The 57,671-nt window shown below is 69.1% G+C and carries 39 protein-coding genes and 5 pseudogenes (1 of these 44 running past the window's edge); 6 read left to right on the forward strand and 38 right to left on the reverse strand.

What is annotated here, in order from left to right:
* Positions 1-1,639 precede the first annotated feature (1,639 nt).
* The 5 genes and pseudogenes from ADL12_RS24785 to ADL12_RS24805 all read right to left on the reverse strand — a co-directional run bounded on the left by ADL12_RS24785 (position 1,640) and on the right by ADL12_RS24805 (position 8,516).
* A complete protein-coding gene (locus ADL12_RS24785; RefSeq protein ID WP_062705280.1) occupies positions 1,640-3,274 on the reverse strand; it encodes an AMP-binding protein in 1,635 nt (544 codons plus the stop codon).
* Positions 3,275-3,276: 2 nt separating this feature from the next.
* The gene (locus ADL12_RS24790) at positions 3,277-4,167 is read right to left on the reverse strand and encodes a crotonase/enoyl-CoA hydratase family protein (protein ID WP_062705282.1); all 891 of its coding nucleotides are present in this window, start codon (positions 4,165-4,167) and stop codon (positions 3,277-3,279) included.
* Positions 4,168-4,202: 35 nt separating this feature from the next.
* Positions 4,203-6,361, reverse strand: a pseudogene (locus ADL12_RS24795) (3-hydroxyacyl-CoA dehydrogenase NAD-binding domain-containing protein).
* 57 nt (positions 6,362-6,418) lie between these two features.
* Positions 6,419-7,639, reverse strand: coding sequence for an acetyl-CoA C-acetyltransferase (locus ADL12_RS24800; protein ID WP_062705284.1), 1,221 nt, complete (start codon positions 7,637-7,639; stop codon positions 6,419-6,421).
* Between the two features lie 166 nt (positions 7,640-7,805).
* Positions 7,806-8,516, reverse strand: a complete 711-nt coding sequence (locus ADL12_RS24805) for a TetR/AcrR family transcriptional regulator (protein WP_063806730.1) — start codon at positions 8,514-8,516, stop codon at positions 7,806-7,808.
* A 135-nt stretch (positions 8,517-8,651) separates the two neighbouring features.
* Between ADL12_RS24805 and ADL12_RS56755 the strand changes: the two genes are divergently transcribed.
* Together ADL12_RS56755 and ADL12_RS56760 are read left to right on the forward strand one after the other, a co-directional pair.
* Positions 8,652-9,128 (forward strand): hypothetical protein, encoded by a 477-nt coding sequence (locus ADL12_RS56755; protein ID WP_062705286.1) that lies wholly within the window; start codon positions 8,652-8,654, stop codon positions 9,126-9,128.
* 119 nt (positions 9,129-9,247) lie between these two features.
* On the forward strand, positions 9,248-9,541 hold the full coding sequence (locus ADL12_RS56760) for a GH116 family glycosyl hydrolase (RefSeq protein WP_279617165.1): 294 nt from the start codon (positions 9,248-9,250) through the stop codon (positions 9,539-9,541).
* 416 nt (positions 9,542-9,957) lie between these two features.
* Here ADL12_RS56760 and ADL12_RS24820 read toward each other — a convergent pair whose 3' ends face one another.
* The 3 genes from ADL12_RS24820 to ADL12_RS24830 form a co-directional block, all read right to left on the reverse strand.
* On the reverse strand, positions 9,958-10,569 hold the full coding sequence (locus tag ADL12_RS24820; protein ID WP_062705289.1) for a response regulator transcription factor: 612 nt from the start codon (positions 10,567-10,569) through the stop codon (positions 9,958-9,960).
* A 1-nt stretch (position 10,570) separates the two neighbouring features.
* Positions 10,571-10,924: an ATP-binding protein gene (locus ADL12_RS24825; protein WP_062705292.1), complete on the reverse strand. Its 354-nt coding sequence runs from the start codon at positions 10,922-10,924 to the stop codon at positions 10,571-10,573.
* 478 nt (positions 10,925-11,402) lie between these two features.
* Positions 11,403-12,245, reverse strand: coding sequence for an SDR family NAD(P)-dependent oxidoreductase (locus tag ADL12_RS24830; RefSeq protein WP_062705294.1), 843 nt, complete (start codon positions 12,243-12,245; stop codon positions 11,403-11,405).
* Positions 12,246-12,374: 129 nt separating this feature from the next.
* Here ADL12_RS24830 and ADL12_RS24835 point away from each other — a divergent pair.
* Positions 12,375-13,160: pseudogene (locus ADL12_RS24835) on the forward strand (ISAs1 family transposase); the annotation flags it as partial.
* 69 nt (positions 13,161-13,229) lie between these two features.
* Here the strand turns inward: ADL12_RS24835 and ADL12_RS24840 are convergent.
* From ADL12_RS24840 to ADL12_RS53015, 5 genes and pseudogenes are all read right to left on the reverse strand, one after another.
* The gene (locus tag ADL12_RS24840) at positions 13,230-14,372 is read right to left on the reverse strand and encodes an amidohydrolase family protein (RefSeq protein WP_159053279.1); all 1,143 of its coding nucleotides are present in this window, start codon (positions 14,370-14,372) and stop codon (positions 13,230-13,232) included.
* Between the two features lie 234 nt (positions 14,373-14,606).
* Positions 14,607-15,551 carry a fumarylacetoacetate hydrolase family protein gene (locus ADL12_RS24845; protein ID WP_062705298.1) on the reverse strand — a complete coding sequence of 315 codons (945 nt, stop codon included), beginning with the start codon at positions 15,549-15,551 and terminating at the stop codon, positions 14,607-14,609.
* A 14-nt stretch (positions 15,552-15,565) separates the two neighbouring features.
* On the reverse strand, positions 15,566-16,525 hold the full coding sequence (locus tag ADL12_RS24850) for an MBL fold metallo-hydrolase (protein ID WP_062705300.1): 960 nt from the start codon (positions 16,523-16,525) through the stop codon (positions 15,566-15,568).
* A gap of 167 nt (positions 16,526-16,692) precedes the next feature.
* Positions 16,693-16,800 (reverse strand): annotated as a pseudogene (locus tag ADL12_RS56765) (VOC family protein); the annotation flags it as partial.
* Between the two features lie 324 nt (positions 16,801-17,124).
* Positions 17,125-17,564: pseudogene (locus ADL12_RS53015) on the reverse strand (ISAs1 family transposase); the annotation flags it as partial.
* A gap of 1,180 nt (positions 17,565-18,744) precedes the next feature.
* Here ADL12_RS53015 and ADL12_RS24860 point away from each other — a divergent pair.
* On the forward strand, positions 18,745-20,847 hold the full coding sequence (locus tag ADL12_RS24860) for a type I polyketide synthase (RefSeq protein WP_482262399.1): 2,103 nt from the start codon (positions 18,745-18,747) through the stop codon (positions 20,845-20,847).
* On the opposite strand, the gene ADL12_RS24865 is transcribed toward ADL12_RS24860, so the two are convergent.
* The 13 genes from ADL12_RS24865 to ADL12_RS24930 all read right to left on the reverse strand — a co-directional run bounded on the left by ADL12_RS24865 (position 20,844) and on the right by ADL12_RS24930 (position 38,667).
* On the reverse strand, positions 20,844-21,188 hold the full coding sequence (locus ADL12_RS24865) for a TetR/AcrR family transcriptional regulator (protein ID WP_062705306.1): 345 nt from the start codon (positions 21,186-21,188) through the stop codon (positions 20,844-20,846). The genes ADL12_RS24860 and ADL12_RS24865 overlap by 4 nt on opposite strands.
* Before the next feature lie 362 nt (positions 21,189-21,550).
* Complete coding sequence (locus tag ADL12_RS24870; protein WP_159053280.1) at positions 21,551-22,930, reverse strand: alpha/beta hydrolase; 1,380 nt, start codon at positions 22,928-22,930, stop codon at positions 21,551-21,553.
* A gap of 879 nt (positions 22,931-23,809) precedes the next feature.
* Positions 23,810-24,442, reverse strand: a complete 633-nt coding sequence (locus ADL12_RS24875; RefSeq protein WP_062705310.1) for a TetR/AcrR family transcriptional regulator — start codon at positions 24,440-24,442, stop codon at positions 23,810-23,812.
* A gap of 228 nt (positions 24,443-24,670) precedes the next feature.
* On the reverse strand, positions 24,671-25,984 hold the full coding sequence (locus ADL12_RS24880) for an RICIN domain-containing protein (protein WP_062705312.1): 1,314 nt from the start codon (positions 25,982-25,984) through the stop codon (positions 24,671-24,673).
* Between the two features lie 220 nt (positions 25,985-26,204).
* A complete protein-coding gene (locus tag ADL12_RS24885; RefSeq protein ID WP_062705314.1) occupies positions 26,205-28,136 on the reverse strand; it encodes a glycosyl hydrolase 53 family protein in 1,932 nt (643 codons plus the stop codon).
* A 90-nt stretch (positions 28,137-28,226) separates the two neighbouring features.
* On the reverse strand, positions 28,227-30,407 hold the full coding sequence (locus ADL12_RS58585; protein ID WP_425265149.1) for a family 43 glycosylhydrolase: 2,181 nt from the start codon (positions 30,405-30,407) through the stop codon (positions 28,227-28,229).
* 4 nt (positions 30,408-30,411) lie between these two features.
* The gene (locus tag ADL12_RS24895) at positions 30,412-31,761 is read right to left on the reverse strand and encodes a right-handed parallel beta-helix repeat-containing protein (RefSeq protein ID WP_107120018.1); all 1,350 of its coding nucleotides are present in this window, start codon (positions 31,759-31,761) and stop codon (positions 30,412-30,414) included.
* 116 nt (positions 31,762-31,877) lie between these two features.
* Positions 31,878-32,714, reverse strand: a complete 837-nt coding sequence (locus ADL12_RS24900) for a carbohydrate ABC transporter permease (protein WP_062705317.1) — start codon at positions 32,712-32,714, stop codon at positions 31,878-31,880.
* The gene (locus ADL12_RS24905) at positions 32,704-33,720 is read right to left on the reverse strand and encodes a carbohydrate ABC transporter permease (protein ID WP_062705319.1); all 1,017 of its coding nucleotides are present in this window, start codon (positions 33,718-33,720) and stop codon (positions 32,704-32,706) included. The genes ADL12_RS24900 and ADL12_RS24905 overlap by 11 nt, the downstream gene beginning before the upstream one ends.
* Positions 33,721-35,004, reverse strand: a complete 1,284-nt coding sequence (locus ADL12_RS24910; RefSeq protein ID WP_062705321.1) for an ABC transporter substrate-binding protein — start codon at positions 35,002-35,004, stop codon at positions 33,721-33,723. It lies immediately after the preceding gene.
* A gap of 559 nt (positions 35,005-35,563) precedes the next feature.
* Positions 35,564-36,433, reverse strand: coding sequence for an SGNH/GDSL hydrolase family protein (locus tag ADL12_RS55675; RefSeq protein WP_208614613.1), 870 nt, complete (start codon positions 36,431-36,433; stop codon positions 35,564-35,566).
* A gap of 35 nt (positions 36,434-36,468) precedes the next feature.
* A complete protein-coding gene (locus ADL12_RS24925) occupies positions 36,469-37,497 on the reverse strand; it encodes a rhamnogalacturonan acetylesterase (RefSeq protein ID WP_062705327.1) in 1,029 nt (342 codons plus the stop codon).
* Between the two features lie 111 nt (positions 37,498-37,608).
* Positions 37,609-38,667, reverse strand: coding sequence for a glycosyl hydrolase 53 family protein (locus ADL12_RS24930; protein WP_062705329.1), 1,059 nt, complete (start codon positions 38,665-38,667; stop codon positions 37,609-37,611).
* 871 nt (positions 38,668-39,538) lie between these two features.
* Here ADL12_RS24930 and ADL12_RS56780 point away from each other — a divergent pair.
* Positions 39,539-40,433: pseudogene (locus ADL12_RS56780) on the forward strand (rhamnogalacturonan lyase family protein).
* A 262-nt stretch (positions 40,434-40,695) separates the two neighbouring features.
* Here ADL12_RS56780 and ADL12_RS24935 read toward each other — a convergent pair.
* The 8 genes from ADL12_RS24935 to ADL12_RS54215 form a co-directional block, all read right to left on the reverse strand.
* Positions 40,696-41,934: a glycoside hydrolase family 5 protein gene (locus ADL12_RS24935; protein WP_062705331.1), complete on the reverse strand. Its 1,239-nt coding sequence runs from the start codon at positions 41,932-41,934 to the stop codon at positions 40,696-40,698.
* 242 nt (positions 41,935-42,176) lie between these two features.
* Entirely contained in the window at positions 42,177-43,061 is an 885-nt protein-coding gene (locus ADL12_RS24940; RefSeq protein ID WP_062705333.1) for an alpha/beta hydrolase family protein, read from the reverse strand.
* A 527-nt stretch (positions 43,062-43,588) separates the two neighbouring features.
* Complete coding sequence (locus ADL12_RS24945; RefSeq protein ID WP_062705335.1) at positions 43,589-44,590, reverse strand: PaaX family transcriptional regulator; 1,002 nt, start codon at positions 44,588-44,590, stop codon at positions 43,589-43,591.
* Between the two features lie 246 nt (positions 44,591-44,836).
* Positions 44,837-45,598: a ribosome-inactivating family protein gene (locus ADL12_RS24950; RefSeq protein ID WP_062705406.1), complete on the reverse strand. Its 762-nt coding sequence runs from the start codon at positions 45,596-45,598 to the stop codon at positions 44,837-44,839.
* 445 nt (positions 45,599-46,043) lie between these two features.
* Positions 46,044-46,301 (reverse strand): acyl-CoA thioesterase family protein, encoded by a 258-nt coding sequence (locus tag ADL12_RS24955; RefSeq protein WP_062705337.1) that lies wholly within the window; start codon positions 46,299-46,301, stop codon positions 46,044-46,046.
* 91 nt (positions 46,302-46,392) lie between these two features.
* A complete protein-coding gene (locus ADL12_RS24960; protein ID WP_244188041.1) occupies positions 46,393-47,790 on the reverse strand; it encodes a hypothetical protein in 1,398 nt (465 codons plus the stop codon).
* Positions 47,787-49,064 (reverse strand): glycosyltransferase, encoded by a 1,278-nt coding sequence (locus ADL12_RS24965; protein ID WP_062705339.1) that lies wholly within the window; start codon positions 49,062-49,064, stop codon positions 47,787-47,789. The genes ADL12_RS24960 and ADL12_RS24965 overlap by 4 nt, the downstream gene beginning before the upstream one ends.
* A gap of 99 nt (positions 49,065-49,163) precedes the next feature.
* Complete coding sequence (locus tag ADL12_RS54215; protein WP_159053282.1) at positions 49,164-49,304, reverse strand: hypothetical protein; 141 nt, start codon at positions 49,302-49,304, stop codon at positions 49,164-49,166.
* 509 nt (positions 49,305-49,813) lie between these two features.
* Between ADL12_RS54215 and ADL12_RS54220 the strand changes: the two genes are divergently transcribed.
* The gene (locus ADL12_RS54220; RefSeq protein ID WP_159053283.1) at positions 49,814-49,966 is read left to right on the forward strand and encodes a hypothetical protein; all 153 of its coding nucleotides are present in this window, start codon (positions 49,814-49,816) and stop codon (positions 49,964-49,966) included.
* A gap of 13 nt (positions 49,967-49,979) precedes the next feature.
* Here ADL12_RS54220 and ADL12_RS24970 read toward each other — a convergent pair whose 3' ends face one another.
* The 4 genes from ADL12_RS24970 to ADL12_RS24985 form a co-directional block, all read right to left on the reverse strand.
* Entirely contained in the window at positions 49,980-53,711 is a 3,732-nt protein-coding gene (locus ADL12_RS24970; RefSeq protein ID WP_062705341.1) for an nSTAND1 domain-containing NTPase, read from the reverse strand.
* A gap of 437 nt (positions 53,712-54,148) precedes the next feature.
* Positions 54,149-55,390: a sensor histidine kinase gene (locus ADL12_RS24975; RefSeq protein WP_062705344.1), complete on the reverse strand. Its 1,242-nt coding sequence runs from the start codon at positions 55,388-55,390 to the stop codon at positions 54,149-54,151.
* Between the two features lie 412 nt (positions 55,391-55,802).
* The gene (locus ADL12_RS24980; protein WP_062705346.1) at positions 55,803-56,741 is read right to left on the reverse strand and encodes a DUF6807 domain-containing protein; all 939 of its coding nucleotides are present in this window, start codon (positions 56,739-56,741) and stop codon (positions 55,803-55,805) included.
* Positions 56,738-57,671, reverse strand: partial view of a Gfo/Idh/MocA family protein gene (locus tag ADL12_RS24985; RefSeq protein ID WP_062705347.1) — the 3' portion only. 182 nt of this gene lie beyond the right edge of the window; the window shows 934 of its 1,116 coding nt (coding positions 183-1,116); its start codon lies off the right edge, out of view — the gene reads right to left on this strand; the stop codon is at positions 56,738-56,740. Before ADL12_RS24985 ends, ADL12_RS24980 begins: the two co-directional genes overlap by 4 nt.

Genomic DNA, 57,671 nt, shown 5'->3' on the forward strand with positions numbered 1-57,671 from the left:
GTGCGCCACTTCCTCGTGTGCGGTGGGGACGGGTACGTGTTCGCACACGGTAGGAATCTGCAGGTCAGGGGCACATGTGGTGGGACTACATAGTTCGGGGGCGGGGTGTGCGTGTTGCCCCTACGCCAGAGCTTGGAGGGCAATGCTGGGGGCTTGGCTGGTGGAAGATCAGGCCCTGTCTGTGTTGCGCACTTCGGGCTGATTTGACGGGGGCGTGCTGACTCCCGTGCTGGTTCGGTGCTGACTAAAAGCGCACGTCATCATCCGTCTTCGTCGCTCCCGTGCTGACTTGGTGCTGACTACGCTCCGTTGAACTCAGACATTTGGCGGCTAAATAGGGAGCGCGGTTCTGTGATAGATGATCGGAGCGACCGGCCTCGGCCCTCTGCTCCTGCCCCGCACGTTCAGGGCAGGAGCTGTGCGGTCGATGCGCGCATGGTTCCAGCAGGTTCTTCGTCTGCTGGTGGTACACCCGGGATGGTGGTGTGACCAGGGAAAATGAGCGCTGGTTTCGCGATAGGCTGAGAGTTGGTCCGCGTATGGTCCGGATCTTGGTTGTCGGTGCAGCGTGCCAGCCGGGGATGGACACCGGAGCGGCCGCCCGTTGGCCCCGGGCCCAACAGTCCGGCGCTCGGCCTTTGCTGAGACGTGCGCAGCCTCCTGCTCCGGCGGTGGCCTGGGAGGCCAGACCTCCCAGGCCACCGACTACTACCCGGCGTACAGCCTGACTCGTCTGCCGCTTTTTATTTCCGCAGGTCAGAGTTCATGTTTTCTCGCTGAACAAACTGTCCGGGTCGAATCTGGGTTGAATTCAGGTCCGCGTATTGTCCGCCCTGTCTAGCTGGCGGGTGGGCGGACAGGGCATATCGGGCGACTGGTTGATGCGACGGGCCGTCGGAAGGCGGCGGACAGGGGCCGGGAAGCCTCGGACGAATCGGGAGTATTGTCCGGCGCGTCCCCTGCGGTACAGCCGACGGATCCATGGGGGAGCTCTGGGCACTCATCGGCAAGTCCAAGCACGCGGCACGAGTTCCAGGCCCGCTCCGCCTTCTGTCAGCGGCGATTAGAGACCTTCCCACGCACGGCCAGCTCGATTCCCCACATGGCAGTCACACTCAGTAGCCTCGGCGCTGGCTCGCGGACCTGGCGAATACAAGGGGCTGCGATCGTGTCACGTACCTGGTGTCCATCCGGGTGGAGTTGGTCTCCGCACACGGTGTAGACCTGTGGCCTCGCCCCGGCCGGGTCTTCGCCGCTGCGCGCTCGCACTCCGTCGCTCAGTTCGCCACGGCCATCGATCTCGCTTTTGGCCGCCGGGACTGGCTCACGTGCACCTGTTCACGTTGTCCGACGGCATACGGGTCAGCCCCCTGGACTGGTGGGACGACGAGGCCCTGGACGGCACCGTTGACGGCCATGCCGCCAAGCTGAGCAGGCTGCAGGCCGAGGAGCAGTTCGCGCCGATGCCGAAGCGGCCGACCCGCGGGCTCAGCGAGCCTCCGAGCCTGCCGTGGTGGGGCGTGCCGCCGCGTGCGGTTCCGCAGAGGTCCGCGAGCCGGCCGACCCCGGCGTTGAAGTGGGTACCTGTCCGTCGGCTTGGCAGCTCTGGAAACCCACGTGGCGGCACGCCCCCGGTCGATCAGGGAAGCGGCTTCAGGCGGCCGTCGCAGATCTGCCGGCGCAGCAGGAACTTCTGGATCTTTCCCATGGCGTTGGCCGGGATGGTGTCGGCCAGGTACCAGTGGCGCGGTGTCTTGTGCGGGGCCAGGGCGGCACGCAGGTGGTCGTGGAGTTCGGCGGCGGTGGGCGGGTCGTCGGGGTCGGTGGCGTTGATGACGGCGGCGACCTGCTCGCCCCAGGCCGGGTCGGGGAGGCCGAGTACGGCGGCCTGCCGTACCCGGGGGTGGGTGCCGAGCGCCGCCTCGATCTCGGCGGGGTAGATGTTCTCCCCGCCTCGGATGATCATGTCTTTGAGGCGGCCGGTGACGGTGACGTAGCCGCGATAGTCCATGACGCCCAGGTCGCCGGTGTGGAGCCATCCGTCGCGGTCGATGGTCTGGGCGGTGGCCTCGGGAAGGTCGTGGTAGCCGAGCATGACCTGGTAGCCGCGGGCGCAGATCTCGCCCGGCTCTCCCACGGGCAGCGGATCGGCGCCGGCGGGGCCGGTGATTTTGACCTCGACCTGCCACAGAGGGCGGCCGGCGGTGTGGAGTTTGTCTTGGGTGCTGTCGTCGGGGCCGGTCTGGGTGACGGAGGGGCTGAGTTCGGTCTGCCCGTAGAGGGTGGAGAAACGGGCGTCGAAGCGGCGCTCGGTCTCCTCGACCAGTTCCGGGGGCACCCGGTCGCCGCCGGACAGGACGGTCGCGCAGGCGCTGAGGTCGTAGGAGTCGAATGTGGGGTGGTTCAGCAGGGCGGTGAGCATCGCCGGGACTCCGGCGAAGAAGGTGGCCCGCCACTTCTGAAGTGCCTCCAGGACCAGGGTGGGCTGGAAGACCTGGACGAGTACGAGGGTGCCGGTGGCGGTAGCCACGCCGAGCACGGTCAGGTCGCAGCCGGCGGTGTGGAACAGCGGCAGCGCGCTGCCCCAGACCCCGTCCCGGGAGAATCCGGCGCGGGCGGCCACGAAGGTGGCGTTGCTGACGAGGCCGCGGTGGTGCAGGACGGCGCCCTTGGGGGTGCCGGTCGTTCCGGAGGTGTATTGGATCTGCGCCGCGGCACCCGGGTCGATCCGCGGTAGCGGTGAGGGGGCGGTGCCGCGGACCTCGGTGAGCCAGCCGGTGAAGGAGACCCGCTCGCGCAGGCGGGGAAGACGCGGCCCTATCCGCTCCACCGCCGCCGCCATGTCCGTCTCCCGGAAGGAGTCGGTGAGCAGTAGTCCCACGGCACCGGACTGGGAGAGCACGTGCTCGAGTTCGGCGTCGCGCAGTGCGGGGTTGACGGTGACCAGGACCAGCCCGGCCAGGGCGGCGCCGTACTGGAGGATGACCCATTCGGGGATGTTGGGGGCCCAGACGGCGATGTGCTCGCCCGGGGCGAACCGAGCGGCCAGCCAGGACGCGGCCTGCTCGGCGTCGTCCAGGAGCTCGGCGTAGGTCCAGGTGCGGTCGGTGCGGTCGGCGCCGGACAGGGCGGCGCCCGGCGGGGCGATCTCGACCAGCGCCAGGCGGTCCGGGGCGGTCGACGCGGCGCCTCGGAGCACCTCCCCGATGGTGAGGTCGAGGACCGGGCGGGTGGTGTCGGCGGGCAGGTACGAGTGGGTCAGCGGTTCTTGCATCGTCACTCCTCCAGGTCTTGCGCTGTGGGGACCGGGCCGCCGCCGTCGGGAATCCAGCGGCCCGAGTCGCGCCACTTGACGGCCTCGTGGAAGCCGTGGGTGGCGGCGAACTGCTGGAACCAGCGGCCCTCCGGTGAGTGCCGGGTGATGCCGTCGAAGAGGGTGGCCAGGATCTGGGTGCCGTGCAGGCCCATGTTGTCGTAGGCCTGGTTGATCATCAGTTTCTGCATGGCGAGCTGGTTGACCGGCACCCCCGCGATCCGGTCGGCCAGTTCCTCCACGCGCGCGTCAAGGTCCTGCGGCGGCGCGGCGTCCAGTACCAGGCCCCAGTCGGCGGCGGTGCGGCCGTCGATGGTGTCGCCGGTCAGGAGCATCCGCTTGGCGCGCTCGGCGCCCAGCCGGTACACCCACATCGCCGTGGTCGGGCAGCCCCACACCCGTGCGGGCATGTAGCCGATGCGCGCGTCCTCGGCCATGACGACCAGGTCGCAGGACAGGGCGATGTCGCTGCCGCCGGCGACGGCATGGCCGTGCACCTTGGCGATGGTGGGCTTCAGTGACCGCCACAGGGTGAAGAAGTCGTCGGTGAAGCCCTTCATCCAGGCGAAGTCCTTGATCGGATCCCATACCGGGTTGCCGTCGGTGGCGCCCTGGGTGCCGTGGCCGTCCTCGGCGGAGATCTTCAGGTCGTATCCGGAGCAGAAGGCCCGGCCCGCCCCCTGGAGCACGATGACGTGCACGTCGGGGTCGTCGTTGGCGCGCCGGACGGCGGCGGCGATGTCACCGGGCATCCGGAAGTCGATCGCGTTGAGCCGGTCGGGACGGTTGAGGGTGAGGTAGGCCTTGCGGTCCTGCACCTCGTACAGGACGGTGGACTGCTGATCGTCGGTCATATGAGCTCCGTATTACGGCGGAATGCGGTGGTCGGTCAGAAGGTCTCGCCGTGCTCGGCTTTCTCGCGCAGCAGGGCGTTCGGGGCGAAGCGCTCGCCGTGCGCGGCGGCGAGGCGGTCGGCGCGGGCGACGAAGGCCGGCAGGCCGCCGGGGTAGCCGTTGATGTACTGCAGGACGCCGCCGGTCCAGGACGGGAAGCCGATCCCCAGCAGGGATCCGATGTTGGCGTCCGCCGTGCTGGTCAGTACGCCTTCGGCGACGCAGTGTGCCGCCTCGACGGCCTCGGCGAACAACAGCCGTTCGGTGAGTTCGTGCAGGTCGATTCCGGCGGGGTCCCCATGTGGGGGAAACGCCGTGACGAGTCCCGGCCACAGACCGGTCCGGGCGCCCGAGGCGTCGTAGTCGTAGAAGCCGGCGCCTCGGGCGCGGCCGGGTCTGCCCAGCCTGGTCATCGTCTCCGCGACCGCCTCGGCCGGGTGCGCGCGGTAGTCGTCGCCGTCTGCGGCGCGCTTCTCGTCGCGGATCCTCAGCAGCAGCTCCAGGTTGAGTTCGTCCGCCAGCTGCAACGCGCCGACCGGGTAGCCGGCCCGCCAGGCGGCCTGCTCGACGGTCGCCGGGGCGATGCCCTCGCCGAGCATGGCCAGGGCCTCGTACACGAACGTCCCGATGACCCGGGAGGTGAAGAATCCGCGGCTGTCGTTCACGACGATCGGTGTCTTGCCGATCTGTGCCGCGAAGTCCAGAGCGCGGGCCAGGGCCTCGTCACTGGTCCGCTCACCGCGGACGACCTCCAGCAGCGGCATCCTGTCGACGGGCGAGAAGAAGTGCAGGCCGACGAAGTCCTTCTGCCGGTTCACCCCTTCGGCCAGGCCGCTGACCGGCAGGGTGGAGGTGTTCGAGCCGAGCAGCGCGTCGTCGGCGACCACCCGTTCCGCCTCGGCGAAGACGGCACGCTTGAGGGAGGCGTCCTCGAAGACCGCTTCCACGACCAGGTCGCAGCCGGTCAGATCGGCGTACTCGGCACTCGGCGTGATGCGGGCGAGGACCTCCTCCCGTCCGGCCTCGCTCAGCCGCCCGCGTTTCACGGCACTGTCCAGGAGCCTGCGGGAGTAGTCCTTGCCACGTTCCGTGGCCTGAAGGGAGATGTCCTTGAGGACGACGTCGATGCCGCTGCGCGCGCAGGCGTAGGCGATGCCCGCGCCCATCATGCCGGCACCGAGCACGGCGGCCTTCGACACCCGGCGTCTTGGCAGGTCCTTCGGGCGTGAGCCGCCGGCCTTGATCGTGTTCAGGTCGAACCAGAACGCCTGGATCATGTTCTTCGCGGTCTGGCCGCGTGCGATGTCGACGAAGTAGCGGCCCTCGACTCTCAACGCGCCGTCCAGATCCAGCTGGGCGCCCTCGACGGCGGGGCCAGGATGTGGTGCGGGGCCGGCAGCGGCGCTCCTCTGAGCTTCTTGCGCAGGGTGGCGGGGAGGGCCGGCAAGGTCGCCGCGAGGCCGGGGGATCCAGGGGCGCCGCCGGGGATCGCGTAGTCGGCCGCGTCCCAGCGCTGTACCGAGTGGGGGTGCGCGGTGATCCAGGCGCGGGCCTTGTCGAGCAGTTCCTCGCGTGTCGCGGCGAGTTCGTCCACCAGCCCGAGCCGTACCGCCTCGGCCGGTGGGTACCGGTTGCCTTCCAGGAGGACCTTGGTCAGGGCGTCGACGACGCCGAGCAGGCGGGTGGTCCGCGCCACGCCTCCTCCGCCCGGTAGCAGGCCGAAGGTGACCTCGGGCAGGCCGAACCTCGCGTTCGGAGTGTCCAGCGCTATGCGGTGGTGGCAGGCGAGCGCGAGCTCCAGGCCGCCGCCCAGGGCGGAGCCGTTCAGCGCCGCGACGACCGGCTTGCCCAGCGTCTCCAGCGTCCGCAGACATCCTTTGACCTGTTCGATCTGCGCGGAGAACCGGGGTGCGTCGCTGTCGGTGACCCGGATCAGCTGCCGGAGGTCCCCGCCGGCCAGGAAGGAGTCCTTCGCGGAGGTGACGATCACGCCGGTGATCGTGTCCTTCTCGGCGGTGAGCCGTTCGACGGCCGCGGCGAGCGAGGCGCGGAAGGCGTCGTTCATGGTGTTGGCCCGCTGTCCCGGGTCGTCCAGGGTGAGCGTGACGACGCCGTCGGTGCTCTGCTCCCAGCGGATGGCGTTCGGGTCGGTCATGCGTGTGTTCCCGCTTCCTCGGCGCCTTCTCCGGTGGCCGGCCGCCTGATGTTTCGGTCAGAGGCGTTCGACGACGGTGGCGACGCCCATGCCGCCGCCGGTGCACAGGGTGGCCAGGCCGTAGCGCATGCCGCGCCGCTCCAGCTCGTCGATGAGGGTGCCGAGGATCATCGCCCCGGTGGCGCCCAGCGGATGGCCCAGTGCGATCGCCCCGCCGTTCACATTGACCCTCTCGGGCGGTACGTCCAGGTCGCGCAGGAACTTCAGCACGACGGCAGCGAACGCCTCGTTGGCCTCCCACAGATCGATGTCGCCCACGGCCAGCCCCGCTTTGGCGAGCGCCTTGCGCGCGGCCGGGGCGGGAGCGGTGAGCATGATCGTCGGTTCGCCGGCCACGGTGGCCGTGGCGACGATCCGGGCGCGTGGGGTGAGGCCGAGGTCGCGGCCGGCCCGCTCACTGCCGACGACCGTCAGCGCGGCGCCGTCGGCGATCGCCGACGAATTGCCGGCGGTGTGGACGTGGTCGATCCGCTCGATCCAGTGGTACTTCTGCAGCGCCACGGCATCGAAGCCGCCCTGGTCACCGATGCCCGCGAACGACGGCTTCAGCGCGGAGAGCGCGGCCGGGCCGGTGTCCTGCCGTACCGGTTCGTCCCGGTCCAGAACGATGTGGCCGTTGACGTCGCGGACGGCGACGAGTGAGCGGTCGAACAGGCCGTCCGTCGCAGCCTTGGCCGCCCGGGCCTGGGACTCGACGGCGAACGCGTCGACATCCTCGCGGCTGAATCCCTCGACGGTGGCGATGAGGTCGGCGCTGATCCCCTGCGGCACGAACGAGGTGCTGTAGGCCGTCTCGGGATCCGTCATCGCCGGTCCTCCGTCCGCGCCCATGGGCACCCGCGACAGCGACTCGACCCCGCCCGAGAGGAAGAGGTCCTCCCAGCCGGAACGGACCTTCTGTGCGGCGATGTTGACCGCCTCCAGCCCTGAGCCGCAGAAACGGTTCAGTTGGAAGCCCGCACCCGAGGACTCGTATCCGGCGGCCAGCGCGGTGGTCCGGGCGAGGTTCGCGCCCTGGTCCCCGACCGGCGAGACCACGCCCAGGATCACGTCGTCCACCCGCAGCGGATCGAAGCCCGGATTGCGTTTGCCCACCTCGTCGAGGAGACCCACGACGAGGGAGATCGGTTTGACGGTGTGCAGTGAGCCGTCGTTCTTGCCGCGCCCGCGCGGGGTGCGCAGCGCGTCGTAGACGAACGCTTCTGCCGGACTGCCCATGGAGGCCGCTCTCCTGTCAGTACGTATGCCGGCGAGTGGTCCGGCCGTGCGCGCGGCGTCGGGGCAGCGCAAGGGCCGTGCTTGCCTGGAAGTCACACAGTCGCTGCCGGTGCCCGACGGTGACAGGCCGCGGGCGTCTGGTGACCCGGCAGGCGATGACGAGCGCTCAGCTCGTGGGTGCGGTCGATGCCCCGGTCGCAGGGCGGCTCGACGTGGCACGTGACCCGTGTGCGGCACGCTCCGTCAGCCGTCCTTCCTGCGGGCCGGCGGCAGCTGGGAAGCCTGGGGATTCGGTGAGCAGCGGCCGTACGATCCGGCCCCACCGCTCCAGCAGTTCGTCGCGGTCCGTGTCCTCCCGGTACAGCACGTCGGAGATCGCCATGCCGCGCAGCAACTGCACCGTCAGCTCGGCGATCACCGGGTAGGCGGCCGAGGCGGTGAGCTCGGGGCCCATTACCTCGTCGACCACCCGGTACAGGTCCCGGCGCGCCGTCCCCTCGGCGTGGCGCAGCACGTCCCGCAGCCGTGGGTTGGTGCGGGCCACCGCCCACAGCTCCATCTCCGCGCCGAACGAGGGCCCGCACATGACGGACCGGAGCACGCGCAACGAGCGGGACAGTGCGTCACCGTCCGGTGAGGCCGCCGCCAGTTCCTCACGCACCGCCCGCTCGTTCCGCGCCACGAGTAAACCGATCGCCGCCCCGAACAGGTCCTCACGGGTCGGAAAGTGATGCAGCAACGCACCCCGGCTGACACCGGCCCGCCGCTGCACCTCCAGGGTCGTCGTCGCCGCGACGCCCACCTCGATCAGCGACTCGACCGCCGCGCCCACGATCTGCGCCCTCGTGGCGTCGCGCTGTTCGTCACGCCTGGTCATGGCCTCCACCTTTCACGGTCAGCCTTGACTGCGAAATGAGCATCTCACGGTCAGCCCTGACTGTGAAGAGGTGAAGCGTCTCGGATTCCCCCTCCTCGTTGCGGGGCACGGAGGGCGACCAGCCGGGAAGGCGGTGTGCCGAGGCAGACCTGCTTCGAGTTGCTGCAGCGTGCACTGTGGGACTGGGCGTTCGTCCTGCCCGGGCCAGAGCTGCACATGGCACCCCCGGACGTGCGGCTTGCTGTGCGCTGGGTGGGGAAGGCGTCCCGCCCGCTGCCCGACCTGATGGATGCGGCCGTGATGCGGGCCGTGTTGCAAGTCCTCCAGTTGAAACAGGACGGTACGGTTGCAGCCGCCGAGTACCGCTGCCACCGATCCGGGACAGCATCCCTGGCGGCCGCGACGTCGTCCTGCCCAGAAGGGCCATCCACCGCACGCAGCAGCGCCTCACGCGCGGCCGGCCCCGGTCAGCGCCGGGAAGTTGGCGAGGTGGTCCGGGCGCTTGCGCGCGGCGCCGACCGCTGGCGGATGAGCTGGTCGGTCTCGGAGCTCGAGCCGTACGTCATGATCTCGACCAGCGCGCGGACGTTCTCCGGCGACGGGTCGCTGTAGCCCTTCAGAAGGACCTTGAAGCCCTCGGAAGGACAGCCGCCGGGCATGAACCCACGACCCGGACGACCGAGTGGCCCGCGCTCAGTACCGTCTTCTTTGTCACCAAACCCCGCCAGGAGATCAACGTCTGGACCGGCACCAACTACCTGACAGCCTCGGTCTACCGGCGGGCCGGGACTCGCTTCGGGAAGCGGCAGCTCAGCGACCGTGGCGTCGAGATGGCCTCAGCCGTCGCCACCCAGGTCTGGGAGACCGAGCGCAACGGTTTCACATTCGACACCCCTGAAGCATGGGTCCGCGACGACGCGTCCCGCTACACCTACCCGGGCTACGAACGCCCCCTCGCCGTCTGGAACATTCTTGACGCCATCCAACCCGTGGAGCCCTTCTTGACGAGAGGCTCCGGCCGCTGACCGGATGCCTACCACGCAGCCTGTCTCCGATCCGCATCAGAGTGCCCCGGGGCATCGGAACCTGAGAGCGGCCCAGTGCCCCCTACTGAACTTCTCGGGTTGTCGTCGGGGGCCACGCCGGCAGGCGGTTGTGCCGCTGGGTGATTTCGCGGCCGTCCCGAGGCGCGCCTTGACCCAGAAATGCGCGATGTCGTGCTCCCGCAGGAGTGTGCACGCGCCGGTCCGGCCCCAGTGGTCACTTCCGTCCACGTAGCCGACGGAAACATCGGAGTGAAAGATCAGTGCGGCCTTGTCCGTGCGAGACATCCGGCCGATGAGGTCACCGGCATGGAAAGGAAGGTCGCTCTCGGAAGCTGGTTCCGCTCGGTCATCTGGCTTCGACACCACAATCATCACGAACCCCCGTGCCTGCTCTGCTATCCGCCCCTACCGGCCTGATCGTCAACCCTCCACGCAAGCACGGAACTTGACGGAGCCCTGGCGGCGATCTCCCGGTTGGTGTGTCGGTGTGCCACGAGCCGCAGGATGTCCGTCTCGCGTGGGCTGAGGGAGGCGGCGGGAGCCCCGGCGGCCGGTTCGGGACGAGGCAGGAAGGCGGTCAGACGGCGGGCGACCGAGGAGTCGAGCTGGGTGACGCCCGCGTGCGCCAGACGGACCGCGTGGGCGAGTTCCTCGGCCGGCAGATCCTTGAGGAGATAGCCGTGCGCGCCGGCCCGCAGCGCCTGCACGACGTACTCCTCGTCGTCGAACGTCGTCAGCATCACGACCCGGCACTCGGGCGCCCGTTCACGCAGGACGGCGACCGCCTCGACACCGTCCATCCCCGGCATCCGGACATTTATGAGCACGACGTCCGGCTCCATCCCCAGAGTCCGCGCCACAGCGTCCCGGCCGTCCACGGCGGTGCCCACGACCTCGATGCCCAGCCGGATGGAAAGCAGGGAGGCGATGCCGTCCCGGATGAGCCGCTGGTCGTCCACCACCAGCACTCGCACGGGCGCCGCCTGGTCAGGCTCCTCGTCGTTCATGTCACCGCCCCCCGTCCACCGAGAACTTCGCCGTCGTCCCGCGCGGGACCGTCACCGTCACCCGGGTGCCGGCGGCCGGGCTGCTCTCAACGTCGACGCTCCCCGCCACCAGATGTACCCGCTCCCGCATGCCGAGCAGCCCGAACCCGGCGGCGGTCGCCTCCGGTGCGAAGCCGCGACCGTCGTCCGTCACCTCCAGCCGCGCGGCGCCCCCGGCCAACCGGACCGCAACGGTCACCTGCGAGGCCCGCGCATGGCGGCACGCGTTGGTCACGGCCTCCTGCGCGGCCCGGTACAGCGCGGTCAACTCGGCCCCGCCGTGACCCTCCTCGTCGCCGCTCACCTCGACTGGCACGCGACCCCTGAGCTGGGGTGTTGCGACGACCACTAGAACGGAAGACCTGGGGCCTTAGCCATGGAGCGGGTGACGAGAACCGAACTCGCGCTCTCCGCTTGGGAAGCGACGGCGCTTGGGGGCCTCGTATGCTCTGACCTGCGCCGATTCGCTGTACTGCTGCAGACATGGCGGTCTGATGAAACCGCTGTTGATCGGGTTGTCCGCTCTGAAGGGCACGCTACGGGCACGAAAAGCTCGTAGGCGGCCGGTTTCGGCAGGCGGTTGTCGAAAGCGAGCTGTCTGATGCGGGTGCCGTCGATGAGGCGTCGGAACGTGGACAACGCATGCGCCCGGGGCGTCAGGTGCCGGGTACCCGGCGAGTGCCGAGACACGAACCTTCTGTGTCGAGCCTGAAGCTGCAGCAACGCCAGCCTTCACCAGGAGGTTCCTTGCTGTCTCAACCGGTTCCCGCCAGTTCACATCTGGTCCGGACCGGTCAGTCGCCGCGTGCCATGGCGATCATTCCTCTGAGGTCGAGTCCGGCTTTCGTGCCGCCGTCACAGAGGATGTCCACGCCGGTGAGGTAGCCGGGCTTGTCGCCCGCGCAGAACGCCAGGAGCTCGGCAATCTCTTCGGGGCGACCGTAGCGCTTGAGCGCGGCGTAGCCGGTGAGCTTGCCCGAGCCGCTCTTCTCCTCGAGCCGCCCCATCGCGGTGTCGAAGCTGCCGGGCGAGACGGAGAGCACGCGGGCGCCTTTCGCGCCGAACGGGGCGGCGATCTGCTGCGAGTACCAGATGACGAAGTTCTTGCTGAGCGAGTACGCCAGACCGGGTCGCATACCTTTCGGTGCCCGGCTCGCGCCAGCGGCGAGCTTCGCCGTGAAGCGGTCGCGATCGGTCAGAGCAAGACGGAAGATCCGCTTGGGGATGACCAGCCGCGGCGTCATGTGCCCGGCGATGGAGGCGAGGTTGACCAGCGCGAATCCCTCGGTGGCGACCGCGAGGGCGGCTTCGGTGATGTTGACGGTGCCGAGCGCGTTGATCCGGATGATCTTGTCCGCGGTGCCCATCTGCGGGCTGATGCCCGCGGTGTGCACGACCGCCCGCACGGAGCCTTCGCGGTCGGCCTGCTGGAACAAGGCCTCGACCGAGGCTCGGCTGGTGATGTCGCAGGCGACCGCCGCCGCATCGACGCCGTGGTCGCGCAGTTCCGCCGCCGCAGCGTCGAGGCGTTGCCGGTTGACGTCGGTGATGACCACGCGGTGATCGCTGCCGAGAATCTTCGCGGTCGCGAGCCCCATGCCCCCTGCTCCGCCGGTGACGATCGCTGTCTTTGTCATTCGTGCTCCATCTCGGTATTTCCCGACCGTAGCACCGGGGCAGCCCCTGACCTGCGAACTCCAGCTTGATGGCGAGGTGGATCGTCGCTCTCCGGGCAGCCCGCCGGGGGCCGGTACGTATACGTAGGTGTCGACTGCCGGCGCCGGGCGATCGCGCTGGACGGCAAGTGCCTGCGCGGCGCACGCCGACCGGACGGCAGCCGGGTTTTCGTGCTGTCCGCCGTCCGCCACGGCCGTCGGCATCACCCTCGCCTCACGCGAGATCAGCGCGAAGACCAACGAAATTCCCGAGTTCGCGCCCTTGCTCGATCAGATCGACGACGCCGACCTCGCCGGGACGGTCGTCACCGCCGATGCCCCGCCCGCCCCACACGACCACGCCACCTACCTGCACGAACGTGGCGCCCACTACCTGCTGACCATCAAGAACAACCAGCGCGGCCAGGCCCGCCAACTCCACGCTCTGCTCTGGAAGAAGATCCCCGTGATTCACCGCGACGACGACCGGGGCCACGGCCGCCACGAACAACGACTCGTGCAGGTCGTCACCGTCGACGGCCTGCCCTGCCCGCACGCCGCCCAAGTCCCGCGCATCCAGCGCCGCCACCGTCTCCACGGAGCGAAGAAGTGGTCCAGCGAGACCGTCCACGCCATCACCGACCTGCCCGCCGAGCAGGCAAGAGCAGCCGAGATCGCCTCCTGAGCTCGCGGACACCTGTGGGAAACTCCGCCCACCGGGTGCGAGATGTCGTCTCCGGAGAAGACAAACCCCAGGTCAGGACCCGTAACACGCCTGCCGTGCCCGCCGCCGTCCGCGACTTGATCCGCAGCGCGCCCAAGCTCGCCGGATACGTCAACACCGCCGCCGGACGCCGAGCCCACACCGCACGCCCACGCGTCCTCACCCTCCACGGCAATCACCTGACCAAACCGGACGACCCGGGCAAACACCAGGGCCCTGCGCCCTCGTCGCTCCTAGCGGGTTCACCGGGAGCCGTGCGTGGATGCGGCCGCGAGGCGGGTGCCCTGTCGCCAGACCGCGCGAATCGACAGGCTGTCGTTGATGGTCGTGGTGGGATCACCGTCGACCAGGACGAGATCTGCCCGCAGGCCTTGCTCGACGCGGCCCCGATCGTGGAGGCCGAACCGTCGTGCTGTCAGTGAAGTCGCCGAGCGCAGGGCTTCGGTGGGGCTGAAACCGGCCTGTACGAGCAGTTGCAGCTCGCCGTGCAGACTTGCTCCGTGGGTCACGCCGCGCACGGCCAGAGCCGCGGCGTCGGTGCCTGCGATCACGTCGACCCCAGCCTGGCGCAGGGCTGCGATCGTGGCCAGTGCCATGTCGAAGTGCGAGGTGGGCAAGCCGCCGAACGTGTCGGAGAGGTGCGCCCGCAATTCCGGCGCAAGCTTTCCCGCAACGCGGGGATCTTGCGCCAGGTCCGTGCTGTGCGACAGCCCGACGATGGAGGCAAGGGGAGTCAGTGTCGGCACCACGAACACGTTCGCGCTTGCGATGCGGTCGACGATCTCCGGGGTGTGGGCCGTGTCGGCGAACAGATGGGCGAGGCCGTCGGCGCCGGCGTCGACCATCTGTTCGGTCTCGTGCAGCGTCATGGCGTGGGCCATCACCATCTTCCCGCGAGCGTGCGCCTCGGCGATCACGGCGGCGTGAATCTCCAGTGGTACGTGCGGCAACTGGAAGCCGAACGCCCCGCCACTCTCGGCTATCAGCTTGATGTAGTCGGCGCCCTCGCTGATCCGATCCTCGACGAACCCGGCCGCCTCCGCCACGGTGGTCGCGGTCGGCCAGACCGGATCGTTGAGGCCCTTCCGGAACTGATGAGGGTGGCCGTCGAGGTGGGTGAGCGAAAAAGAGGCGCTCCGCACGTCCGCGAAAGTCCGGTCGGCCTCGACCTCGGCGCGCAGCGGAATCATGGTGGCGGGGACCGAGCCCATGTCGAGTTCGGTGGTGACACCGAAGGTCAGCGCCTGGCGCAGCATCGCGGCGTCCGTGTGGGTGTGTGCGTCGATCAGGCCCGGCAGCAGGGTTGCGCCGGTGGCGTCGACGACTTCCACCCCGGTGACACGCGGCCCGCCCACCGAGACGATGACGCCGTCGGCGACGTGCACGTCGACCTGGCCCAGGTTCTTCTCACCGTCGAACACCTTCGCACCGACGATGACGAACTCGTTCATCGGACTCTCCTCGCAATGCTGGACGTGTACTGGTTCGGGCTTCACGACTACGACGTGTGCCGGACCGGCAGGATGACCGCCGAAGGGTGTTCGGGGGCGTGGCGACCGTCTGTTCGGCCAGGCCGGCGACGGCGACCCCACGGGGTCGCCGTTCCGGACAGACTGGGCCTACCGGCCACGTCGTGCGGGTGGGATGGGAATCGGCTCGACCCCTGGCGCGACGCGGGTGGTCATGGTGCCGAGTTGTTCGACGGTGACGGTGACGACGTCGCCGGGTTGCAGGGGGCGGTGGGCGTTCAGGCCTTCGCGACCCCACAGTTCGGCGAGGCAGCCGCCGCCGCAGGTGCCGGAGCCGAGGATGTCGCCGGGGCGGATCTCGGTGCCACGGGAGGCGTAGGCGATCATGTCGGCGTAGGAGAACGCCATGGACGACCAGCGGTCCTGCCCCAGCCGTTCGCCGTTGATGTCGACGGTCATCGTCAGGTCGAACGAGGTGTCGGTGCGCCAGGGTTGCAGCTCGTCGGGGGTGACCAGGACCGGTCCGAGGGTGGTGGCGGTGTCCTTGCCCTTGGTGGGGCCGAGCCGGACCTGCATCTCGGCGAACTGGACGTCGCGGGCCGACCAGTCGACGAGGATGGTGTAGCCGGCGACGTAGGCGTCGGCGTCGTCGGGGTGGATGTCGCGGCCGGTGCGGCCGATGACGGCGGCGACTTCAAGCTCCAGATCGAACATCCGGCTGCCGGGCGGTACGGGGACGTCGTCGGCGGGGCCGAGGATCGCGTGGGGGTTGGTGAAGTAGAACGCGGGTGCCTCGTACCAGCGTTCGGGGACAGTCGCGTCGGTTCCGCCGAGTCTGGAGACACCTTCGACGTGCCGTTCGAAGGTCATGAAGTCTCGCACAGCGGGAGGATCGGGGATCGGCGCGCGCAGCCGAAGGTCGCCGACCGCCCGGGTCGCGGCAGGCGCGGCCAGGGCCTGTTCCCCGGCCGCCCGCAGGGTGCCGTCGCGCAGGAGGCCGAGCATCGTGACGCCGCGGCCCAGGGGATGGACCTGGTCGTGGTGGAGGACGCCGACCCGATCACCGTCGTCGTCGGCGTAGGTCACGAACCGCACAGTCGCGCTTCCCTTCAGACGGAGGTGTGCATCGGGCGGCCGAGCCAGGCGACCGCGTCCCCGAAGGCGGTGATCACGTCGAGGTCCCGGCCGGCGTGGTCGGCGTAGGCGCGGTGCAGGTTGAGCACGACCCGTTCGGCGTCGCCCCAGTCCGTGAACTCGCCCAGGTCGACCTGGCGGGCGGCCTGCAGGGGCGTCAGACCCCGGGAGAGCCCGTCCTGGGCGGTGTCGAGGATGAGCCGGTAATAGCGGCGGTGCTCGTCCAGGACCCGGGTGATGCCGGTGCCGGTGAGGACCGGGCCGTGGCCGGGGACGATGACGTCGGGCTGCAGGGACCCCAGCCAGTCGACCGCGGCGAGGGCCCCGTCCACGGAGCCCATGAAGACCAGCGGGGTGAGTCCGGCGAACACCAGATCGCCGGAGAACAGCACGCGTTCTTCGGGCAGCCAGGCGATCAGATCTCCGGTGGTGTGCGCCGGGCGGCCGGGGTGCAGCAGCTCGATCCGCCGACCTGCGACGTGCAGGGTGAGTGCGGAGCCGGCCGAGATGTCGGGAAGCCTGCGGGTCACCGGCCCCCAGTCCGGGACCGGGTTCCACAGCGGTGGGCAGCCGTCGATGACCGGGTCGGCCTGAAGCCCTTCCCGCATCCGGCTGTGCCCGACGATCACTGTCGTGGAGGGGAGGAGGCTGTTGCCGTAGGTGTGGTCACCGTGCTGATGGGTGTTCACCGCCAGCCGGACGGGCGCCCCGCCGGTGGCCGTGTCCACGGCGTCGAGAAACCGGCGGGTGCGAGCCGCGGTGGCACAGGTGTCGATCACCAGGACCCCGTCGTCGCCGGCCACCGCGCCGGCGTTGTTGACCCACCAGGTCCCGTCCGGCTGCACCCAGGCGTGGATCCCGGGAAGCAACTCCTGGAGTTCCGCCGCGTCCGCTGTGGGAGGAGGAGCGGAGTTCGTGTCCGGGGTGTCGGTCATGACCCGGCCTGTCCGTCGTCCTTCACGGTGGCGACGCGGCTGCGGCCGTGCTGTTCGTACGTGGCGAAGCGCATGGCATTCCTTGGGAGCTGGGTGGGTTGAGGCGGGCCGGGGGCTCGGCGCCATGGCAGGGTGGGGGAGTGTGCCGGGCCCCCGGTGTCATGGGGTCAGACCGGCGGAGCGACGAAGACACCGCGGTCGACGTCGTTGAGCATTTCCTTGGCGACCATCTCGTTCATCGGGTTGGACGTGCCCCACTGGTCGGCGTTCTCGGGCTACGGCAGGTCGTAGATGTTCGTCCAGTGCCGTATGCAGGTCGAGCGCTCGGCCGTCCGGGGCCATGAGGCCCGGGAACCTGGTCTCGCCCGGTGCCGAAAGGGTGCCGATGGCGAACGGTCCGGAGAAGGGGGTGAAGGGTGCCGACGCGGCTGCAGATGTCACGGAGACGTCCTCCCGATTGCGGTCCCACTAATCTGGCCCCTAGATTGCAATCAGGGAAATCGATTTCCTGTATACAGGAATCCAGCCGCTGAATACTGGTGGCGCCGGCTCCGGAATTGGGGCACGGCCGTGTCGTTTGCCCGGGTCGTCCGGTTTGATCAGGTGATGCCGTGGAGGGTGAGGACGCGTGGGCGTTCGGTGTGGGCTCGGCGTCCGGCGGCGGGCACGGCAGGCGTGTTACGGGTCCTGACCTGGGGTTTGTCTTCTCCGGAGACGGCATCTCGCACCCGGTGGGCGGTGTTTCCCACAGTCCGGTGTCCGCGAGCTCAGGAGGCGATCTCGGCTGCTCTTGCCTGCTCGGCGGGCAGGTCGGTGATGGCGTGGACGGTCTCGCTGGATAGAGACGGCGGCGTTGGATGCGCAGGACTTGGGCGGCGTGCGGGAAGAGCAGGCCGTCGGCGGTGACGACCTGCACGAGTCGTTGTTCGTGGCGGCCGTGGCCCCGGTCGTCGTCGCGGTGAATCACGGGGATCTTCTTCCAGGGCAGAGCGTGGAGTCGGCGGGCCTGGCCGCGGTGGTGGGCGCCACGTTCGTGCAGGGCTGACGGTGTCTCAGGGACGGTTCAGGGAAGCCGCCGTGGACGGCGGGCCGAGACGCGCACGATCGCGGCCTGTTGGCGGACTTCGTCCGAGGACGCTGGAGCGCCGAGCTCGAGGACCTGTTCCTGTGAGCGGCCGGAAGATTCGGCCGGGTCGGCGCGGCGCCGGATGCGGGGCTACGTCCGGGCCTGCTGAGCTCGGTCGGCCGCAAGAGCAGCTGGCAGTTGGCCGAGGACGCCGGTCACAACGGCCCGCACGGGCCGCAGCGCCTCGTTGGTTATGGAGCGGGTGACGGAATCGGATGGCGTCCCGCCGGGTGGTGTAGCCGGTCAACGGACCGGAACTCACAGGTCACACCGGGTACTTCGGCCGGCCGGCGCCCTCCCGGCGTCTGGCCGGGCGCCTCCGCGTGACGCGCTCGGCGGAGAGATCGTCGCGAGCCGGATACCGGACGGCAAGGCGCATGACCGCTTCCACCACCTCGCGGGACGCGACCTGCCCTGACTCACGAGGACACCTGGGAGTCGGCCGGTGGCACCCGCCTCCTGGAGATCTCGCACCCCGCTCCGGGACTGCCGCTCGGCCGGCCCGAACGGTTTGACCAGGTTGATCGCGTCCGGCCAGGGGGCGGTCGTTGTTGCCGCCGGTAGCCTATCTGCATGTTACCGATAAAATAAAAAGGGAAGGTTAACGGGCGTCGCGGAGTGTGCAGATATTCACGGTCATGGCTTCGGGTGGTGGGGAAACAGGAATTATTCAGCAACCCTTCACGCGCTCGCCACAATGTGGCGTGAGGGTCTGGCATGTGGGCATGGAATTCCTTCTTTCTTTGCAAAGTGACGGATGTTGGGGAGCGTTGGAAGTCCCGCGTCCGTGGCCTTATGGTTTGCCTGGTCGTCCGGAATCCATAGGCGAATTCGGTGGACGCGGGGGAAGCCATGGCTGACGGCGGCCGAGAAACGGTCGATATTGCGGCGACTGCACAATTTGCTGTGTCTTCGGCGCAACCAGAACTTTGGACGCACATGACCACTGATGTTCCCGGTTCTCCTGCGCAGGCACCTGCCGACAGCGGTGAAGACCTGCGGAACCGGCTGACGGACCTCGCCCCGGTCGCGCAGCACTCCGTGTTGCTGGACCTGCTGAAAAGGCAGATCTCCCAAGTGGCGGAGCCGGACGTTGGCGGCCATATCGGCGCCCACGCTCCGTGGCGGCGGCTGGGCGTCTACCGGCACCTGGCGCAGCGGCTCCGGGACGGGCTCGCTGAAGCGACCGGGGTGCGGTTGCCCGCCACCGTGCTGTTCGACTACCCGACACCTGACACGCTCGCCGAGTACCTGCGGCGAACTGCTCGGCTCCGGGGCGGCACGGGAAGGGACTTCGGGCCCGACGGCGGCCGGGGCGGCGTACGGCGGCGGACACGCGGACGCGGCGGACGACCCGGTGGTCGTCGTCGGCATGGGCTGCCGACTGCCCGGCGGTGTGGACTCCCCGGAGGCGCTGTGGCGGCTGGTCGCCGAGGGCAGGGACGCCATCGGCGGCCTTCCGGACGACCGTGGCTGGGACCTGGACGGGCTGTACGACGCGGACCCGGAACAGCACGGCACCGCGTACACCCGGTGCGGCGGGTTCCTGGAGGGGGTGGGTGACTTCGACCCCGGCTTCTTCGGCATAGGTCCGCGCGAGGCGCTGGCGCTGGATCCCCAGCAGCGGCTGATGCTGGAGGTCTCCTGGGAGGCGACGGAGCGTGCGGGCATCGACCCGCAGGCGCTGCGCGGCAGCAACACCGGTGTCTTCACCGGCGTGTCGCTGCAGGACTACGGACCCGCCTGGCACGAGGCGCCGCAGGAGGCGCAGGAGGCGCAGGAGGCGCAGGGGCAGATGCTCACCGGCAACGCCCTGGGGGTCGTCGCCGGCCGTATCGCCTACACCTACGGGTTCGAGGGACCGGCCCTGACCATCGATACGCAGTGCTCGTCCTCGCTGGTGGCGCTGCACGTGGCCGCGCAGTCGCTGCGCAGCGGGGAGTGCGGCCTGGCACTGGCCGGGGGCGTCACCGTGATGTCGACGCCGGGCATGCTGCTGGAGTTCAGCCGCAAGCGGGGTCTGGCCCCGGACGGGCGCTGCAAGGCGTTCTCGGCTGACGCGGACGGCACCGGCTGGGCGGAGGGCGCCGGCGTGATCCTCCTCGAACGGCTGTCGGACGCCCGCCTGGCCGGCCGGCGGGTGCTGGCGGTGCTGCGGGCCACCGGCACGAACCAGGACGGTGCGAGCAACGGCCTGACCGCGCCCAACGGGCCGTCCCAGCAGCGGGTGATACGGCGGACCCTGGAGGCCGCCCGGCTGACGCCGGCGGACGTGGACGCGGTGGAGGCGCACGGCACCGGCACCGCGCTCGGCGACCCGATCGAGGCGGGCGCCCTGATCTCCGCCTACGGCCAGGACCGGCCCGAGGACCGGCCGCTGTACCTGGGGTCGCTGAAGTCGAACATCGGGCACACCCAGGCCGAGGCGGGCGTGGCAGGGGTGATCAAGATGGTGATGGCGCTGCACCACGAGCTGCTCCCGCGCACCCTGCACGTGTCGGCGCCGTCCCCGCACGTGGACTGGTCGGCCGGCCGCGTCGAGCTGCTGCGGGAGCCGGTGCGGTGGCCGCGCACCGGCCGTCCGCGCCGGGCGTCGGTGTCCGCCTTCGGGGTGAGCGGCACGAACGCGCACGTCATCGTCGAGGAGCCACCGGGCGCGGCGGCCGTTGCCGTCGAGACGCCCCTTCCGCTCGTGGTGTCGGCGCGGGCCGAGGCGCCCCTGCGTGAGCAGGCGGGACGGCTCGCCACGCACCTGGCCGACCACCCGGACATCGCTCTGCTGGACGCCGGGTCGACCCTGGCAGCCCGCGCCCGCTTCGAGCATCGCGCCGTGTTCTTCACCGCCGACCGCGACGAGGCCGTACAGACCCTGCGGGCGATGGCCGAGGGTGCCCCCGTGCCGAACGTGACGCGCGGCAGCGTGTCGCCGCAGGTCCTGGACGGGAAGCTCGCGGTGATGTTCACCGGGCAGGGCGGGCAACGGCCCCGGATGGGGCGGCGCCTGTACGCCACCCATCCGGTGTTCGCCCGCGCCCTGGACGAGTCGAAATGCTTATCCGGCACGTCCAGGTGCCGCATCACACTGCGAATGGGGCGCTCCCAGGCGTCCCGGACCGGGGTGATCACCTCGTCGTTGTCGCGCAGGCGGGTGAGGAACCCCGTGCGCGACCGGATCTGGACCATGGCGGGGCCTTAACTGCGGACCAGGCGAGCCCACTCCCGGACGACCTCCTCGAACAGGGCCGGGCCGGTCTTGGTGCAGTCATGGCTATAATTGCGCAGCTGGACGATGACGCCGAGCAGGTAGGCCTTGAGGAGCTCCTCGACCGACGGGAAGTACCGGTAGGCCGTGGCCAGCGACAGGTTGGCTCGCTCCGCGATGACCGCCATGGTCATCGCGCCGGGCTCGGTCCTGAGCGCTTCCCCCACGGCCTCCAGGAGCTTGCGCCGGTTGCGGACCGCGTCGCGGCGCATACCGCGCCCAGCACCCTGTTCCTCGTTCTTGACCGTCAGGGGGAGCCTCCCGGGATGCTTCATCGGAGAGGTCTCTCACCTCTGGGCAAGACGATAGTGACGTCCGTCCGAGTCGCTCAAGCGGCCGGGCCTTGGCCTGTGCCGGGATGCGCGTGAATGGCTCTGCCGAGCTGGTACCAAGGCTGCACCATACGGACTGTCATCGCCTCGGAGAAGCTGGTGCGAGCCTGACCTACCGGCGGGGCACCGCCGACGGTGCCCTCGACATCCTCCAGGTTCGATGACAGCACCTGTGGGCGCCGCCGAGTCCTGTGCTCGCAACAGCCCAGCACTCGGCGCGGCGGGCGGTCCGTCGTACGGGGCGACTGCCCAGCCGCGATCTCCCGCTGTCTTCCTCGGTGTCCCGGCGGGCGAAGAGACGGATCTCAGCGCGGGAGGATCGTCACCTCGGCCCGGTTGAAGCGGGAGCTGTTGCCCCTGGCGTGGAACGGCACGTCGTCAGGGCTGGGGCCCGTACTCGCCGTGTCGGCCTGCGGTGAGTACTGCTGGTGCGGGTTGCCGGGGCCCAGTGCGAGGGGAATCGTCAAGCGCCCCTGGGCGTCGGCGGTCGCAAGCCGTACCGAAGAGCCCTCGTGGTCGCGGACAGTGACGTGATACCGCGTGCCCGGGCGAGCCAGTGAGGGCGTCAGTACCGTGGCCGAGCCGTTCCCGACCACCGTGAAGCGGCGCTTACGGGCCACTTCCAGTGCGCTGAACTCGGTGACGTCCCGCCGCATCCGTACGGTCCAGCCGTAGGCGTTGTACTGCGGCCTGATCGACGAGAAGGTGAACGACCGGGGAGTGGCGCGGTGGTGCGCGTGGCGGGCGAAGTAGGCCTTCAGGTGGGGTATCCAGGCTCGGAGGTCCGACTGCCAGTAGGGCCATGTGTGGCTGCCGGGTCCGTAGTCGTGCCACCGGTGCCGGATACCGAGGTCCAGCAGGCGCTCGTGGAAGGACACGTTCTCCTGCCGGATCATTTGTTCCGTGCGGTCCACGGCCTCGCCGTCCTGTCGAGGCCGGCCGTTGCCCGTGTACAGCGCAACGTCCGTGTCGGCCAGATTGGCCGCCAGGTCCCAGGGGTTGTCCCCGCGCCAGCGGACTTCCTGCGTTGCCCACGGGCCCCAGAGCGAGGGGTGGAGCTGCTCGATGGTGGTCCGCATCTCGACGTTCTGGTGGTCGAGGTCTCCGGAGAACGAGCCGACGGCACCGAAGAGGTCGGGGTGCCGGGCGGCGTACGAGACGGCTCCGAACCCGCCCATCGACAGTCCGGCGGCAGCCCGCGCCCCGCGCTCGGGGATCGTGCGGTAGTGCTCGTCGACCCACGGGAGGAGCCTGTTGATGTGGAAGGTCTCCCACATCGGCCGGCCGCGGTGGCCGTTGTTCCACCAGTCGGCATACCACTGTGTGGAGCCGGCGTCCGGCATCACCACGATCGCGGGCAGGCCGGCCGTGATCTCCTCGGCGGCACCGTCCTGTGTCCAGCTCGAAGCGCTCTGCCCTCCACCGTGGTAGAGGTACAGCACGGGGTAACGGCGCCTCTTCTCCGCGTCGTAGCCACGGGGGAGCAGTATGCGCACCTTGGTCGTGCCGTCGAGAGCGGACGAGGTGAAGGTCAGCTCGCTGAGCCGCGGCGAGAGTCGCTTCTGATTCACCAGCGCGATGCCGGGTTCGGTGCGGGTTGCCGCGACTGTCTGGGCTGTCTGGGCTGTCTGGGCGGGAGGGTGACCGCATCCGAGGACCATCACCGCGCCCAGAGCGAGTGTCACGGGGATCCTCACGCGCCTGCCGTTCAAGATGGTCCGTCTCCTTGTCGTCATGTTTCGCTTCTCTGTCTGTTCCGGGCTCGCGGCGCGGGCGGCCGGGGCCGGTGGGAGGCGCCCGTGGACGAGCACAGTGGTCCTGGCCGACTCGTGGCCGAACCGGGGGCCTTGAGGTGAGCAAGTAGCCGCACGCTGCGACCGTCTCCGTGACGCTCCGCCGTCGATGCCGTCGCGGCCGTCAGGCATCGTGCGCTCAAGCCGCTTCCTCGACTTCAGTACATGCTCACCGGGGGTGACCACTATCGGGAGTCGAGCGATCGAGACGGTCGGTGGACCAGGCGTACGCTCGTCGCCGACGAGGAGCCGGATCCCGGTCTCGCCGGCGCGCGGGCACGCAGGCCGGTCACGCCCGGACGAAGTCTGCGGCGGCCTTCAGCGGGGGCGTCGCCGGTGTCTTCGATACGTGTCGGCGAGGTGCTCGCCGATGAAGGCACGTCGGCCGATCCGCTCGACGGCTTGGTCGCCTGCGCCTTCGGATGTGCCGTGGCCGGGGACGTGTTCGCCGGCAGCCGCCACGCCGGGTGCGGCTGGGGTCCCGCGCCGACGAAGCCGCCGGAGAGCCGGGCGGCCGGTTCGTGGCCTTCGCCGCAGACCGGTACCGAACGAGGTCACATCGTGGACCGCGCTCTGGGCGGGCGCGACGGTATGGGCCAACGGCGCGGACGCAGCGGATGTCTCGGCCGGGGTGTGAGCCTCGGATGGCCGAGAACGAGACATGTGAGGTCTCCTTGACTGCGCGTGCGCGTGCGCGATCGGCGAACCGGCCACATCAATCCAGAAAGTGGATTCGCTTTTGGGGAGTGAGGTGGACGCTAACACACATTTTCAGTCGCACGGAAGATCGCTGGCCTCGTCGACAACCCCCGCGAGGAAGGTCTCGATGCCTGTTGACACGTCCACCGCGCCCGGGTTGTACAGCCACTGGATCTGCAGTCCGTCGATGACTGCGATGAGCAGGTTCGCGAGGATTTCCGGCCTCGTGTCCACCTTCAGACGTCCGCGACCGCGCAACTCGGCGAAGATTCGGGTCAGGTGCAGGCGCAGGCTGTCGTAACGGGCCCGGTACAGCTCGTGAGCGGGATGCCCGTCGGTCGTGGCCTCACTCGAGATGACGCTGTGCAGCTGGATCAGCCCGGGTCGGGCCTCGTTGGCGTGCACGACCCGCAGTTGAGTCCGCAGAATATCCAGGTCATCGGCTTCCCGGACGATCGCGGCCGTCTCCCGCTCGTGTGCGGCGAGTACCTCGACCAGCAGTTCCGCCTTGCTGTCGAAGTGGTGCAGCAGGCCGGTCTGACTGATGCCGGCCCGCTCTGCGATCTCCTTCATGGTGGCGCCATGGAAGCCTCCCGCGCCGAATGCCTCGACGCAGGCGTCGAGAATCTTCTGTCGCACCTCGGCGGTCTTCGCGTAGGACCCTCGGGGGCCGCGGGCCCCGCTGCTCGCTGTCTTCGCCCGCATTGTCACGGGGAGAGCATAGGGCGCGCCCCGGCACCTGTCTCAATATAGAAGCATGGTTATATTTTTAGAGGTGGCGGGGTCAGCTGGCCGCATCCGCCGGAGTCGGTGTCCTGCTGATCTGGGTGTTGTTCGTCGACAACTCCGTCGCCCGGGCTTTCCGATGGGTGCGCGAAGGATTGTCGGCGCGCTGTCGGGGCACCGCCCGAGCGGTGCCCCGACAGGTCCCGGTCAGACGCGGCGGCGGGTGAAGCGCTGGTTGGGGTTGCCGGTGTAGGTCCACTGGGAGATGCGGGCACCGTCGGTGGTCAAGTACTCCCAGACATCCATGGCCAGGCCGGACTCCCGGTTGACGAGGCTGATCACGTCACCGCCGTGGTCGACCACGCGCCACTGCTGGCCGGTGGCGCCGCTGTCGGCCTGCTGGACGACGTCCGCGCCGGTCGCGGTGCCCGTGGGCTGGAGGAACAGGCCACTGTGCAGTGCTTTGACGCGGACGTGGCCGCCGCCGGCATCGATGAACTCGAACTGCTGGTTGGGGCGACTGCTGGTGGTCCGCTGGACGAGCCGTGCGCCGGCGGCGGTGGAAGCCTCGTTGATCTCGGCGGCCTTGCCGCTGTGCTGGGCCAGCAGGGTGTAGGGGCCCGGACCGCCGGGCGAGTCGCCCAGCTGGGCTTCCCACCTGGTGTTGGACCCGGCCGCGTCGGCCGGGAGGCGGTCCCGTGCGGCGGTGTCGCCGTACATGGTCCAGCGGGCCCAGTCGACGACGGTCCTCGGGAAGCGCTGGTCGCTCCAGAAGCTGGTGTGGCTGCCGCCGACGAAGGTGAGGAACGCCTTGGGCCAGGCCATCTCCGTGTACGCCTGGCGGGCCGAGGAGTACTGCGTGGTCGAGTCCCGGTCGCCGTGGACGAACAGGACCTTGGCGGAGACCGAGGCGGCGGGGTTGCCCATGTCCTCGCAGGACTGCGGGTTGGCGGAGATGATCCGGCTGTCGGGCCAGGCGGTGAGCAGGCCATGGGTGATCATGCCGCCCAGGGAGTGGCCCGAGACGCCGACGCCGATACCGGTGTTGATGTGCCCGGCCAGCGGTCCGCTCGCGTTGAGCGCGAGGGTGTTGGTGAGGACCTGCGAGACGTCCTTGGAGGTGTTGCCGTTTCTGACGTCGGTGAAGTCGTGGTTGAAGTGCGGGGCGGGGACGACGAAGCCCGCCGAGGCCAGGGCCCGGATGATGAACAGGGAGTTCTGCGGGCTGCTTTGGAAGCCGTGGGTGAAATTGTAGACGGGGAAGACACCGCCCGCGACAGGGGCGTTCGTCACCGGGCTGCCGCCGGGGGTGCCGGCGGCGGGGTAGTAGACGTAGGTGGTGCACGGGCGGCTGCCGCGGGTCCAGTCATACCGGCGCACGCCGACCGCGAACGGTGTGGTCGGCGCCGTGTCCAACGGCCCGACGGCGGCGGGTGCCTGCCCCGCGCCGAGCAGGGACAGGCCCATGCCTGTTGCTCCGGCCGCGCTCATGCTGAGGAATGTCCGTCGTCGCACGGTCATGGAAGTCTCCTTGGGTGCAGGGATGGGTGTAGCGATTGACGTTCGGCTGGGCCTGTTGCCGGGTGCGTCCGGTCGGCGGCAGATCGCCTGGACGCGCGGCGGGACGTGCCACCCGCGAGAGGCGGCGCGACCGGAAGAAGGCCCGTGGTGGTCGGCCGTGGTGTACGGGTACGCGGTCTTGGCGCACGCCGCCTTCTGGTCCTTCGCTTGGCGATGGGGGCTATGAGGTGGTCAAGTCGTGTTCGCCGCGTCCGGGAACGACGTCGATGACCGCCGTGACCGGGCCTGTGCGGGTCGTCCCGGTGACTGTCACTTCACCCGGCCTGTCGGTCGCGCCGGGTGGCAACGGCTGCCAGCGGACCGGGACACCGGTGATCGTGTTGTTGGCGGTGGTGAGCATGCGGATGGAGGAGGGCAGCTTCGGGGCGGCTCCCACCACGGTGGCGGTGTAGATGGTGTCCTGGAGGATGTGCTTGGCGCGGCTGGCGTTGAAGACGTTGATGGACGCGTGCGGCTCCCACGTGTTCGCCAGTCCGGGCACGGCCCGGAACATCGGCTGGTAGCCGGCCGGTTCCCATACCAGTGCCCCTGAACCTCGGTTGTCGACCACGTCGTTGGCGGCCTGGAACACCCTCCGGATCGCGTCCGCCTGCCCCTGAATCGTTCGCGGGTACGGCGAGTTGGGCAACGGCGAGCCGTCGCCGCCGGACGCGGGGTAGGCGGTTTCGGCGATGTCGATCTCGTAGCCGGGATAGGTGGTGGCCATGGTGTTCAGGTTGAGATCCAGCGCCTCGGGCGTACCGTGCCACTCCGGGTAGTACGAGATGGCCAGCACATCGGGGTTCTGTCCCTTTGCCTTCACCCGGGTGAGGAACTGATTCCAGAACTCCATGGTTTTGGCGAGCTTGTCCTTGTCGACGATCACGTGTATCTCGACCTTGGATGTCGGTGACGCGTCGCGTACGGCCTTGATCCCGGCTGCGGCCAGGGTGGTGAACCGGTCCCACGCCTGGTCGTAGAGCTTCTGCTCCGCAGGGTCGGCCGACCGCCAGTACTTCCACAGCAGGCCACCGCCGGGCTTGGACTGGTAGATATCGGCCTGGTCGACGAAATACGGCGGACTCGTCGTGCCGATGTGGGCCGCCTCGCTGCCGTACATGAAGCCATTGATGATCTCGTTGCCGACGGCCACCTTCTCCGGCGTGGTGCCCTGCCGGATCAGCCGCTTCAGATAGTCGGCGGTGAAGTCGTACACGGCATTGGACAGGTCCGCGAACTCCAGCTCGGCCCAGGCGCGTGGTTTGGGTTGCTTGCTCGGATCCGCCCAGGAGTCCGCGTAGTGGAAGTCGATCCCCAGGCCCATGCCCCGCTGCTCGATCCACTTGGCTGAGGCCAGTGAGCGCTCCGGACCCTGGCGCGGTATCGGCGTCGGTTGACCGGTGCTCTCGCTGCGCGGCTCGTTGAATATCCGCAGCCGGCTGTACTCGATGCCACGGTCCTTGGCCACGTCGAGCAGGTGTGGCCCGGCGCCGCGGTCTTCGGCCAGGGGGTCGACCCAGTACTGCTGGTCCTGGACGTCGTCCATCCAGGACAGATCGGCGCCGAGGGTGAGGTCGTCGCGCAGGTAGTTGAAGACCTGGAGCTCGCTGACACCTGCCCGGGCCCGGCCCGGCCCACCTGTGAACGTCAGCCGGACGAAGCGCGTTCCCGGCCGGGTGAACAGGTGCACTTCCCCTCGCGACACGGCTCGGTTGTGGGACCTGTCGGCGATGGCCTTCCACCGGCGACCGTCGGATGAAGCCTCGACGACGTACCGGTGGGCCACGCCACGGTCCGGGAAAAGCACCTTGACCTTACGCAGGTTGTCGTAGGTTCCACCGAGGTCGACGGTGAGCCACTGCCGGGCGCCGGCACTACCGGGTTGCCAGGACGTCGTCGGGTCGCCGTCGATGGCCAGACGGGCGCTGGACGAGCTGGAGGCGGCCGTCGCCGAAGCCCAGGGCTTGGCAGCGATATTGCTCTCGATCGGCTTGATGTCCGCGGTTCCGAAGGTCGCGTGGGCCGACTCGGGCACCATGAGTAGGTTCGCGGACACCATGGTGACCAACGTCGTCGCGACCGCGATGGCGCGGGGCAGACGCGTTCTGCTCATGTCCTTCTCCTGACGATGTCACGTACGGGCGGCATGGGCTGTTACCTACGCTCTGCCGGTCGCAAAGACCGGCAGAGCACGGGATGTCAGTCAGCCGACATCGAGGTAGTCGACGTTGGGCAGTCCGGTTGCCGTGGTCGGATCCAGCCGGATGGTGTTGCTGCCGGCGTTCAGCGGGACCGTCACGGTCTTGGTCGTCCACGTCGTCCACGCGCCGGTGGACTCGAACGAAAGCGCCCCTGCCGTGGCTCCGTTGACGACGAGGTTCGCGGGCCTCGCACCGGTGGTGGCGCCATTGGCGAACCGGATCCCCAACGTCGCCGTACGGGCGGTCGCGGAGTTCACGGTGAACTCCGCGAAGGCCCCCACAGCGCTGTCGCCGTTGCAGAACCCGCTGCCGGAATAGCCGGCTTGATTCGAGTCGATCGTGCCCCGGCACTGTGCCGGAGCGGTCTCTGCCTCGTAACGCCCCGGAGGCGCTGGTGTGTCGGCAGAGGTCTTGACGAGTGAGAGCTGGTCGACGGTGACGCCGCCCGAACCCGACGCCCGCACGGTGACGGTGGCGGCCCCGCCGGACAGCTCGATGCCGGTGAGCTCGCGCTTGGCCCAGCCGCTCGACGACGGGATGCCGAGGGTGCGCTGGCTGCTGTTGGCGCCGGTGATCACGACCTGTCCGGCGCTACCCCGAGCGTGCAGGGACAGGGTGTAGGTGCCTGCGGGCACCGACTCGATCCGCTGCTCGGCGCCGCCGCTGTTGCTCACCTGGAGGGCGAAGCGAGACCCGTTCACACCACCGTTGACGTTGGTCACCGAACCGCCGAGGTTCCGCCATCCCCGTACGCTGGAGACGATGACGCGGTCGGCCTGGATGTCGGGGTTGAGGATGTAGTTGTTCGCCGGCCCGACGCGCCACTCCCCGGTCGTGGCGTTGAACTGCCACTGGCTCACCGAGTGGAACTGCGGCCGTGCGCCGGTCTTGGTGATCGGCACCCACTGGTTGTACCCGATGCCGTTCCAGGCGAAGTCGGCCCAGCGGTCGCCGGCGTAGAGCACCGTGTTCTGCTTGGTGCCCTTGACCGTCACGAAGAACCCGGTCTGGGTCACGTGGCTGTAGTCCATCTCGGTGCCGGCAAGGACGTACTCGCTGCTGTAGGAGCCCTGGACGTTGCTGCTGGTCGACTCATTGACGTAGTTGACAGAGGTGTTCCAGCCGTGCAGGTCCGACGCCGCGTGGTAGTACCTGCCGTCGAGCTTGAACATGGCGTTGCCCTCGCGACCGGCACCGCTGCGGATCTGCACGCCTGGCTCGATCCGCAGCGAGTCGGACTCCCGGAACTTGGCCACGAAGCCGCGCGACCGTCCTTCGCGGTTGGAGAAGATCAGGTAGTCCTTGCCGTCCTCGTCGGTGAACACGGTCTGGTCTCCGGTGCCGGTCGTCGGCGAGTTGGTGATCTGGGTCTGGAAGTAGCCGTAGTCGAAGGTGTCGGTGGGTGAGTCGCCCTGCAGCAGCAGGACACCGTGCCCGCCTCCGACGTAGGCCTGGGTGGCGAGCACGTACTTGCCGGTGTTCTCGTTGTACGAGACCCCGAGCCGCCCGACCCATCCCGCCTGACCGAGGGTGGCCCCGTTGTTGATCTTGGTCGAGCGCGTCGCGACGTTGTTCTCGAACTTCCAGTTCACCAGGTCCTTGGACGAGTACACGGGGACCGAGACGAAGCTGACGTTGCCGTCGTACTTCTTCGTCGGATTGGCCCGGTAGAGCTCGGCACCGGTGTAGTGCACGCCGTACCAGTAGTAGGTGTCACCGAACTTGAAGACCCCACCGCCCTGCGAATAGATGGGGTTGCCGCTGGTGTCGTTCCAGAAGGTGTTGTTCGTGATGGTCTGGAACGTGCCCTTGTCGGCGGCCTTCAGATCGCCGGCGGCGGTCATCAGCGCCGTCTTCGCGTCGGCGACGTCCGACGTGGTGGCCGAGGAGTCGTCGGCGACCTCGGCCGCGGCGGTCAGCGCCTTGGCGAAGGGCTTCCAGGAGTCAGCCGTGTACTTGGTCGGAGTGCGCGTCTGGTAGTCGGACACCAGGTATTCGAGGCCGCGATCCACCACCGGTCCAGCAGCGGCCCCCTGGTCCTGGAGCTCCGTTGCCTGTGTCTGTGTTGCAGGTGTCTCCGCCGCGGCGGTGCTCGCCGAGAGCGGTGCCGCCAACGCCACGGACAACAGGGTGGCGGCGGCTAACTTCCAGTACTTGGAGACGACACGCGATCTTTGTTTCAAGAGGTCACCTTCCGTCATTCTCAAAGGCGCCGAGATCCGGCGCACTTCCGTTGAAGGGCAGTCCCACGTCGGTGCCCTTGTCGATCAGGGCACTGGTCGCTGCGAGACGCAGGTGGGGCAGCACGGGCAGATTCCCGTCGGTCTGGCGGGGCGCGTCCCAGCCGGACGTCGACACGCTCCGGAACTGGGAGTCAGACAGGGGGACGCCGAGGTTCCAGGTGTTGTACGCGGTGTTCGTGCCGCTCATGTTCGACGTCGCCGTTCCGGTGTAGGCGATGTTGTTGCGCAGGGTGCCCCGGCCGACGGCGGCGCCGCGCGAGTCGATTCCCAGCATGTTGAAGTTGGGGTGGTTTCCGTAGCCGGTGTTGTTGAAGAAGTCGTTGGCCACCGGGTGGTGGTTGGCGTAGAAGCCGGCCGCTTTGTTGAGGAACGCCACCGAGTAGCGGACGGTGTGCTTCGGCGCGTTGGCCTCGTAGTCGCCCCCGTAGCCGCCGGACTTGAAGCCGGCTCCGTTGCCGGAGGGCGTCGTCGTCCCCGGCACGTACCCGTTGCGCCAGGCCCACGAGTTCTCGATGATCACGGGCGAGTAGGTGGAGATGAGGTCGAACCCGTCATCGGCGTTCCACCACGCGCGGCAACCCCGGAACACGTTCGCGGGGCGGCCGGCCGGCGTGTAGTGCGAACCGAACCCGTCGGCGTTCTCGCCGGGCCCGTCGTTGCTGCGCAGGTCGTAGTTGTCATGCGCGTCCGAGTTGAGGACGAGGTTGCCGCCCCCGCCGCTGATGAACAGGCCGGTACCCATGTGGTGGTGGGTGTTGATCTGCTCGAAGACGTCGTTGCTGCCGGAAACCCAGATCCCCCAGGACTCGGCGTTGCGGTTGTTGTTCTGGGGAACCCCCTTGACTTCCAGTCCTTTGAGGTGGATCCAGCTGCCGGTGACGCTGAAGCCCTTGATGCGGCAGTTGTCCGTCATCCGCGAGAAGTCGAAGACCGGTTTCTCGCCCGGCTGGGCCCAGTACCGGATCGGGTTGCCCGAGCTGCCGCTCTTGTTGAGGGTGATCGCGTCGACCTTGGCGGTCTGGCTCGAACAGGCGCTGTTCGCACGGGTGTAGGCGTAGGTGCCGCCCCGGAAGTAGACCGTGTCGCCCGCCGTGGCGACGGCCTGTGCACGGGCGATCGATGCCCACGGGGCGGCCTGCGTGCCTGCCGCGCCGTCGTTCCCGTTCGGGGCGACGTAGTAGGTGTTTCCGGTCGTCGCGGCGCTCGCGGACGCCGAGCCGGGGGCCATGGCGACGGAACTCGCCGTGACCACCGAGAGCAGGAGGGCAGGGGTGCCGAACTTCGCGGTTCTCACAGCGTCATCTCCCGAGTCAGGTGATTTCCCGTGCGGCAGTAGGGCTCGTGCCTGCCTGAAGAACTCGGCGCAGGCGAAAGCTGCTTTTCGAGGGGTGGGACCACGCGCGTGTTTCTTCAGAACTTCATGGCGCCGGCGGCCAGGTTGGCGATGAAGTGGCGCGAGCCGATCAGGAAGACCCCGATCAGCGGGATCACTGACATGAGTGCTCCGGCGATGACCATCGACTGGTCGGTGGTGTAGATGCCGTTCAGCTGCTGCACGGCCACCTGCAGTGTCACCTTGCCCGGGTCGGTCATCACGATCAGTGGCCACAGGTAGTCGTTCCAGATGTGGAAGAAGGTGAAGATCCCCAGGAAAGCCAGCCCCGGGCGGAGCACCGGCAGCCCCACCGTCCACCACTGGCGGAAGAACCCGGCCCCGTCGACCCTCGAGGCCTGGATCAGCTCGTCGGCGATCGCCCCCTGCGCGTACTGGCGCATCCAGAAGATCCCGAACGCGTTGGCCGCACCGGGAATGATCAGTGCCTTGAGCGAGCCGACCCAGCCGAGCCAGGCCAGGGTGACGAACTGCGGCACCAGCGCCAGCTGCATCGGAATCATGAAGGTGGCCAGCACGACCCAGAACAGCACTCTGCGCCCGGGGAAGTCGTATTTGGCGAAGGCGAAGGCGGCCAGCGAGTCGAAGAGCAGCACCAGGAACGTCACGGATGTGGCGGCCACGACGGTGATGCCCATCGACCCCCAGAAGTCGATCCCGTCGAACACCTTGTTCATGTTCTCCCACAGGTGGGATCCCGGGATCAGCTTGGGCGGGTAGGCGAAGATGTCCCCGGTTGTGTTCGAGGCCATCACGAACATCCAGTAGAACGGGAAGACCGTGATCAGCACGCCCAGCAGGAGTACGGCGTGGCCCACGGTGGTCCGCGACCGGGCGGCGTTCTCAGCGCGCACGGGACTTCCCCTTCCGCTTGCCGGTGCCGATCGCGTCCTCGTCCCGGCCGCCGATCAGCCGCCAGTTGATGACGGAGAACACCGCGATCAGGAGGAACAGCGCCCAGCCGACGGCAGCGCCGTAGCCGAACCGGTTGAAGACGAACGCCTGCTGGTACAGGTAGAGCACGATGGTGGTGGCCTCGCCGCCGGGCCCGCCGACGTTCCCGTTGTCGTCCACCGGGAACAGCACCTGCGGCTCTGTGAACAGTTGCAGCCCGCCGATGGTGGAGGTGACGGCGACGAACAGGATCACCGGGCGGAGCATCGGGATGGTGATCCGGAAGAAGGTCTGGCGATTGTCGGCGCCGTCGACCTTGGCCGCCTCGAACACGTCGCTGGAGATGGCCTGCAGGCCGGCCAGGCAGATGATGGCGTTGTAGCCGACCCACCGCCAGATGGTGATCGCCGCCACGGAGACCTTCATCGCCCACGGGTCGGACAGCCAGCCGACCTCGCCGGCGCTGATCGCCCGCAGCGCGCTGTTGAGCAGCCCGGAGCTGTCGCTGAAGACGGAGCCGAGCACCAGGGTCATCGCCACGATCGAGGTGACGTTCGGGACGAAGTAGGCCACCCGGTAGAACGCCTTGAACCGCACCGTGGTGTGCAGGGCGTAGGCGATGACCAGCGCCAGGAAGACCATCGGGACGGTGGACAGGATCCAGATGACCAGGGTGTTGCCGATCGACTGCCAGAAGTCGGAGTCGGTCACCAGGTACGCGTAGTTCTCCCAGCCGATCGGCCGCGTCTCTCCGATGCCGTCCCACGACATGAATGACAGGTAGATGGAGAAGCCGACCGGGAAGACGCCGAATACGGCGAAGAGGAGGAAGAACGGGGAGACCGCCGTGTACATCGGCCAGTAGCGGCGCCAGCCTGGCAGCGGCCTGGACCCGTCCGGTGGCGGCTTGGCGGTCCTCCCGCGCCGCTCGACGGTCTTCCCGCGCAGCGCATCGGCGAGGCCCATTCAGATCGCCCCCTCGCGGATGAGTTCACGCTCGATGGTGTTCTGGGCGTCCCTCCATGCCGTGTCGACGTTCTTGCCGGACTCCACGTTGGCGAGCTCGGCGGCGAAGACGGGGTCCATCACCCGGTCGTACGGGCTCTTGTTGACGGTCCTGACCTGCCGCGCCGACGGTCCGAACACCTCGATGGTGCGCTGTCCGCCGTAGAAGGGCCGGGACTCACGCATCTCCGGCCTCGTGAAGGAGTGCGGGGAGGACGGGAACAGCGACATCTCCGTGAACGCCTTGACCTGGTTCTCAGGAGACTGCAGCCAGGTGATGAACTTGTAGGCCGCCTCGGGGTTCTTGGAGTACTTGGTGATCGCCAGGAAGGACCCGCCGACGTTGCCGGAGCCGCCGGGCGGGTCGGCCACCCGCCACTTGCCCCCGGTCTTCGGCGCGGCCGACTCCGGGAAGGCGAGGCCCCACCACACCGCGCCGATGCCGACCGGCTGGCGGCCACTGGTGATCACTCCGTACAAGTCGGGGGAGCCCTCCGGGGCGCCGGCCGACAGGCCCTCCCTGCCGATCCGGTAGGCCAGTTCGAATGCCTCGCGCAGTTCGTCTCTGTCACCGATGTACCGGCCGTCCTCGGTCATGAACTTGCTGCCCAGCTGGCCCAGCCGGATGCTCCAGACGTGGCGGATGTTGGGGCAGATCACCGCGCGCTCCTGGGACCTCCGCAATTCCTTGCCCAGGGCGATGAAGCCGTCCCAGTCCGGGGCCCGGGCGGCGAGCTCCTTCGGGTCGGTGGTGATCCCGGCTTCCTGAAGCAGGTCGGCGCGGTAGAACAGCCCGGTGGGGCCGGTGTCCATGGGGAACGCGATCATCCGGCCCTCGGGCGTGATGCACTCGCTCCACTTCCAGTCCAGGTACCGGCTCTTCAGCTCGGCCGCGCCGAAGGCGTTGAGGTCGACGAACATGTCCTGGTTGGGGAAGTAGGTGGCCACGTCGGAGTTGATGCCGATGATGTCCGGCACCAGAGACTTGCCGGCGAGCGCGGTACGCACCTTGGTGTTGAAATGGCCGCCGATGTTGGTGCGGCTGAGTTTGAAGCCCTGGGCCCCGGGAATGCCCTTCGTCTCCGCCCGGGCGACCAGCTCGTCGCTCACCGACCGGTCCCAGGTCCACAGAGTGATCTCATCCGGGTCGCCGAGCGAGCGCTGCGACCCGCAGCCGGCCGGCCCGAACCCTCCGGCGGCCGATCCGGCGCCCAGCGCCAGAAACCGTCTTCGTGACACTGCCATGGACGCGTGTACCACCTTCCGAGCGAGCGGCCCACCCCCTGATCGCTCAGGCGGTGGCCGAACAGACATCGCGAACGGCTGCTCTGGTTGAACGGGGGGCGGCGTGCTTGAGGAGGCTCGGCACCGCCGCCGACACGCTGCACACATCGCTGCCCACGAGCGCCGGTGCGGACCTCATGGCCCACAGGACGAAGTGGCCGCGCAGCTCCGTGTCCGTAAGCCCGGGCGGCCGACCTCCGGCATGCCCCGGCCGTTGATTTCGGTGATCCACGCGAACGCGGCCACTGTGGTCGCCGATGATGGCCTTGGGCGAGCACCAGTCGTACGTGAGGCAGCCCAGGCCCGAAGCGGCGAACTGGCGGGCGTCCTGCGTGTGCCCGGTCGCACCCTCGCCCCGGCCTCCTTCTTCGTCGCACGCCGCGGCCTGGTCGGAGCCAAGCCGTTTCCGTACGCCATCGTCAGGTTCAGGTAGGGACGACTGCGTCCTCGGTCTGCTGCACCGCCGTCGTTGAGGTCACCCGCGAACCGACCGGCATCGGTTCGCGCCCACCGCCGCGTGCTACGTGAGATACGCGGCGAGCGGGAGGTTCTGGCGGCGCACGTCACCGGCGACGAGCCCTGCGACCCGCTGGGCGCCGTAGGTGTCGAAGTGGGTGTGGTCGTTGCAGAAGAAGGTGCCCAGGGGGCCGCTGCCTCCGTAGTCGCCGTTGTTCGGGCAGAAGTGCAGACTGTTGTAGAGCGAGACACTGAGCGTCTGCAGGTCGATGACGGGCGCCCTGGTGACGGCGCCGGCGGCGAGGGTCTGGGTGACAAAGCCGCGGTTCTTGGTCGCTGTGCCGCCGGAGCAGGTGATGGCGGCCACCGGGGTGAGCAGCACCGGGTGCGCGCCCCGGGCCAGGGCGGCCTGCGCCATCTGGGTCATCAGCTGTTGGTACCGGGCCGGGCCGACGTGCCGGGGGCAGGTCGAGGAGGAGTCATTGATGCCGAACTGGATGAGCAGGTAGTCACCGGCCTTCATTCCGGTGGTCGAGTTCAGCATCGCCTGCCAGCGGGACGAGTACGTGGTGGACGTGAGGCGGCACTCACCGTCCGAGCCCTTGGTACCGCTCACGTTCCCCTCGTACAGCCAGGTCTGGATGCTGCGGCCTCCGACGGCCTGGTTCTTGACGGTCACTTCGCTGTTGAACAAGGCGTCGAACTGGCTGCCCCAGCCGACCGGGCACCGGCCGGAGCTCGGGTTGGCCATGGTGGAGTCGCCGGCCAGCCACACGGTGACCGGCGCGGCGGCCGCCTGTGCGGCCGGGGCCTGGGCGCGGGAGGCACTGGTGCAGTCCGTGGCGACGCGGTCCGCCGCGGATGCGGCGCTGACACCGAGGCTCGACAAGGCGATCATGAGCGCGGTCGTGATGAGAATCCGTAAGTTCCTCAACGGGTCCCTCCTTGGGACTGGCGCCGGGCGTTCGGTCAGCGCAGGTACGCGGCCAGGGGCAGGCGCTGCTCGCGGATGCTCTGGAGCACCAGCCCGCCCATCTGGCTCGCGCCGTACTGCGAGAAGTGGGTGTTGTCCGTGACACCGTCGACGGATGAGCGCAGGAAGAGCTGTGCGGAGGCGGACGGGCCGAGGGACTCGACCAGCGTCTTGCTCTTGGTGGTCAGATCGATCACTGGCACGTTCTGCGCCGTGCCGACCGAGCGCATCTCGGCGGGCAGGTTCACTCCGAGGCCGTTGACGTGCAGTGCTGTGGGCGTGAGCCGGCTGCCGTTGAACTGGCGGCGGACCGGCGGGGTCACCAGAACGGGAACGCCGCCCTTCGCACGGACCTGCGTGATCATGGAGGTGAGGTTGCTCCGGAAGGCTGACGCGCTGGTTTGCTTGTCGTTGTGGCCGAACTGGATGAAGACCGCGTCGTTTGCCTTGACCTTCGGCAGCAGGGCCGGGAAGAGCGCCGAGTTCCTCAGGAAGCTGCCCGAACTCTCCCCCGAGTCGGCGTAGTTGGCGACGGACGCTCCGGGACCCACCGCCGGCGTGATCATCTGGCCCCATCCCGTGTACGGGGCCACGGGCTGGTCGCACACGGTCGAGTCGCCGGCCAGGTAGGCGACCAGCGGCTGGGCCGCCGGTTTCACCGAGACGGCCGACACCTGCGGGTTGGTCCCCGAGAACCGGATGTCCAGACCGGGGTTTCCGGCGCCGCCCTGGCCGGTGGGCTGCCCCTCCGGCTGCCGCACGTTGACCGTGAACGAGTACGTGGCAGCGGCACCGGCCGCCGTCTTCGTCGCCGGAAGCGCCAGGCGCCGGGCCTCCACCCACATGTCCGTCTCGGCGGCACCGGCACCGCCGATGGAGACCGTCACGTCGTAGTTGCCGGGTGAGACCGCGTAGTGACACTTGATCGGCGCGGTGCCGGAACAACCGGCCGGCAGCGCCCGCGTGGCGGCATCGGCATGCGCCGCACCGGTGCCGACCAGCATCGCGAGGGTCAGCAGACCCACTGCTCCCAGCCTGACCCCGTGCCCTTCGAGACCCAATGTCATGCCCATTACAATCACCAATCCCAGTCCTTGACCGGAGAGTTGCCCGGGTTGAGGTCCATGGCCCGCCGCTCAGGCCTGGGTGAAGCCGTTCATGATCGCGGTGGGCCGCTTGCTGGAGGAGTCCCAGGCGCCCATGTTGTAGCCGGTGAACGGGGACATGCACTCCGGCTCCCAGTAGAAGATGCCCTGCCCGCCATTGGCCTTGAGGGCCTTGATGTAGGCGACCAGCGCGGCCTGGGTGGAGGAGGCACGGTCCACCCGACCGCCGAACTCGCTCTGCAGGAACGGTTTGCCGTAGGCGTCGGAGATCTTCTTCATGTTCGCCACGATCCCGGGGGCGAGGTCGGCGCTGCCGTAGGACGAGAACACCGACATGTCCCACTTGCCGCCGCTCGCCGCGTAGCGGCTGAAGAACGTCGTCATCACGTCGTACTTCTGCGGCTGGGCCAGGTGGATACACACGGTCGAGTTCGGTGACACCGCCTTGACCTGGTCGTATGCGGCGTTGAGCAGCCCCGTCATCTGCGCCCCGTTGGAGACGCTGCCGACCGGGCGGCAGATCCCGCTGTTGATCTCGTTGCCGATTTGCACCCAGGTGGGCAGCACGTCGTTGTTCCTCATGACCGTCATGGTCTGGTTCACGTACGCGCCCATCGCGGTGCGCATCTGGCTGTAGCTCATGTTCCGCCAGGCCGCGGGCGGGTTCTGCACGCCGACGGAGTTCCAGGTGTCGCCGAACATGTAGTCGAGCATGATCGACATCCCGGCGGCCTTGACCCGCTTGGCGAAGGCGGCCACCTCGTTGATGCCGCAGTGCCCGTTGGCCGGGTCGTTGGACGGCTTGACGAAGGTGCGCAGGCGTACGGCGGTGATGCCGTAACCCTTGAGGATCGTCAGCAAATCCTGGGTCTGCCCGCCGGCGTTCTTCCAGGAGTAGCCGCGCGCCTCCATCTGAGGTGCCCAGCTGATGTCGACGCCCTTGACGAAGCTCGCCGCGGCCTCGGCAGGCGTCTCGAGTTCGGCGAACGCGACAGCGGTGGCGAGCGCCCCGGCGGTGGCGGTGGTGGCCTTGAGCAGGGTTCGCCGGCTGATGTGTCCGGCAACTGGTGTGGGGGGTTGCGGGGACATGTCCGGTCCTTTCCTTCCGTCGTTCGCAGGGGAGACGTCGCGGTCGGCGGAGAGCGCGTCAGTGAGGAAGAGACTTCCAGGAGCGAGGCGGGTGATTGGGGCAACTGACTCTCACGCCCGAGGAGTTGGTGTAGCCGCGTGCGATCCAGCCGATGAGCCTCCCTCGGTGTGGCAGCAACTAAGGCAGGAGTGCTTACGAGTGGCACGTGTCGAAGGGCGCGGCCTTGGCATGCCAGGGACGCTCCTCCGAGCCTGAACTGTGAGCGATCACAGAGGTGTTTGCGACGTATGTGCGTAATCGCATCACAACGAACTTGAGGTGCATCACGCAGCTTCTCGATCGGGCACGAAGCTGTCAACCATTGCTCACCAATCCATGTAAGAAGTAGTGCGATCCTGTGGGTGGGGGCACGCCGCGCCTCGGCCGTGAGCTGTCTGAAACGGCGGGAGTCAGCGCAGTTCAAGTGCCTTTTAGAAGGAATGCAGCGACGGGACGAGGCTGCGCACGGAACATCTCGTTGACTCGCATCCGAACATGCGTGAACAGAAAAGCTCAACAGAATGCTTGACGGGCCATCAGTGAACACCTATCTTCCCAGCGAATGGGAACGTTCCCACATCTATGGTTGGACCACCCTCTCCGCGATCTTCATACCCCCACACCGGAGGTCGTAGTGACCGCCCCGCACCGGCGTCCGCGCACCGCATTGCGCCCATGGCGATTCCAACGCAGGTCAAACAACTGGCTGTTCGGCGGCCTGACGGCCGCCACCGCACTGACCCTCTCCGCACTCACCGGAATACCGCAGACCGCGCACGCCGCGACCGCGCGGCAGGTGGAACGCCTCGACCGGGGCCGGACGCGATGCACATGGGCGACCTCGACTCGCCCCGGCCGGGTCTGGAGGAGTTCAAGGTCGACGAGGACAGCTCCAAGCCGTCCTCCTGGATGGCGGAAGCGAGGACCGGCCAAGTCCTCTGGTCCACCCCGGCCGGCGGTGACAACGGCCGGGGCGTGTCCGGTGACATCTGGTTTGGCAGTGCGGGCGCCGAGTCGTGGTCGTCGCTCGTGAGTGGCGTCCGCAACCCCAGGGGCGCGGTGGTCGCCAGTCGTAAGCGCGGTCCAGCAACTTCCTGGCGTGGTGGGACGGCGACACTACGCGCGAACTCTTCGACGGCACCGACATCGACAAGTACGGCACCTCCGGGCGACACCCGCCTACTCACCGGCGCCGGGGTCCACTCCAACAACGGCACCGTCGACGCCGTCCTTGTCCGGCGACATCCTCGGCGACTGGCGCGAGGAAGTCATCTGGCCGACGTCCGACAACACGGCCCTGCGGATCTACTCCACGCCGTACCAGACCAATACGCGGATCACGACCATCCTCCACGACACCCAGTACCGCACGGCCCTGGCCTGGCAGAACACTGCCTACAACCAGCCCCCCGCACCCCAGCTCCTTCATTGGCGGCAACATGCCTACGCCACCCCGCCCCACCGTCGCGCTGCCGAACAGTCACTGAGCTGGACAGCGGCGTGCGGTTCCGGTCGGGCTGGGCCAGCCGGATCAGATGGTCCCGTTCCTCCTCGGCCAGACGCAGTGCGTGGGCCACGGCGGCCATCACCTCGGTCGACATGGTTTCGCCGTAGCCCTGTTCCAGGCGTGCGTAGTACGCGTATGACACTCCCGCCGGCTCCTCGCGCCGCAGCCCGGGTACCCACCGCCGCTCGTATGAGGGCAGGCCGATGTCCTCCGGATTGAGCCGGGCTCTGAGAGACCGCAGAACCTACTGAACTCGGCACGCCGGCCAGCCCGGCAGACACCTCGTCGTCGGTCGCTACACGTGAAGACATCGCTGTCCTCCGTTTGTCAAACGTGCTCCCAGATGCGGAGCAGCGTAGCTTCTCCGGCTGGTCGGCGCGCAGTTGACGAGATCGCACACCGTGTGGCATCACCACTCGGCCCAACTGCGCGCCCACGAGTTATCCACAGGTATGTACCCGTCGCCGAGACTCGGGTCCTGCTACGTGCCGGACGGAAGGCCGGAGGCGGCGACACTGCCGCTGACGCCGGTCATGATGGCGTTGATGATGCCCTGCTGGGTGACCGTGAGGGAGCGCCGGTTGAACAGCCCGAACCCGTACCGATCGGTTGCACCGTTGTCCCAGTAGATGGAGGCCGCGCCGTACTTCTTGGCGGTGGCTGCGACGGCCCGTGCGAAGTCCGCGCGATACCTGTTGTTCGACGAATCGAAGGATGACTTGTCGATGGCGCCGTATTCGCCCACCACCACCGGATACCCCTTCGTGACGAACACGTCGCGCATCATCTTGAACTGCGCGTCCAGATAGTCCTCCTGTCCCCAGGTCGACGTCCTCGACGGGTTGGTCGCTGCTCGGCCCCATTGCGTGATGGTGCCGCTTTCCTCTCCGGCGAAGTCCCACGGGCCGTAGTGGTGAACGGAGATCATGATCCGCCGCTCATTTGCGGGAATGGAGGGGGAGCGGTACTGGTCGGACGGAAGCGCGAAGCCGTAATTCCCGGCGGTGTAATCGATGTTCGTGTTCCAGCCGGCCACGAGCAGCCACCTCGAACTGTTGTTGCCGCCTGTTTTCCGCACGGTGTCCACGAAGATCTGGTTGTAGCTGTTGATGTTTGAGTAGCACGGTTGGGTCGGGCGGCCGTACTGCCCGTCGAACTCTTCGTTCATGGACTCGAGGATCAGGCGCTGGTCGTAGTTCTTGAACCTGTTCGCGATCTGCTGCCAAGCTTTCTCGTACTTGGCCTTGATCGTCGCCTGGGAGGGTGAATCGCAGATCAGCCAGGAGCCGTTGATGCTCTTGTACCCGTCGCCGTGCATGTTGATCAGCACATGCAGGCCCCTGTTATAGGCGTAGTTGACGACCTCTTGGACTCTGTTCAGCCAGGAGGCGTTGATCGTGTAATTCGGGCCGGACCCTATGTATCCCAGGTAGGAGACCGGGATGCGGATCGTCTTGAAGCCCGCCGCCTTTACTTTGTCGATGAGGGCCTGCGATACCGTCGGCTGGCCCCACGCTGTTTCACTGGGGTATCCGTTGGTGGTGGCTTCGAGTTGGTTCCCCAGATTCCAACCCGCGCCCATGTCGGCCACGATCTGCGAAGCGCTTGACTGTGCCACGGAATCGGCCGATGCCTGATGCGCCGCGCCGTACACAGATGCGGCAACTGCCAACAGGACGGCAAGGAAAATGACTCTGATCTTCCCTGCTAGTGCAACCATGAGCTTTCCTCTCTTGCGTCCTTGAGGGTGTCGGACCCCCAAGTGGACCTATCTGTACGAGTGGGAGCGGCCGGAGCCGCCCGCTGTTCGGGCGGTGGTGCCCACGCTGGCCTGGAAGCGAACACAGTCGATTGCGCGGCGGCTGACCTCGCGGGCGTCCGCGGGCGGCCACGCACCCTGCATGGCCCGGATGCGCGGCGATCACGGCAGACCCGCGCACCCGGGCCATGCCTGGTTGCCCCTCAGCTCAGGGCGGATTCCCAGGTGGTCGTGCTGGATGCGGCGTCGGCGCGAAGGCGGTCGCGGGCCCCGGTGTCGCCGTAGAGGCTCCACCGCATCCAGTCCACGGAGGTGTTGACGGTGCGGGAGTCGCCGAAGTAGTTGCTGTGCCCGGCGCCGCGGAAGGTCAGGAACGCCTTGCCGGCGGGCAGTTCCCGGTACGCCTGGCGGGCGGAGGAGATCGGGCACGTCCCGTCCCGGTCGCCGTGCGTGAACAGGACCTTGGCGCGGACCGACGGGCTCGGGTTGCCCATGTCCACACAGGACATGGGGATCGCGGCGGTGATCCGTGCGTCCGGCCAGGCCGTGAGCAGGCCGTGGGTGGTCATGCCGCCCATCGAGTGGCCGGAGACACCGACTCCGACCGCTGTGTTGATGTGGCCGGCCAGCGGGTCGCTCGCCGTGTTGAGGGCGAGGGTCCGGGTGATGACCTCGGAGACGTCCTTGGACTGGTTGCCGTTGTAGACGTCCTGGCCACTGAGGTTGGCGAAGTGGGGGGCGGGGACGATGAAGCCGGCCTCGGCCAAGGGACGGATGATCGCCAGGGAATTCTGCGGGCTGCTGCTCAAGCCGTGCATGAACTCGCAGACCGGGAAGACGCCTTGGGCGATGGGGGCGTTGGTGACCGGGGAGCCACCGGGGGCGCCGGTGGCGGGGTAGTAGACATAGGTGGTCCACCGGCGGCTGCCGCGGCTCCAGGCGTACTGGCGCACGCCGACCGCGAACCGCTGGGTCGGAACTCCCGCCCGCGCGGTGGCACCTGCCTGGCCCGTGCCGAGCAGGGACATGCCTACGCCCGCGGCTCCGACCGCGCTCAGGGTCAGGAAGCTACGCCGCTGCATGGTCATGAAGACTCCTGGTGTGGGGGGTGTGCGGAGCGCAGCTCGGTCAGGCGCCGGGAAGAGACGTCGGTGATGCCGCGGCGGTGAGGCTGACCCGGGTGGTGGGGGGAGTGGTCGTGGGGGTGGTCAGGTCGGCGAATCGCGCACGGTGGAGGACGTTCCGGTCCTGCCCGTGGTGGTCATCGGCGTCGTGTGGCCTTGCCGGCAGAGACGCGGCGAGCCGCTGAACACCGGCCGAACCGTGACTCATTGTGGGAGCGGCCCTCCGCGCCCACCTGCCCGCCTGTCTGATGGGGAGGTGTTGATTCTGCGGAAGCGGCGCAAGGGTGCCTCTCCTTCCACTCGTCGCGTGCCGCAACTCTGGGAGCGTTCCCACATGTCCTGCAACAGGTACATTCACGATCGGGCGCCGATCTGTCAATCGTTGGCGCCCAACTCTGTTGTCTTCGACGCGGATTCGACAGATCGCAGGCGCTGGAGGCACCGTGTGACGCCTTCGAAGCCCGCCCGATCACACTCGCGGCGGCCTGCCGTCAGCCGTGGCCGACACCCGCACTCATGCCGGCGATCGTATGGGCCCTGATGTCGGGGTGCGGCCCCTGCGCGAATCTGGTCACCACGGAGCGGACATGGTCCTGGGCCGGCTGGAGCAGTCCGTCGTACACCGCGACGCAGACTTCCCGCGCCCGCGACCGGGGCCAGCCGGGCGGCAGCAGCCCGATGGGGAGCAGCGGGTCCAGAATGGGGAAGTGCCGGTAGGCGTGCATGACCTCGGTCCGTGCGCGCACCGCGTCGGCACCGGTGACACGGTCGGTGCTGATGTGCGGAAGCAGGCCGCTCCAACGGTCGATGAAAGCCCGGTAGTGCTCGGCGATGCCGGGCAGGTCCCACGCCTCGACCGGGTTGCGGTCGGCCTCCGTGTCCAGTTCCTCCTGCCGCGCGCGGAACACGGTCACTGCTCCCCGCGCCAGGTCGGCCACCTCGATCCGCCCCTTGGGGGTCAGGGGGTGCGGCGACACCCAGAGCGCGTCGTACAGCGGCGCGAATCCGCGCCAACGCAGCGCGGTGCGCAGTGCGCGCCGCCGCGTGCTCTCCTGTTCCGGGACGGAGAAGGCGATCAGTGTCCACCGACCGTCCCATGAGTCGGGTTGGGTGGTGAAGGTGGCGATCGAACTGGCGCCGCTCCACAGATCGACGGCGGCCTGCGATGTCAGCCGGTAGGAGCTGTACCGCCCTTGCCGGCTGCTCTCCAGCACCCCTCGGCGCATCAGCCTGCTGATCGTCGTACGGGCGGCACCCGCGGTCACGTTGAACTCTCCGAGCAGTGCCACGATCGCCGCCGACGGCAACCACGCCCGGACGGGGAACGTGTAGTCGGCGATCAATGTCACCGTGAGTCCCTGCGGCGATACGTCGCTTTGCCAGCCGGGCGACCGCACGGGGCCGGCGGCACCGTCACCCTCGTCGGAGAAGATCTCCTCGAGGTGGGACAGGTTCGGCAAGGTCGGCTCCGGCGCGGTGGACAGGGTCTGCATCACTGTAACGGTTGTGGAATCGCCGGGTGCAGCTCCGCCGCGATTGCTCCACCAGGCGGGATCTCCGCGCGCAGGCGATGGCGCCCCGGCAGCGCCCAGGTGTGTAACACCGGTGTACTTGGAGCGTGACGGCAGCGAACAGTCGTCCTTGGCACCGTGCTTGCGGGGCCGCGGCGCGTTGGGCGATGTGGGCGTTCGTCATCGTCAACGGTTGGTGTGGCCGATGAAGACATCGCTGATGCCGGCCTAGTTACGTATCAGGCCGACCTGCTGTGCGGTGACGAAGACGTCGGACCCGTTGTCCATGCCATTCGCGATGCGGTTGGCGATGGGGCGGAACCGGGAGGCCTCGGTGATGGCGATGATGTAGCGCAGCATGCCGCGCGCCTGGGCGGTGCGGTCGGTGCCGCGGATGCCGAGGTCCCTGAGGCTGTTCTCAAGGCTGAACTCGTTCAGGTTGACGGCGGTCAGCGACTGGTTCGCGACGCGGGCGAGGGCGTCGTAGCCCTCCTTGCCGAGGAACCAGTTGTCGTCGGCGTCCTCATGGTTGGGGACGTCGGAGGCGAGGTTCAGGACGAAGTGGTGCGGGGTGTCGCTGGAGAAGAACCGCACGACGCAGAAGTCGCTGAGTCGTACGATCGCATGCACCGCGGGGGTGTGGTTGCCGCTGCTGATCACGATGTCGGCGAAACTCTGGCTCTCCGTGTCGCCGGTGATGGCGACGTTCACCTCGGTGTCGACGTGGGGCATGACGCGGCCGCCGGCCGAGGTCTCGGCGAGGTTGCGCAGCTGGTCGAGCATGGTCAGATAGGCGCCCGAGCCGTGGTTGATGTTCCAGGGGACCTGTGGGAGGTCGACGTGTTTCTTGCCGGCGACGGTCTCGGCGTTGATCGTCACATGGTCCGCCGCCGTCGAGGCGGATGTCTCGGTGTCCCTGGGCACTGTGAAGAGCACCAGGATCCCGAGAAGGACGGACAAGGCGACCGCGATCAGGACGCTGGTGGGCATGGTGTGCTCCGGTTGTTCGGCGTGCAGCGATGTCACGACCGACGCTCACAGCCGGGAGGTTGTTTGGCAGGCCCCTTTTGCCGCCGCATACAATTCCGGAGGATCGAGTTCCACATTACTTGTCCGGACGTAACGCTGTCGTCGCTCCACGCCTTTACCTTGCGGGCGACACGCTGGTGCAGGACGCCACCCGGCAACCTGCTCGACGCCCCGCCCGCCTCTTCGCGCCGGTGGCCGAAGTCCTCGCCCGCGCGCTCGCCCCGCGCACGCTTCCCGGAGCGACCCAGGAGGATCCGTCCGGTCGTCTCCCACGTCGCAGGGCTCACCTGGATGTGGGCGGTGATGGCGTTCGAGTCCCGGGACCGGCGCTGGAACGGCTGGTCTTCGTAGAGCGCCGTGGGCGTGGGTGGGGCCACCGTCAGCCCCGCAGTAGCGGAAGCACAGGTCAGACTGGCGGTGCCAGCCGCTCCAGCCACAAATCGACGGCGTATGAACCGGGGCCGGTGACCGGCACCTCGTAGGGGACCCGCAGTTCCGTGACCACTTGGAAAGCGTCGCTGGCGTCGGGGCGGAAACCGTCCTGCTGCCACAGGTCGAGCCACGCGCGCTCCACGAGCAGCGGGTAGCGGGAGTTGTCCAGCAGGCCGAGCGCGTCCAGTTCGTCCCAGTGGACGCTGAGAGGGATCAGCCGGCCAAAGGACACGGCCGGGGCGGTGTCACCTCGAAGCCGCCGGCGTCGAAGTGGACCTCGGGAGCTGCACCGCCCTACGGGCCCTGAGGCGCACAGCCGGCCGTCATGGACGCACGACGACGGTCCATCCGGGGTTGTAGGTGTCCGGCACCGGAAAACGTTGCCAGTCGCGCGCCCAGTGCGGTGGGTTCCGCTCGCGCAGGACCAGCGCACTGGGGTGCGCCGGGGGGTCCGTCTCCGTGGCAGAGCAGCCGGCGGTGTGGGCGATGGGAATCGTCGAAGTGTTCCCTGCGAGGACACACGGCGGGTGCACCCCGTGCTCGCGTAGCACGGAGGCGATCCGGTCCCAGTCTCCGCGGGCCCGCTGCTGGATGCCCGCATGGGTGTGGACGAGCCCGATCTGGATGCCCCAGTGCCCGAGGAGTGTCAGGGCGAGGACCGCGGCTGTCGGCCGCGAACGGCGGGTGCGGGTCCGGTGGACGACGGCGAGGAGCCCGACAGCGGCTGGGAGCGCCAGCAGGGCGTAGGCCGGCAGCAGGAACCGCGGCGCGGCGTAGGGGACGAGGAAGAGATATGGCGCCGCCGTGGCCGCCGCCACCGCCACGGACAGCCACAGCGGTGCAGTGGACCGGCGCGCCCGGCGTTCCGCCCACAGTCCCAGGCCGACCAGCAGCGGTAGCAGCATCCACCACTCCGTCACGGGCAGCTGTACGCTGTCGCCCGTACAGGGACGGCACAGCAGCGGGCCGTCCAGCGCGGTGAGATGGGCACCCAGGGAGAAGACGGCCCGCAGGCCGCCCTGGACCTCGTCGGCCTCCGCGAGCCGGTTCCGCACACCGCCGAACCGCACCTCGGCCTCGACGACCCAGGGCAGCGCACCCGACACGAGTCCGGCCGCCACGGCCGACAGACGCCCCCTCAGGCGGCCGTGGCCGCGCAGTGCGGGCATCAGTACGGCGGCCAGGAACAGCGGCACGGCGACGGCCACACCGTCGTTGGGCCGCATCAGGGTCACCACCGCCAGGCCGGCCGCGACACCCGCGTACCGGGGGCGCGGCGCGAGGAAACAGCCCACCGCGGCGGTGGCACCCATCGCGGTGTAGTGGTTCGGCATCGCGGAACCGGCGTAGAACAGAGTGATCCACAGGCTGCCGTACAGCCCGGCCGCCACCCACACCGCCGCCGGGCGGTGCACGATGCGCAGCCAGGGCCTGAATCCCAGCCAGAGCGCACCGCCGGCCAGCAGGAGCAGCCACACCCTGAGCAGCACCGTCGAGTCGCTCCAGGAGGCGATCGGAGCAAGCAGCAGGGGGACCCCACGGGTACGCGGGGCGCTGAACGGGGTTGCGGGACCGTACGATCCGAAGCGGCTGGCGTACACGATCTCGTCCCATCCGAGCGGCAGTGTGAGCGGTACGAGGACGGCCGACAGCAGACAGAACCCGGCGGCCACGATCCACAGCATCCGCTGTGCCGAGGCCGCTGGGCGATCCGCGTTCATCCGACCCACCCCAGCTTGCGCCGCCCGCGGCGCACCGCTCCGCGGGCGAGGATGCCTGCCGTGGCGGCGAGCACGGTGGCACGGTCGCGCCAGTCGGCCGGGCCGGGTGGTGGAGGAGCGGACCGCCCGGCCCGCTCCTGCACCAGTGTGCTGAACAGGCGCTCGTAGCGGTCGGCGATGCCATCCGGGGTGAATCGTTTCGCCGCGTTGGCTAGGGCGGCCCTGCCCATCTCCGCACGCAGTCCGTCGTCCCGCATCAGTGCCAGCAGCGCGTCGGCCACGCCCCGGGTGCTGTCGCGCGGGACGAGGCAGCCGTCCACACCGTGGCGGATGATCTCGCCGGGCCCGTGCGGGCAGGCGGTGCTCACCACGGGCAGGCCGCAGCGCATGGCCTCCACGATCGTCATTCCGAACGACTCGTGCGCGGAGGTCACCGCGGCGATGGAGCCCTTGACCCACTCGGCCTCGATGGGCGTGACCGAACCCATCAGGAAGACCCGGTCACCCAGCCCGTGGTGGGCTATCCGGTCGGCTATCCGGGCGCGCTCCGGGCCGTCCCCGTAGATGCGCAGGGACCAGTCGGGGCAGGCCGCGCCGGCCAGGGCGAACGCGTCGACCAGCATCTCGTATCGCTTGACGCGGGCCAGCCGTCCCGCCGCGACGACGACCTTGGCCGCCGCGTCGGCCGGCGGCACCGAGGGTTTGGGAACGCTGTTGGGGATGGCCAGCACCATGGTGCGCGGCAGCCGCATGCCGCGCCGGTGGTCGCGCGCGTCGGCCTCGGTCATGGTGACCAGCGCGTCGAGACCGCCGTACCAGCGCTGGAGTTCCGTCCGCAGTCGGTGCGGGTGGTTGTCGTGGGTGAGGTGCTCCTGGCCGACGCGTACGGCATGTCGTGGCCCGAACCGGGCCAGCAGCGCGTTGAGTCCGGCCCTGGTGCCCACGACGACGTCGGCGTCCGTCTCCCGCAGCCAGTCGATGACCCGCTGCTCGGCGAGCCGGTGGTACTGGTGCGAGCGGCTGTCCCCCTTCGGGAAGACCTCTCCTGCCCGCCGGGCGAGAGGGTCCGCCGCGTCCGCGGATCCCTCGCGCCGGTCCACCAGGGCCCGCAGCGGTACCTCCGGCGACCGCCCCAGGTGTGGTTTCTCGCGGTGCCGGAAGACCGACACGAGTTCCACCTGATGTCGCCCGGCGAGCGTGTCGGCGAGTGTCATGGTCGTCCGTACGGTGCCGCCCATCGCGTAGGCGTTGTGCAGCAGGAAGGCGATGCGCACGTGCCGCGTCCCCCGGTTTCCTTGTGATGTGGCTGGTCAGTGTCACTGTGTTCGCCTTCGGCGAGGCGACCGCACCCGTGCCGGCGAGAGCCGGCGGAGCTACGGGCGGGCCCTGCCGCCCGCGTTCTGCGAAGGCCCCGCGAGGACCGACAGCGCCAGGGTCGTGACGACCGAGCCGACGGTGATCTTGCGGGTGCGGCGTCGCTGCGGGATCCGGCCTTGCTGCACCGACGCTCGCAACCGGAACGTTGTTTGGCACGTCCCTTTTGCCAGGTCAGACAATTCGGTGGGCGGTTGCGGACTGGCCGGCGTCAGAGGCTTCTGCCTCTGCCGGGACGCCCCTGGAGATTGCTTGCCCGGTGCCCGCGTACGGTTCTCGGCTCCGGCGACCAGGCGGCCGCCGTCGCCTCACGCTCTGGGACGGCGCTGAAGGCCAAGGCCGTACGACACCGGACCCGGCGCTGAGGACTTCGGCGAGGCGGGATCACGCCGGCCGTCGGCGGTGGGTCGCGGGCGAGGGGGACTGTTTGACGGTGGGATGGTGGGAGGGACAACTCCCGGGCCCTTGACGATCGACCCGTCGCTGCCCCGGTCCGGACTTCCCCCTCGGCCGGGGCAGCAGCCCGCCCTGATCAACGGGTCGAGAAATCCGGCGGGAGAGCGGTCAATGAAGATCCGGAATGTCGGCCGCCGCCGAACGGCCGTGCTGACATCGGCCCTGTCCCTCGCGCTGATCCCCTCTCCACGGCATGTCGCAGACCGAGAAGTGGGAGGTGGGCAGGACCGCCGGCGCCACCACCACGTCAGCGGAAGCAGCAAGGAAGGCAGGCGGGTACTGGTTCGCGCCGTACTGGCGCGAGTCCCGGGGCTGGATCGCACTGCTGACCCGGCCACTTTCATGATCCACCGAGCCGGTCAGGGGCAGACCCGCCTGTACGGCCGGTCCGGAACATAGGTGCGCCACTGCGCCCGGGTCAGCTCCGCGTTCCCGGCACGGGAGCAGACGAGGGACACCGCTCGGTCAGGATCCACGACGTACCGCTGGAGCGGGACGTGCTCGCCGCCCGCGTACAGCATGGTGCTGTCCGGGCTGAAGGCGAGCGTGTCGACGCTCTCACCGGAGGTGGGCAGAGAAGGACCGAGAGGTTGCTGGGTCGAGATGTCCCAGAGTTGGACGGTGCCCGCGTCGCCGCCCACGGCGAGCGTGCTGCCGTCCGGACTGAATGCGAGGGCCGTGATCGTCTCGGCTGAGTCGGAGGACGGATCGACGGGCGCCAGAAAGACGTTCCTCAGGATGCCCGCTCGGTGCCGGAGGGCGCCGTCCCAGAGGGCCACCCGCCCTGTCCCGTCGCCGGCCGCCAGTCCGGAGCCGTCGGGAGCGAAGGCGATCGCTGCGATGTCGTCGTGCTGGACGAGGTCATGGGCGTGGGACCGGCCTGCTCGGACGACGCGGTTGTCGGTCACGAGGAGCCCGCCGTCTCGGCTGACGGCCAGATGACGGCCGGCCGGGCCGGGGAGGAGCGACGCCCTCCGCCGCTGCGTGGTGTCCCATGTCTCGTTGAAGTAGCCGTCGTCGGTCAGACGTGCGGTGAGGAGCGTACGACCGCCCGGTCCCAGGGCGATCGCGTCCGGCGGCATCGCGGACGCCGTCGCCAGGTCCACAGTGGTCTTCGCCCGTCCGGCGGCCACGTCCCACACCGTCAGACGCTGAGGCACCGTGTCCCAGCCGGCGGCGGAGACTCCGTACGCGAACACGCCGCCGTCGGGGCTGAAGGACAGCAAGGGCTTGGTGACGTCCGCGGGGACCGTCGGTATGCCGGTGCGGAAGACGGGATGAGACGGGTCCGGCAGGGTGCGCAGCAGACGGCCGTCGCGTGTGCTCCGCAGCCGGAAGACGTAGCGGTCACCGATAGGTTCGGCGGTGGCGAGCGTCCTGCCGTCGGGGCTGAGCCGGACCCCGGTGAGCGGACTCTTGCGCCAGGTGCGGGTGAGCGTCGTGGTGAGGTCGAGGGTGTGGACCGTGCCCCCTTCGAGGTACCGCAGCAGGGGCCGCGAGGAGTCCCAGGCGAGACCGGAGAGCGACTCGTTGTCCAGGGAGTGCCGGAAAACGGGGGCGCCGCCCTGGGACAGACGCCACACTCTGATCTCCTGGCCGCCGCCGGTTGCCAGAAACGAGCCGTCCGCGCTCACGACGGCCGAAAGGGCACCCGGGTGGGCGACGTCGGCGAGCTCTCGTCCCGACGTGGTGTCCCATACACGCACCCGGTCCCCGGCGAGAGCGAGGAGCCGGCCGCCGGTGAGGCCCAGGAGGGTGTCGGTGTCGTCACCACAGACGCCGCGAGCGCTCGTCCAGGCGCCGGAGCGGACGCTGCGCGCGGAGGTGTCCCAGACCTGCGGGGCCCGGCCGCGCGGGCAGACGGCCAGCAGCCGGTCGTCGTCGGCCGCTGCGTGGGTGAGCTCCCCCCTGCCGGCCGACGGGGTCCGGAAGACCAGATGGCCGTCGGTGACGGAGTAGAGCCCGGCCCGGTCGTCGTCCGGTCTCCTCACCAGGTAGTTGCGGCCACTCGCCCCGAAGCGCACGGTGTCCCTGAACGGCAGGAGATCCCCGATCCAGCGCCTCGTTCGGGTGTCCCACAGCCGCTGGGTCCTGTCAGCGGTCTGGATGACGAGCACCCGGCCGCCCGGAGCCGCGGCGAGCACCGCCCCGTGAGGTACCGGCCCCGAGGTGATACGGCGGTGGGTGCCTACATCCCACGTTCGCCAGGTGCCGTCGCTGATGCTGAGCAGAGTGCGCCCGGAGACGTCGAGGTACCGCTCCGGTGTGTCACCGGGCGCCGGGTCGGTGAAGTTGTCCAGTTCGGGCTGGGCCAGCGCGCCCAGCAGGGCTCGGCGGGATTCCGGAAGCGGAGAGATGCGCCATGCGGCGACGCCGAGCAGCATCGCGGTGCGTGGGTCGGTGGTACGCAGCGCGTCGGCGACCGCGGCCACCCGGCGGGCCGCCGTGTCGGTGGTCTGCTTCTCGCTGTCCTGACGCAGTCGCACGGCGGTCAGGCCGACGACCAGGGCCACCGCCAGCACGGCGCAGAGCGAGGCCGTGAGCGTGCGGCTCCGGCGCCGGGCCCGGGTGGCGGCCCGCTCCTCCGCCGCCCGCTGCTCCGCCGCGGTGATGAGGAAGGCCGACTCCTCGGACGTCAGACCGTCGTAGCCGCGGTCCTCGCCCGCGAACAGTTCCTCGGCCCGCGCCAGGCGGGTGCCCCGGTAGAGCGTGCCCGGGTCGCGGTCGTGCTCCAGCCAGGTGCGGGCGGCGTCGGTCAGCTGCCGGTGGTGGCGCAGCCGCTCCCGGTCCGCGTCGATCCACTCGCGCAGCCGCGGCCAGCAGGTGATGAGCGCCTCGTGGGCGAGCTGCACTCCGTCGTCGTCGGTGGTCAGCAGCCGCGCCTGGGCCAGCCGCCCGACGACGGCTCGCACTTCGGGGTCCTCCCACCCGGCCATTTCCTCCCAGCTGAGCGGGCGGCGCGTGTCGGCGTTGCCCTGGCCGGGCTCGACCATCCGCAGGAGCAGGTGCCGGGCGGCGTGCGCCTGCGCCGGTGAGAGTTCCCCGTACGCCTCCTCGGCACTGGCCGCGATCGCGCCGCGTACCCCGCCGGCCGCTTCATACGCGGCCAGGGTCAGCATCCGTCCCTTGCGCCGCCGCCAGGTCTCCAACAGGGCGTGGGACAGCATCGGCAGTCCGCCGGGCTCGTCGAGCACGTCCTCGACGATCCGCGCGGTCAGTGTCCGCTCCACGATGAGCCCGGCCGCCTGCGCGGGACCGACCACCGCCTCGCGCAGCTCGTCGGCGGTCATCGGCCTGACCAGGAGCCCGCTCGCGTGCAGCGCCTCCGCCAGTCGCGGGTGCTCGGCGCACCGCGCATAGAAGTCGGACCGTACGGCGATGAGCACCCGCAGTCGGCTGCCCGGGTCACGCGCGGCGAGCAGAAGGTCGAGGAAGCGGTCACGCTCGGCGCGCTCGCGGCAGAGGGTGAAGACCTCCTCGAACTGATCGACCACCACCCAGCTCTCCGGTTCGTCGGCCTCGGGCGTCAGCAGATGGCCGTAGGTGGTGGCGGGCCGGGCTCCCGGAGTGAGGATCCGAAGGACCGCCGTACGCCCCTGCTCCGCGATCTTCTCCCGCAGCAGGGGAATCAGACCGGCCCGCAGCAGGGAGGATTTGCCGCTGCCGGACGCCCCGAACACCACGGCGAACGGGGACCCGGACCCCAGCTCGCTCAGCTCGTCGATCAGCCGGTCCCGGCCGAAGAACAGCTCACGGTCGTCCGGCTCGAAACGCGCGAGGCCACGGTAGGGAGGGGCGGCGTCGGCATCCTCCTGCCTCTCCTCCCCGGCCAGCGCCTCGGCCTCCGCCCACCGTGCCTCCCAGGGAACGGGGTCGGCGCCGCATGCCTGGACGTACGCCTGGAGCACGGCCAGCGACGGCAGCCGCTCGCCGCTCGCCGCTTTCGCCAGGGTCGTCACCGAGAAGCCGGCCTTCTTCGCCATGGCCCGGTACGACACGCCACCCGCCGAGCGGCGCAGCTCCCGAAGATCGTGGGCGAGTCGCTGCACGGGACCGGTCGCCGGGTCGACCGGTAGTTCGGGGCGCCCCATGGCGAAGCCTCTTTCGCATACAAGAAGAACATGCTGATCAGCAGCACAAGGTACTTTTCGTCCTCCTCGGGCGAGAACCCTTTCCGACTGTGATGTTCGCCGGAGAAGTTGTTCGTACCAGCGGTGCTGAGTTTGTTTTCCCTGATGAGAGGAGGGATGGCTGACAATTCCTGGGTTGCCGGGCCCGGTCCCGCCTCGGCGCTCTCATTGCCGAGCGATCACCTGACAACCAGGAGGCCCACCAGGCCGAGGCCCTGCGCGAGCAGGTCGCCGAGGTCCTGGCCCCGCTCGGCCTCATCACCGCACCCGAACCGCTCGGCCGCCTCCAGCCTCAAAAACGCCTAGACCGAGCTGAGCGGCATGAACGGCGCACACGACGGCGTTCGACCCAGCCATGCCCCCCGAGCCTGCGTCACGTCAATCAGGCCGCCGACACGTCACGCCCTGGCTGATGAGGCCGTCGGCAGCACCGCCGTGACCTCCCACCCCTGGGCCGTGAGGCGGGGACCGGTGCGCAGTTCGCCGCCGAGTGCGGTGACGCGTTCGGTGAGGCCGACGAGACCGAAGCCGCCGCCCCGCGCGGCCTGCGGGAGCCAGGTGCCGCCGCGGCCGTCGTCGCGCACGGTCACCGTCAGCACGCGGCCGTCGTGGACCAGCTCCACAGTGACCTCGGTGGCGTCGGCGGCGTGGCGGCGCACGTTGGTCAGGGCTTCCTGGACGACACGGTATGCGGCTGCCTGTACCTCGGGCGGGAGGTCGTCGGGTACGGCGGGATCACGGTGCACAACGACTTTCGGGCCGACGGGACCGCCGAAGCCCTCGACCAGGCCCAGGAGCGCCGCCAGATCACCGAGCGGACGGCTCGCGCTGCCGGCTGTGGCGCTGTCGTCCGGCGCCTCGCGCAATAGGCCGACGGTGCGCCGCATGGAGGCCAGGGCCTCGGTTGCGGAAGTTTCGATGTTCCGCAGCACGGGGCGCAGTTGGTCCGGGTCGGTGGTCATCATCTGGGCCACCTGCGCCTGGACCAGGACCCCGGTGACGTGATGGGCGACGAAGTCGTGCAGGTCGGCGGCCATCGCCAGGCGTTCACTGCGGCGGGTCCTGTTGACCATCACGCGGCGGCGGTGATCGAGGAAGCGCAGGTAGCCGCCCAGTCCGACGGTCACCATGACCGGAAACAGGAGCGCCGGCCCGAATCCTCCGGCTCCGGTGGAGTCCGTGGGAAGCCTGGCGGGCAGGGCGACGACGGCCACGCCGCACAGCCCCCCGCACGCCGCCGCCCACCACCCGGGACAGGAACGGACCGCAACCAGCAACAGGCACAGCAGGCACGCCACTTCCCCCAGGCCGAACGCCATCTGCCAGTCGGCCAGGACAGCGACCACCGTCAACGCAACCGAGGCCCCGGCGGGTACGGCGATGCGCAGCGCAGGACTGGCCCACGCAGGCCGCCTGGCGGCGGGCCAGAGCACCGCGGCCAGGCAGAGCGGTAGCACTGCGGCGGGCTGCAGCCACGGTGTCACGCCGTATCCACCCGGCCTGTCCAATGCCGCGAGGCCCGCTTCCAGCAGGTCCGTGCCGGCCGCGAGGATCATCAGGGCCACGCCGACCGCGTGCAGCCTTCCGAGCCGACGGACGTGCGGCGCGTCCGGTCGGTCGATCAGGTGCCAGGAGTTCACGGCGCCACAGTAAACACCCCGCGGCCCGGCCGGATCGGCCGAACGGCCATCACCGCCCAAGCGGGGGACGCCGTAACTGTGGCCGAATGACCGATGCGTGAGCGGGATCCCGCGAGGAAGGTGGGCGATGTCCGCCTCAGCCCTGTCCGGTACTGGCTGTCCCAGCCGTCGCTTCCGCCACCGTGACCCGCACGGTCGGCTGTCGGCCGCCACAGCCTCATCCACCCCCACAAGCACGCGTCCGCCACCCGGGCCGCCGTGACCTGGACCTCGGTCCGCACCCGCTGCGGGGCACCATGACGGACGACGGACGCCCCGGCGCGCCCAGGGCGCGGGCACCGGCCATGGTTCGTTGACGGAGCAAGCCGAAGTGCCGGGCCCGCCCAGCACTTCGGCTGCCATCCCGTGGTGCTCATGCGGATTCCCCGGCAGCGGTGATCGCGTCGGAACGCGCGAGCGTCTCGCGCACCGCGTCCGCGAGTGCGGGAGCCGCGCTCGCCTCGGCGTCAGCGATACCCACCCCATAACGGAATCGCACGGTCGCGCCGTCCTCGATGGCCAGTTCCTCGCTGAAGAACGGTGCCGGGTTGAGACAGGCGAACTCCTCTGATCGGGCGAACCACTGCGGCGGGTGACTCGGGTTGGCCGCGTCGTCGACCATGAGCACGAGCGACTGCGCGTCCGTCTCGTCGTGGCGGCCCGCGAAGCCCATCCACTCCATGCGCCGCCCGCGGACCTCGTCACCGCCCAGGCCTTCCTCGGTCACGAACTGCCCGCCGGTGAACGACCGAGGGCCCCGCCAGAACAGGCCGCCGTAGCCGGCGTTCTCCCGTCCCTTGGTGGTCGGCGATCCCATGGCGACGTCCGTTCCGGAGACGTTCGTCATCCGCGTCTCGAACGTCAACGCCCAGGCGTGCGGGGAGATCAGGCTCGCTCGCAGTGTCCTGCGTTCGGTGAAGAACAACGCGCCGGACTGGGTGGTCCAGTCCAGGTCGTGGGCGAACGTCGCCGTCCCGTCGGCCCTGTCCAGGTCGACGACCCGGCGGTGCGCCTGGGTTCCGTTGTTCTCCAGCTGGACGTAGAAGCGTCCGTGGATGTACGTGGGACCGCCCCAGAAGTTCTCCTCGCCGACGTGGGGCAGGGACCATGCGATGCCCTTGTGCCACACGTGGTCGTGAGGACGGAACAGGCTGACCACCTTGCCGGCCCGGGTGCGCAGGGGGTGGATGTAGGGCTTGGGCGATTCCAGTTGGACGGTGTCCGGCTGGTACACGTAGCGGAACAACTCGGTGCCGCCGTCGCGGACGGTGACCGAGGTACCGAGGTCGTGGCGGATCTCAAGAGCGTTCATACGAGGGCCTCCTTGACCGGTTCCCACGGCACGGCGCCGCCGTCCATACTGACCGCGAACGGGTCGTCGTCGGTCAGTTCGCCCGCGGCGACGGGGACACCGCGGAAGGCGGAGGCGTACGTCGCCGCCGCGAACTCCAGCGTGCGGCGCGCGTCTTGCAGACAGACGCCGGGTTCCTTTCCGGTCTCCCAGGCGTCGAACACGGCCTCGATCTGGAGCCTGTGGCCGCTCGTGACGTCCGGCTCGTCACCGTCGGTCCAGAGGTCCGAGAGATCCTCGCGGCCGGGGGCCGGCGTGAACCGCCAGTGTTCCTCGCGGTAGCCGTAGAGGTGTTCGAGTTCGACCGTGGCGTGTTCGAAGTCGAAGCGCAGACGCGAGGTCTCCCGGGGGGACAGCAGGGAGTTGACCACCGTGGCGAGGGCCCCGTTGTCGAACCGGACGGCGGCGATCGAGACGTCCTCGGTGTCCGTGGGCCGGGCCTGGCGCTCGGCGAGTGCGGTGATCTGGGACCAGGGGCCGAGGACCGACAGCATGAGGTCGAACTGGTGGATGCCGTGTCCCATCGTGGGGCCGCCGCCCTCGACGTCCCAGCGCCCCCGCCACGGCACCTCGAAGTATGCGTCGGGCCGGTACCAGAGGGTCTCGCAGGTGGCGACCAGTGGCCGGCCCAGTGCGCCGGAGCCGGCCAGCCGGCGCAGGCGTACCGCCGCCGCGCCGTAGCGGTGCTGGAAGACGGTCAGGACCTTGGAGCCGGTCTCTTCCTGCACCGTGGCCAGTTGGTCCATCTCGCGCAGGCTCAGTGCCGTCGGCTTCTCCACCAAGGCGGTGACGCCGGCCCGCATCACCGTGGTTGCCAGCGGTACGTGGGTCTGCGGGGGCGTACAGATGTGTACGAGATCGAGGTCTTCGCTCTCCAGCAGAGCCTGCGGG

It is taken from the genome of Streptomyces regalis (assembly GCF_001509475.1).
Classification (GTDB): Bacteria; Actinomycetota; Actinomycetes; order Streptomycetales; family Streptomycetaceae; genus Streptomyces; species Streptomyces regalis.

What these genes read in the sequence shown, in the direction of transcription:
- ADL12_RS24960 (WP_244188041.1), bottom strand. Translation starts at nt 47,790, where the DNA reads ATGAACGCGGATCGCCCAGCGGCCTCGGCACAGCGGATGCTGTGGATC.
- ADL12_RS24865 (WP_062705306.1), bottom strand. Translation starts at nt 21,188, where the DNA reads ATGAAGCATCCCGGGAGGCTCCCCCTGACGGTCAAGAACGAGGAACAG.
- ADL12_RS24935 (WP_062705331.1), bottom strand. Translation starts at nt 41,934, where the DNA reads ATGGTTGCACTAGCAGGGAAGATCAGAGTCATTTTCCTTGCCGTCCTG.
- ADL12_RS24980 (WP_062705346.1), bottom strand. Translation starts at nt 56,741, where the DNA reads ATGAACGCTCTTGAGATCCGCCACGACCTCGGTACCTCGGTCACCGTC.
- ADL12_RS24970 (WP_062705341.1), bottom strand. Translation starts at nt 53,711, where the DNA reads ATGGGGCGCCCCGAACTACCGGTCGACCCGGCGACCGGTCCCGTGCAG.
- ADL12_RS24880 (WP_062705312.1), bottom strand. Translation starts at nt 25,984, where the DNA reads ATGACCGTGCGACGACGGACATTCCTCAGCATGAGCGCGGCCGGAGCA.
- ADL12_RS24785 (WP_062705280.1), bottom strand. Translation starts at nt 3,274, where the DNA reads ATGCAAGAACCGCTGACCCACTCGTACCTGCCCGCCGACACCACCCGC.
- ADL12_RS24910 (WP_062705321.1), bottom strand. Translation starts at nt 35,004, where the DNA reads ATGGCAGTGTCACGAAGACGGTTTCTGGCGCTGGGCGCCGGATCGGCC.
- ADL12_RS24885 (WP_062705314.1), bottom strand. Translation starts at nt 28,136, where the DNA reads ATGAGCAGAACGCGTCTGCCCCGCGCCATCGCGGTCGCGACGACGTTG.
- ADL12_RS24905 (WP_062705319.1), bottom strand. Translation starts at nt 33,720, where the DNA reads ATGGGCCTCGCCGATGCGCTGCGCGGGAAGACCGTCGAGCGGCGCGGG.
- ADL12_RS24820 (WP_062705289.1), bottom strand. Translation starts at nt 10,569, where the DNA reads ATGAACGACGAGGAGCCTGACCAGGCGGCGCCCGTGCGAGTGCTGGTG.
- ADL12_RS24940 (WP_062705333.1), bottom strand. Translation starts at nt 43,061, where the DNA reads ATGACCATGCAGCGGCGTAGCTTCCTGACCCTGAGCGCGGTCGGAGCC.
- ADL12_RS54220 (WP_159053283.1), top strand. Translation starts at nt 49,814, where the DNA reads ATGTCGCAGACCGAGAAGTGGGAGGTGGGCAGGACCGCCGGCGCCACC.
- ADL12_RS24950 (WP_062705406.1), bottom strand. Translation starts at nt 45,598, where the DNA reads ATGCCCACCAGCGTCCTGATCGCGGTCGCCTTGTCCGTCCTTCTCGGG.
- ADL12_RS24800 (WP_062705284.1), bottom strand. Translation starts at nt 7,639, where the DNA reads ATGGGCAGTCCGGCAGAAGCGTTCGTCTACGACGCGCTGCGCACCCCG.
- ADL12_RS24790 (WP_062705282.1), bottom strand. Translation starts at nt 4,167, where the DNA reads ATGACCGACGATCAGCAGTCCACCGTCCTGTACGAGGTGCAGGACCGC.
- ADL12_RS24945 (WP_062705335.1), bottom strand. Translation starts at nt 44,590, where the DNA reads ATGCAGACCCTGTCCACCGCGCCGGAGCCGACCTTGCCGAACCTGTCC.
- ADL12_RS24830 (WP_062705294.1), bottom strand. Translation starts at nt 12,245, where the DNA reads ATGACAAAGACAGCGATCGTCACCGGCGGAGCAGGGGGCATGGGGCTC.
- ADL12_RS24875 (WP_062705310.1), bottom strand. Translation starts at nt 24,442, where the DNA reads ATGCGGGCGAAGACAGCGAGCAGCGGGGCCCGCGGCCCCCGAGGGTCC.
- ADL12_RS24805 (WP_063806730.1), bottom strand. Translation starts at nt 8,516, where the DNA reads ATGACCAGGCGTGACGAACAGCGCGACGCCACGAGGGCGCAGATCGTG.
- ADL12_RS24930 (WP_062705329.1), bottom strand. Translation starts at nt 38,667, where the DNA reads ATGTCCCCGCAACCCCCCACACCAGTTGCCGGACACATCAGCCGGCGA.
- ADL12_RS24850 (WP_062705300.1), bottom strand. Translation starts at nt 16,525, where the DNA reads ATGACCGACACCCCGGACACGAACTCCGCTCCTCCTCCCACAGCGGAC.